Here is a 54,854-nt window from a genome sequence, read left to right as displayed (position 1 = left end):
CAAATTTGTTTCCGCCGCGCGGATCGCGTAGGCCCACCCAACACGGCCACGTTCGGCAGCACTTAGAAAGAGGTCGTCCGGCACTCTCTTGGGGATCCTGTTTACGCCCACGGCGCCCAGTTCGCGACCCAAGCGAGCTTCCATAGATCCCTCCGCAGCAAAGTGATCGGGAGAGCCAGCGGTAAGTCACCGTCGTGCAGCGACTCGCCCTCTTCGACCTGGCACACACACCAGGTCTGCTCTCGTGAGTTACTCAAGAGCGTCGGCCCGTTCGGCCAGCTCAAGGAGTTCTCGCGGGGCGTTCGGACCTGCGATGAGGACCAGCTCACGGATGGTTGCGCGAGCAGCCTGGTGAGTCTGGATGATCTCCGGTGCTACGGCTTCGGCGCGCAGCAGGCAGTCGAGGGCTTCTCCCCCATGGCGCCTCTGCGCGTGTGCTCGCCCCAGGTCCATCAGCAACCTTCCTTGACGCTCCGGGGACAGGTCTTCGGCGTCGATGGTGAGGCCGATATCCAGGGCCTCTCCTGCGTCTCCGAGGTCGACGGCGGTGCTTACCGCCTGGATCTCCACGTTGACCGGGCCGAACTCCAGGTTGAAGTCGTTCCGGTTCTCACCCAGCCGAGCGGCGATCCCTCGTGCCTTGTCGATCTCTTCCTTGGCCTCGGATCTCGCGCTGGAACGTGCGTGTACCAGCGCCAGAGCCAGATGGAGCGAACCCAGGACGGACAAGGCCTGCGGCGAGTCGCTGCCCTGCTCTTCCAAGGCGTGAATGGCTGTTCGCGCGGCGTGTTCCGCCTGTCCGAGGCTGCGGAGCCGCACGAACGCCTGGACCATTCGGAAGACGCTGGCGCAGACGTGCAGCGGGTCACCCGATCGCTCTGCAGCGAAGACTGCACGATCAGCAGCGACCCATGCGGCGTCGGCTTCCCCTTGCCGGACGAAGGCCGCAGACAGTGCCTGGTAGGCCCGGGAGAGCAGCAGGTACAGCTCGATCTGGTGCTGTTCGGGTGCAGTGCGGGCGGCCTGTTCGAGGTCGGGGAGCAGCTCCACGGCGAGGACGCTGACCTGCGCCAGTCGCCCCGCATGGGTCAACTCCCAGAGGTCTTCGACGTCACTGCGCAGTGCGTCGACAGGCCTGCCCTCGCTTTCTGCCGGGCCGGACAACAGCGTGCGGAGGGCAGGGTGGCCGGAGATCAGGCGTCGTGTCTCGTCCAGGTCATTGGACAGCGAGAGCGGGGCGGGAGCCGCTGATGTTCCGCCGGTGTCTGACGGGGCGCCTGGACGTAGCTGCTGAACCGACACGCCCAGCTCGTCCGCGAGTTGCTGGAGGACGTCAACTCGTCGCACTGGTTGAACGCCTCGCTCGACTTGCGACATCCAGCTGCTCGTCTTTCCGAGCGCAGCTGCGAGTTCAGTCTGTGTGCGACCTCGCTCCTTGCGGAACTTCTGGACGCGTTGTCCGAAAGCCCGGTCGTTGGGATCGACGTCCCGTCCCGTTGGTTTCATCACCCCTCCGACCCGGGGCGCTTGCTGAGACCTCCCAGCTCGTTGAGGAACGTCACCTCGGTGCTGGTCAGGAACTGCTCGCGGGCGGCGAGGAAGTGCTTGGTGTGGGGCTGGTCCTCGTGGGCCTGGAAGGCCTCACGGTCGGCGTAGAGCTCGTAGAAGACCCGCACTAGCGGCTCGTCTACCGGCTCATGCACGGCGTAGACGAGCGTGCCTGGCTCCGTGCGGATGCCGGCGGCGGTCTGTGCCACCAGGTCGTCGAACTGCCGGGCAGCTGCAGCGTCTCGCAGGGTGAATCGCACTGTCAGTGCATATCCGCTGGGCACGGGCTGCCTTCCTCTCTCCGTCGCTGTGTCACGGACACATTCTCACACTAGGTCACAAGGTGCTAGGTAGCACTGAAACTGTTGACTAGCACTCAGAGTGCTACTACCTTCGGAGTGCGCCCGGACGTCGCTCTCCTGCGGGAGGCGCCAAGGAAGCGCTCGTTTCTTGAGAACTGGAGATGCGGACCGCTGGGTGACGACCCCCGCGAAGCCCCTAAATCGCTGAAGCCCCTGACGGCGGCTGAAAGCGCAGGGGCGGGGAGGTAACCGGCGCGCGGGCCCTTGCGGGGCTCGTTGGGACGCATCCGAAGGGCAGGCCGGAGCCAGATAATCCCGGCCACCGTGAACGGCGGTACGCGGCGGGGAAGTGAGGGCGACTCTGCTTCGTGCCAACGGAGCGGCAGCAAGCCAGGCACTGGTCTGGTTCGGCTGCCGCGTGGGCCGAGCGATCACCCGCCCCCGCACTTTGCACCATGCGGCGGTCGCGCGACGACAGCCCCCAGCCGGTAAGCGGAGTTATCGCACGATCCGGCAGGTGAGCCAGTGATCGCGGGCACGCCACCTCCCGGACGAAAGGTGGTCAGGCGCGGCGGAAGAGGCCACGCCAACGCAGCAGTTCCTGCGCTGCCTGTCGCCACCACCCGCATGTTCGCGGGCGGCGACGGCAGGGGGCCAGCAGGACCAGCCTCAAACGGTGACGGCCCCGGGATTGCGCCCCGGGGCCGTTGCCGGTCGCTCTACCCACTCCACCAGAGCAGTCAAGAAGGAGTACGACCTTGACCTCCATGATGGCATCTCGGCCGTCGTCCGGCGTCAGCGACCTCGAGATCCTCGAGGGCCTGCGCCGCGTCGTCGACGCCCAGATCGGCCCCCGCCGCGAGGGTGCGATCTACACCAACCAGGACGGGGCCTTTCAGGTCCTGGCCGTGGTCCGCGACCCGCAGCGGGCGCGCGAGCTACTCAACCGCCGTTGCGCCCAGTGGGCTCTGATCGTGAAGGACCTGCTCCAGCCGGGAGCCTTCCCCTTCGCGATCGGCTCGGTGTGGACCACGTCGGACCGCCTGGTCCTCGAGACCGGCGACGCGCCGTCGAACGCGACGGATGGTGGGACGCGGTGAGCGCGCCGACGACCTTCGGTACCGGCGTGATGTCCGCGGAGCGGCCGGTGCTGCCGGCCTCCGTCCCGGGCCTGTACCTGTGCCACCGCGACCGGGGCTTCATCGCCCACGTCACCGCCTCCGAGTACACCCTCAGCACTGTCCGCCGTCTGACCGCGTCGGTGCTGATCTCGTACGGGGCCGACCGCGAGGCTGCCGCCACCGCGCAGCTGGTGCTCTCCGAGTTGGTCGGTAACGCGGTGCGGGCCTGCGGCCCGGCGGTGCCGCTGGTGATCGAGGTGTACCGCACCGCGTTCGGTATCGCGGTGAACGTGCACGACCCGGCGCCGGAGTTGCTGCCGCACCGCAGCCGGACGCCGATGGACAGTGACCAGGCGACCTCCGGTCGGGGCCTGGCCCTGCTGGACCTGCTTGCTCCCGGTTGGACGATCGAGCACTCGCTGATCGGCAAGCAGGTCCGCTGCCACCTCGCTGAGTAGCGCGCACACCGCCGCGGGCGGGCGCGGAGCAGGTCTTCCGCAGCCAGCGGCCGCGATCACTCCGGCCCGTCCCGGCTTGGCACTCCCCGACTTCCCTGACGCACGCACGACCACGACGGAGGAATCCCATGGACTGGCGACACCTCGCCGCGTGCAAGGAAGAGGACCCCGAGCTCTTCTTCCCGATCGGCAATACCGGCCCGGCTCTGCTGCAGATCGAGGAAGCCAAATCGGTCTGTAACCGCCGCTGCCCGGTCATCGAGCAGTGCCTGCAGTGGGCTCTGGAGTCCGGCCAGGACTCCGGCGTCTGGGGCGGCCTGTCCGAGGACGAACGCCGCGCGATGAAGCGCCGCGCGGCCCGCCGCCGGGTCGAGGCGAGGAAGGCCGGGAGGCGATGACGGACGCCGATCAGCAGCGGATGGAGAAGAAGCTCCGGCAGGTCAACCAGCGGCCGGAGCAGAGTCTTCCGATCAAGACCGGTGACCGTGGCTGAGGATCTGTACGGCCGGTACATGGCGGCAGCCCGGGCGTACCGCGAGCACGAGCAGCAGTGCACCAGTTGCTCCTCGGCTGCGCGGTGCGGGGCTGGGCAGCGCCTGTACGACTTGTTCAGCCAACTTCAGGACGCTTACCTCGCCAGGCAGCGGCGAGGCTGACCCGCGGTGCGGGAGGGGGATCCAACTTCCTTCCCATGCCCGGCTGTTCGACCAGGCCGGCCGCCCGCCGTACGGGCGGCCGGCCTTTCGCGCACTTCCAGCCCGGGAAAGTCTCGGGTTCGCTTCCCCCGCCAGGAGAGCCCATGCACACCCAACTCGACACTGCCACGAACCGGCTGCCGGACTCGCTGTGCACGCACACGCCGGCATGTCCGCCCGCCGAAGGCTCGGATAGGGAGGCCGCGCACGTCGTGGTCGCCCACCCGGAGCAGGGCTGGAGCCTGCTGTGCAACGGCGTCCTGCTCTTCGAGGACACCGGCGAGCTGCTCCCCGACGGCCGGGTCATCCCCCCGCACCGGACCCTCGCGGTCGTGGCCTGACGGCTGCCTGATCCGCCCGCACCGGTCGCCGACTCTCCGGCGGCTGGGTCGGGCGGTGACTGGGAGCCGGGCAGTCCGGACCCGCCGGCCCCGGCCGGTGTACGCGAGTGAGGAGAGCACGTGACCCAGCTCCAGACGCAGGCCGTACAGCCCAAGGTCACCTACACCAAGGGCGACTTCGTCCTGTTCCGCGACGTCGAACGGTTCTGGCTCGGGCTGCCCGGCCACACCTTCGTCGGCCGGGTGGAGCGGTCCTGGCGGCACGCCTACACCGGCAAGGTCCTCTACGACCTGACCGAGCTGAGCGGCAACCGAGCCCGCGCCGGGATCGACCCCGACTACATGCGGCTGCTCCCGGCGACGGACGCGATGCATGACATCGACACCGCGCCGCTCAGCGAGCCGGACACCGGGGCGATGACCCCGGCCGCCGTCGCCTGGCTGCGCCAGCACGTCGGGCAGGACAGCAGCGCGCTGCCCGCCCGTCCCTGACCACCTGCCTCGCGCAGACGGCCCTCCGAGTCCTCGGCATTAGCGCTGCCGGGGCCTCGGAGGGCCTGGTCACGACCCTACCGACCGACGCCGACCCGCGGTGACCTCTTGCACGAGGCGCCGGAAAGAGAGGACACCCCCGTGGCCAACGCCACCACCCGGCGCAGGCGTAAGCCCGCCCCGGCCGCGAAGCCCCGAGGCGCCGGGCGCGCCAAGGCGCTGGCGGCTCCGGCCGCCATCCCCGCAGTGGCCGCCGCCCCCGAAGAGACCGTGCCGCTGGTGTTCGAGGAAGCCGACCCGGTCCTGGCCGACGCTGCCGACCGCGCCGCCGACCTCCGGGGCCTGGCCGCCGACGACGCCGCGCGCATCCTCGCCGACGGCCAGGCCCGCGCCGCCGAACTCCTGGACGGCGCCCGCTCGGAGGCGGCCTCGATCACCGAGGCGGCCACCGCCGAGCAGGCCCGCGTCCTCGCCGACGCGGTGGCCGACGCCGATCGGGTTCGCACGGAGGCCGCGACCACTGCGGCCGCCGATGCCGACCAGGTCCTGGCCGATGCCGGCGCGAAGGCCAAGCAGCTGCTCGCCGACGTCCGCGCGGAGGCCGGCCGTGTCACGGCGACGGCGGCCGGCGAGGCCGACCAGGTCCTCGCCGACGCCCGCCGTCAGGCGGAGGAAGTCACCGCAACGGCGGCCGCGCAGGCCGGCGAGGTACAGGCGCGGGCCGCGCAGGTCCTCGCCGACGCGGAGACGAAGCGCACCGAGCTGCTCGCGGCGGCGGAGCGCACCGCGGCGGAGACCCGCACCCGCGCCGCCACCGACGCCGAACAGCTTCTGGAGCGGGCGCGGGGCGAGGCCGACCGGATGCGCGAGAGCGCGGACGACCAGGCCGCGCAGGTGCGGGCCGGGGCGGAGAAGATGGCCGCCGGCCTTCGCGCCGACGCCGACCGCGCTCTGGCCGATGCCCGCACTTCCGCTGAGGAGCTGCGGGCCGCCACCGACAAGGACGTCGCCCGACTGCGGGAGCAGGCGGAGAAGGACGCGACGTCGGCCCGGGAGGCGGCGGCGAAGGCCACGGCCGACCAGGCCGCCGCCGCGCAGGCCCTGGCTGAAGCCGAACGGGTCCTGGAGGCCGCGACGGAGCGCACCGTGCAGCGGGCCCGCCGCCGGGAGATTCGGACCGAGTCCCGCGCCAAGCGGCGCAAGGCACGGGCCGATGCCCGGCCCGCTGACGGTGTCCCGCCGCTGTCCGGGCAGGAGCTGGTCCTGGTCGTCGGGATCGTCCTGGCGGCCGCGACCGTCTCCACCCTCGGTCTGCTCTCCTCCTACACCGCGCTGGAGACCAAGGCCACGGCGTGGGGCTGGGACTGGCCGTGGCTGCTGCCGGTCGGCATCGACGTCGCCATCCCGGCTTTCACCGGCGCCAACCTGGTCCTGATCCGCATGGGCATGGAGCTGCGCTGGATCCGCTGGGTGCCCCGGGCGCTGACGGCGGTGACCGTCTACCTGAACTGGAACGCCTCGGACTCCGCGGCGGGCCGTCTCGGGCACGCCGCCCTCACGCTGCTGTGGGTGATCTTCTCGGAGATCGCCTCCCACGTGTACGCCACGCGGATCGGCGCGGTCACCGGCAAGAAGCGGATGGAGACGGTGCGGCGCTCGCGCTGGATCCTCGCTCCGATCCCCACCGCTCGGCTTCGCCGCCGGATGATCCTGTGGGAGATCACCTCCTATGAGGAGGCGCTCACCCGGCTCCAGGAGCAGACGTACCTGCGGGCGCGGCTGCGCGAGAAGTACGGCTGGCTGGCGTGGCGGTGGAAGGCCCCGCTCGAGATGCGGATGGCGCTCAAGCTCAACACCGCGCCTGCCGCGCTCGCCGACATGCTCACCCCCGAGGACGCTCACACCATCGAGCGCGCCGAGGAGAGCGGCGACGCTCACGACGCTCACCCGGAACCGAGCGCGCTCACCTCCGGGAACGGTGACGGTGAGCGTCAGCGTCCGGCGCTCACCACGGACGCTCGCCACGGTGAGCGCGACGCGGAGGCCGAGGACGCTCACCGAGCGGACAGCCCCCGTACGCGCAGCGAGCGGGACGCGCTCACCGAGCGCCGCCACGACCGCATCCGTCTCCTCTACGCCGAGCTCGGGCGCCGCCCGCAGTGGACGGAGATCCGCGACGCGCTCACCAAGGCGGGCCTGTCCGACGAGCCTGTCTCCCGCCCGACCGCCCAGCGCCTGCGCGAGCAGGTCGAGGAGAGCGCCCAGGGCGCCCTCCTGAGCGCGAAGGCGAGCGTCCCGGCGAGCGCCTGAGCGCCCAGCATCCGGCACGGCACCTGCCGCTCATGGTCGCCACCGGCCCGAGTCCACGCTCCCGAGCGTGAGCGCGGACCGGTGACGGCCACGGCCGACAGGCCAGTTCACCGCACCCGCGCCTCGAGCGCGCAGGCGGCGGGCCAGGCCCGCACCGAGCACCACCCGGCCCCGCGCAGCAGCCTCGGCGACCACGGACTCTCCCCTCCCTCAACCCCGAGACATGGAGGTCTTTTCACATGGCACCCACGACGTCTGGGAGCTTCACCCGCACGACGGCTCCGCCGGCGCCCGCGCTGGCACTCCCGGCGGTGATCCCGCCGGCCCTGGAGATCTGGGCGCCCGACCCCCCGACCTGGGGGCAGCGACTGATCCCCAGGGGAATCCGGTCCGCGATGACTGACCTGGGGCTCTGGCAGGAGCCGCGCCCTTTGAAGCCGTCGTACCACCTCATCCAGGTCATCGAGGTCCTGACCCGCTACGGCTGGTGTCAGAGCTTCGATTTCTCCCCCACCGGACGCATGTGCATCAGGGGTGCCCAGACCTTTCTGGAATCCACCGGGCACGTGACCGCGATCGACCGTGGAAAGGCCGTGCATTACCTCCAGGACCAGCTGGCCCACCAGGGCGTGAACATGCGGTTCTGGGAATGGAACGACCTTCCCTGCAACACCTTCCGGGGTGTGGAGGCCACGATTTCGGCGGCCTCCGACATGGCACGAAAGAACGGAGACTGAAATGACACCGGAAGAAGAGAAGATTTTCGAAGGTATTCGGGCCGGAATGGCGACAGGAATGAACTTTGGAAACAGCGAACTGGACGCTTCTCCGTACGCCGACGACGGTCCCTACGGAACTCCCGTCGCAAAATACAAGAAGGCCGGTCTGACTCGCCGTGGAAAGGTCGCCATCGCGGCGGCCGGGGTGGCGCTCGTCGGCGGCGGAACCATCTGGTTCCAGGTCCATTCGGCGGCCGTCGCAAAGGATGAGAAGGAGGCCGCCGCCCTCCAGCTCCAGATGAAGAAGCTGGAGCTGGAGGAGATGAAGGTCCGGAACGACAAGGCGGCCACCGACGCGAAGGCCGCGGCCGCCTCCGCCGACAAGATCCAGGCGGCCGTCGATAAGTGCGTGAAGGACTCCTCCGGCCTGCTCGGCAAGGGGTACGGATCGCCGTCCAGGGGTGACGTCGTGGCGGACTGCAAGCAGCAGTATGAGGCCCCCGACGGGTCCGACATGGCGGCCGCCGGCAACGCCCAGGACGCCGGTAGCGGCGGGGTCAACTCCCCCGCCGTGCTGGGTCTCGTCGCCGGCGGCGGCCTGGCCGTCGCGGTGTTCGCACGCAAGGGCAAGAAGACCGACACATAGTCACGCACGGTGATCAATTACTCCCTCCCTCCTGGCGGAGAGCTCCGCAATCGGACCCCATGGTCCGGCTGATCGGCCGCTCTCTGCTGGGAGGTAAGGAGTAAGGAACCATCGGAGACCACGGAGAGTGAGGAAACGATGGCGACCGATACGGCGCCTCCGACCCCCGGGGGACCCCCCGACCCGCCCACTTCGCCGGCCGCCAGCACCACGTCGGCACCGACCGCAGACACCGGCATCATGGCTGCCCTGATGGCCGCGGTGGAACCGGCCCGACCGGTCACCGCGACCAGTGCCGGCGCCAGGCCGGCCGATGACGATCCGGCCGCGAAGGCAGACGACGACGGAGTGGTGGACCGCTCCTCCCCGGGCGTCACCAGCGAGTCGTTCAAGGCCCCGGAGGACCTGGCCGGTGCCGGATCCGACGCGGCCGGCGCCCGGCACAAGGAGGGCGTGATCAAAACGCTGATCCGGGCCGGTGCGACCCGCTGGGCGAAGGGCGGCGGGACGGCGAACAAACGGCTGGACCTGGAAAAGGTCAGGGCTGGCGCGCATCAGGTGAAAGAGGCCCGAACCACCACGGTCATGAGGTCGTCTGGGCTTCCCACCCGAAATGGCTCCGGAGGGACCAGCGGAGGGGGCCGGAATTCCACCGGAAATAGCGGAGGAAATCCAGGACGGAATTCCACCGGTAACGGCTCCACGGGAGGCGGACGGGGTGGAAACGGCGGCGCCTCTGGAAGCGGCGGTCGCGGCCCGTCCGGCTCGAACGGGAGTGGCGGATCAGGTGGCGGGCGTGGCTCGTCCGGCTCGAATGGGAGCAATGGGTCCGGCGCGGGGGGCGGCACCAGCGGAAACGGTGGTGGAGGCTCGTCGAAGAACACCGGATCCAAAGGGTCGGCCGATTCCGGGGGCAAGGGGAAGAGCGGTGCCTCCGGGAACGCGGGAGCTGACGGAAAGGCGGGCAAGGACGGAAAGTCCGGCGCCTCCGGAAGCAGCGGTGGGGCGGCGTCGGGCGGCTCCTCCGGGCGCAGCGGCGGATCCGGCTCGGGCGGCGGCGCCGGCAGGAACGGCAAGGACGGCGCCGCCAGCCACAGCTCGAACGGGATCGACAACCGGAGTCCGCTCCAGCGGTCGAGGGAGACCGGCCACAGCGACGGCTCCGCAGTCCGGAACGTGGTCGACCACGTGAAGGCGTACGCGATGGGCGCGAGGGACGGATACCAGGACAAGAAGGAGGAGAACGGTAAGGAGCACGCGCGGCTGGACAAGGCACACGCCCAGTACAAGGCGCGGCAGCAGACCCCGAAGAAGGACGACCCGCAGCAGCAGGAGGGGACGACGGTCACCGGGCCCAGCGGCCAGAGGCTCGTCATCGCCCCGCCGGACGAAGGAGACGACGGAGTGAGCACCGACGTGAAGCCCCTCCTGGTCAAGGAGATCGACACGAACACACTGACCCTGGGCACGGAGGGCGCCCGCGGGTCGATCAGCCGGAAGGAACTGCGCAACTTCAAGCAGTACGAACGCAAGCTCGAGGCCAAGGAGATCCACCTGATCAAGGTGGCCGAGGCGTGCAAGTCGCTCCAGGCCGCCGCGGAGGACGAGGCGAAGGACTGCCAGGAGCTGGCCGACCAGGCGAAGGCCGTCGAAGGCGGGGAGAAGCTGGCGGCGAAGCTGACGAAGCTGGCCGACCACGCGAAGGCACAGGCGACGGAGGCCGCCGAACTCCACAAGCGCGCGAAGCGGGCGGCGGAGATGTGCAAGGTCGTCCTGACCAACATCGGGACCCGGTACGCGCCGCTGTACAAGGCCGTGGTGGACAGCGACGAGACGAAGCCGGCCGAACTCCGCTTCTACAACGACAAGGGCTCCTACGCGCCCGCCGCGTAGGACCAGACGGGAGACCCGATCATGGCGGAGCTGACGTACAAGGTCCTCGTCCGAAAGACCGAGGCCAAGGAGAAAGCCCTGGCCCGCAACGCGGAGGGCGTCAAGAAGGCCGCGGACAACATCAAGGAGCTGGCCGACGACACCGCCTCCGACGCGGACGCGCTGGGAGCCAAGAGCGTGGACCGCGACTCCCTGGCGGAGTGCCAGGAGCTGGCGAAGGTCATCCGCGGGGTGTCGGAGGGCGCAATCACCTACGCGGCGAAGACGGCCGACACCGCGAAGGCCGCCAAGGCAGCCGGCGACCAGGCCCGCACCACCCACGCCGGCTTCCAGGAAGCCTTCGACCGCTCCGACGTCGACGGCCTGGAGAAGGTGTCGCGCGACTGGTTCGAGCAGGAATAGCACCACCGCTACCGGCGCGGCCGGCCCCAGGGATCGCACCCTGCGGGCCGGCCGCGCCTGTTGCTGATCACCCAGGATCCAGACAGGAGTTGTCCCCGATGTCCACCATCACCAAGACCGTGCCGAACGCGGAGCCGGCCGAGCGGGCCGCCGCGGCGCTCCAGATCGTCCTGCCCGTCGGGGTGGGCATCTTGGCCCCCTACCTGGACCCGAACGCGGCGGCCTACGTCGAGGCCGGCTTCCTGGCCGGTGCGACGTTCGCCGGCGCCAATTACATGAACCGGCTGGGCCGCTGGGCGAACCAGCTCCCCGGGATCGACATCGCGCGGGCGCACCGCGACACCATGGGGATCTCAACGATCACCACCGGTATGGGCCTGGCAGTGGGCCGACTGGGCGGAGCCGACACGTCCGAGGCGCTGATGGCAGGCTTCCTCGAGCCGACCACCGTTCCCGGGGTCCTGTCGCTGGGCTGGTGGGCCGCGGTCGTCTTCACCGGCTGGCGCCTGCGCCGCGTCTTCGGCCGGCAGAAGATCGAGGTGGAGCAGGCGCCGACGCAGACCGGCCCGGCCAATGTCGACGCCCCTGCTCCGGTGTCCCTGGCCGACAAAATGATCGCGGCCTGGGGCCGCGTGATCAGCGACCCCAAGACGGGACGCCACCGCAACCAGGTCCTCTCTGACGTCGTGATCTACGCGGACCGCTGGGAGGGACGGATCACCGCGGCCCTGGGCGACTCCGTGAACGTGTCGAAGGAGGCCGTCTCCAGCCTCTTCCGCCGCCCGGTCGAGGACATCGACATGAAGTACGGCGCGCACTCCGGGGAGGCTTTCATCACCGTCTGGTACACCCAGCGCGCGGAGCTGGACCCCTCCACCCTCCAGGGCGCCTGGAAGCGAGTGAGGGCGCGGGTCCTGCCGAAGACCCACCTGGAAGAGGTCGGCAAGGACGAGAACACCGGCGGCCAGGTGGCGCGCGTCGTGGCCGACGACGACCTGGACGCGCTCCCCCGCGTCGTCAACCTCGGGGAGCTGGCCGGCGCGCTCCGCCGCTCCATCGACCTCGTCTCCTACGAGCCGGGACGGCGCGACCCCAGGCGCGCGATCATCCGCATCATGGACCACAACCCGCTGGAGGCCGGCCACGAATTCCAGGGCCTGGACTCCCTCGTGGCCACCCCGGGCGGCTGGGTCAACATCGGGAAGATCGTCTCCGGCTTCCCCGCGAAGATCCAGCTGTTCGACCCGAAGCTGGGCGCCCTCCACGTCGTGATCGCCGGCACCACCGGCTCCGGCAAGGGCGGCACAGGCCAGATGATCAGCCTGGCGTACCACGCCAACAAGATGGCCCAGATCTACGGCGACCCCAAGGGCGCCAGCAACCCCGCGATTCCGAAGATGGCCGCCTACAGCGGCCTGACACAGTACGGCGCCCTGGGCGCCATGCGGCTGTCCTGGTGGGTCCTCCAGCACCGGATCGAAGAGGCCGCCCGCCTGGAACTGAAGAACTTCGAGCCGTCCCCGATGCGGCCGTACTGCGCCACGATCCTGGACGAGGCCGCCCAGATGCTGGCCCCTGGCGCACAGAACCGCAAGGAGGCAGTGAAGATCGTCAAGGACGGCGCCTCCCTGACCCGCTCCATGGGCATGCCCTGGGTCCTGATCAACCAGACCGTGAACCTGGACCAGCTGGGCGGAGAGCAGGCGATCCGCGCCAACCTCCTGGCCGGCGGCACCTGGATCATCCTGCGCACCGACAGCGACCAGGTGAACCTGGGCGACCTTCCCCCCGGCTTCGAGGGCATCGACCCCTCCCTGATCCCGCCGGTATGGGTGGAGGAGGACGACGCGCTGGTGTACGACCCGACCATGGAGGAGTCGGACCCGCGCCGCACCTTCGGCCTGGGCTACGTCGCGGCACCCGGCGGGCGCGCCGGCATGATGCGGATCGACACCCTGGAGGACGCCACCCCGCACATCCGGCCGGAGAACATCATGGCCCCGGTCGACGTCCCCTGGTGGGGCGACCAGGCGTACATGGAGGAGCTGGCCCAGACCCCCATCCCCGGCTTCGAGGAGAAGGACGACGAGGGCGCAACCGGCGAGGCGGGGACCTCGTTCGCCGGCGTCGACCTCCCGAAGCCCAAGGAGCTGACGTCGGAGGAGAAGGTCCTGGCCGCCCTCCGTGACGAGTCCGACCCCATGTACGTGGACATGGTCGACGAGGGCGACGAGATCGACCCCGACGACATCGACTACGTGGAACGGGGCCAGCTGCAGGCCGCCTGCGGGGTCGCGGAGTCGACCTTCGCGAACGTGCTGAACAAGCTGGAGAAGGCCGGAAAGATCCACCGGATCAAGGAAGGGAAAGTCTCGAAGGTGGCCCTGGGCGGCCGACCGGAGAAGACCACCAGCGAGGCCGCCTGACCGAACGGCGCGCTCCCCACCGGGGGCGCGCCGTTCCGGTTCCTACGCCCCCCACTCCCAGCTCCGGCGGCCACCACCGCGCAGACCACGGCCGGCACACGCGCCGCACCGCAGCGACCGTCACCGCACAGCACCACGCGCCCCTCCGGATAGCCCCTCGCCGGTGGGGCGCCGTCATCCCTGCCACCGACCCGCTGGAAGAACAGCTCGCCGCCCTCCTGTGGGCCCTCGCGAGCATCTTCGCCCTGCGTGGCCTGAGTCTGCGCCCGGTCATCAACAACCCAGCCCCCGCTGCGCCGCAGGTCAACGTCTACCCCGCGTTCCACTTCCCGCTGCAGCCCACGCACGACCACGACGACCTGGACGACGAACCCGACAACGTTCATCCGCTCCAGCGCAGACCCGCCCGCCACCCCTGTCCAGCACCACCACCGAGCATCGAAGGGAATCTGATGAAGCCTCAGTCGGAGAAGACCGTGTTCTGGGTCGGCACCTTCCACGGGAGCCACGACGGCCTCCCCGCCAAGGTCACCGCGACCCACGACGACACCCGCCTCGAGCCGTACGTATGGACGTGCACGTGCGGCGCGTCCCGCTCTTTCCCGACCGTGCACGGCGTATTCGACACCGCCTGGCGGCACACCCACCCCTCCCGCTTCGACCGGCTTCGGTCGTGGGCCACCCGCCGCTTCCGCACCGCCCGCTGACCTGACGCTCTGCCTGGTCTCGCCCCGCCCCGCACCCCGGGGCCGGGCGAGGACCGGACAGACGCCTGGCCGAACGCACCACCCGCTGCGCTGCAAGCGCCGGTACTACTTCTGCCTCCCGCTGCGCACCCAGGGCTGCTGCGACCTCTGCGACAAGGGCTACGAGCCCAGCCCCGACACCTGCATGCCGTCCACGGCCTCGGCCGGTCACCGGCTGGCCGCCTGATCAGCGACCCTCCCGAAGGAGAAGCCACCGCATGGCACTGAGCCTGTTCATCCGCCGCCCTGCCGTACAGGATCAGGCGACCTGGACGCCGCCGGGCACGATCGTCGTCCAGCGCTACCGCAACATCGTCGGACCGGCCGAAGGCGCGGTCGTCCTTGTCTACACCGCCGACAGCGACCGCCGCAGCGCGTACTTCGCCGCCGCCTGCCTCGGCTGCACTTACCGCGCCGCCAGCACCGACCGCCTGTCCCGGCTGACGGAGAAGGTCGCCGCCAACCTCGCCAACGCCCACGCGGCCGACTGCCGCGCGATGAACTGCGGCATCCCGGCCGCACCCGACGACACCGAAGCCGCGCAGATGGTGGGCTCCCGGCTGTGGGGCCTGCGCCCGCACCGCACCACCAGCCCTCACTACGTCCACCTCACCGACTTCCACGTGGACCGCGTCGACCTCCAGCGCGACGACGACTTCATCAATCAGACGATGGTCCAGCTCACCCAGAGCGAGCCGCACTTCCTCACGTCCCAGCCCAACTCCAGCGGCACCGGCACCCAGTTCCTGGTCCAGCCGCACCCGCCCCGGAACTGACGCGGTGCGCGCCCGAACCGCCCTGCTGCTCGCGGCTGCCGTATCGCTCACGGCCACGACGGCCGCCGTCGCACTCAAGGCCGGCGCCTGGGAGCTGACCGCATCCCGGCACGCCATCCGGCTCTCCCCCAAACCCCGTCCGGGCTGCCCGGACTGCAAGGGCGAAGGCGGCTGGTGGTCCGAGGGCCTCTACCCGGGCGGCGAGATGTGCTGGTGCTGGGACCGCCCCGTGCGGACCCTCCGACTCCTGCCTGTCCGTGACCCCTGGCCGGACGAACCGCCTTTCTGATCTCCGATGCGCCAAAGCCACCCCGGGCGGCCCACACGGGCCGCCCCTTCACGTTCCGCAAGGAGAACCCCGCTCATGACGACCGTCACGGTCCCCGCCTCCACCGTCGACAAGAACCTGGACACCGCCTGCGCATCCGTCGTCAACGAGATCGGACGCACGGACAGCAAGTCGTCCTGGCTGCTCGCCTTCAACGGCGCCGTCCTCGCCGGCCTCGCGTCCATCGCCGACAAGAACCTGCCGACCGCGACGAAGGTCTTCGGCGCACTCGCCGTCCTCGCCCTGGGCGCGGCCGCCGTGCTGCTGCTCTTGGTCGTCAGGCCCCGCCTGCGCGGCGACGACAAGGCGTCCTTCCCGTACTGGGCACGCCTGGACGAAGACGAGATCCGCGCCTGCATGGACGGCGACACCCGAGCCGCCCGCATCAGGGTCCTGTCCACCCTCGCCGTACGGAAGTTCACCCACCTGCGGCGCGCGGTCGACTTGTCGCTCGGCGCCCTGGTGCTGCTCGCCCTGGCCGCCGGACTCGCGCTGTGACGGCGGCCGTGACCCGCACGCGCCTGGAGCGCGTCCGAGCCTCGCTCGGCATCGCCTCCCTGGCCCTCCAGCAGGTTCAGGACGACCTGAACGCCGACGACGTCGACGCCCGCGAGCTCGCAGCGATCCTGCGCGAGTTCCGGGAGGACATCGACGCCCCCGGCGGTCTCCTCCCGATGCTCGCGCAGGTGGTCAGCACCGCAGCGCGGCGGGCGGAGCAGATCGAGCCGGACCGCGATGGCGACGCCTCCTGCTACCTGCACGAGGCCGCCGCCCTGATCACCGACAACGCCGGGCAGCGCCTGAACTGGTCTGCCCGCTCCCTCGACCCGCAAGGAGACGTCGAATGACCTCGGTGCTGTACCCGGAGCTGCCCGACAACGCGCTGATCGTGCTGATCGGCGCCGCCGGCGCGGGCAAGTCCACGCTCGCCCGCACCTGGCCGGCCTCCCAGGTCCTCTCGCTCGACGCTCTGCGCGGCGTGGTCAGTGACTGCCCCGGCCAACAAGACGCCACGGCTGATGCCGCCGACGTCCTCAAGCTGATCCTGGAGCGCCGGATGGCCCGGGGACTCAACACGGTGATCGACGCAACCAATTGCGAGCAGCACACTAGGGCGGAACTGGTGATGGCTGCCAAGCGGAACGGCATGCCGACCGTCGCTATCATCGTCGCCACACCGCTGGCCGTGTGCCTGGAACGGCAGGGCCCGCGCCCGGACAACCGGCGCGTGCCCGAGGACGTCGTCCGCGCCCAGCACCAGGCGATGCTGCACTCGCACCAACGGCTGGCCGCCGAAGGCTTCAACACCATTGTCTTCGCCGACAACCTCCACCGGCTGGAGCCGTTCCTGAAGCGGCTCTCGCAGGCCCGCGAGGCCGACCTCGGGCGCGACGGCGGCGAGGGCCTGGGCAGCCTGCTCCTGGTCAGCCGCTTCTTCGGGCCGGAGATCCTGCCGCTGTGGCAGTGGCGGCGCGGCTCGGACCTGGTGACCGGCCGGGACCGCGTCGCGGAGATCCGCCTCGGTGAGCAGCACCTCACCCTCGCGTTCCGCGACGACGTCGACGGCGAGGGCGACTTCGGCTTCGACGTCCTGCTGCCCTGCCCCTTCGACCCTGAGTGCACCGGGCAGGCGTGGGCGCCCGTCTACTCGATTACCGACCTGCACAGGGCGCTGACTGGCGCCATGGACAGCGACCTGGACATCGTCTGCACCGTCCACGGCGGCTTCGACGACGTCGACCAGGAAGCCGACGACCACGACCTGGACGACGACCCCGAGGGCCGCGCGGACCTGGAGGCACAGTTCGCGGACGCGGTCGCATGAGCCGTGCCGCCGACGGCTCCCACCCGCACCCGATCACCCCGGCCGAACTCCCGTCCGTGGATGAGTGGTGGCACGGCTGCCCGGAGTGCCACCTGCCGATCCAGGGCGGCGCCGCGGGCCTCGCCGCGCACCGCCGCACCGTCCACACCCACGCCGGTGATCCCCGGCGGCCCATCACGATCCGGTTCGACTACTGACCTGGAGGCCCCGTGACCACCCAGACTAAGGCCGACACCTTCGCCGCGCTCCGCGACTGCTTCGCCGCCGACCTCGCCGCTCTGATCGGCGAGCAGCCGCCGCGCCCGGCCAAGCCGATTGCGTTTGCGTTCATCGAGCTGGTCGAAGAAGTCCGCGACGTCCTCGGCGCGTCCAGCCTCGGTAACTGGCAGGACGCCAGCGAGGACCTCGACTCCGCCGTCACCTACCTCACCGACGTGCTGACCAGCTCGCCCGCAGATCAGCCCTCGCTTCTGGTCCGGGCGCGCACCCACCTGCGCGACGCCATCGCGACGGCCGGCTGAACCGCGAGTTGAGCGCACTCTGTGCCGCTCCGGCCCCGCACCTCGAGCGCCGCGCCCGACCGGAAGGCCGGCGCGGCGCTTCCCATCCCGCCTTTCATCAGCACACCCAACAGGAGTCGACCCGATGAAGCGCCTCTTCTTCCGTCGCTGCGCCCACGCCCCTGGCGCCCTCACCCTCGAGGACCAGGCCGTCGTCGACCAGTTCCGCGCGATGCTCGCCGCCGTGCGTAACCCGGAGCCCTGGACGCCCGGCGACGCCCAGGACATCGCTGTGCAGATCGGGCCGTTCGTGGAACGCGCGCACACCCGGCCCGGCGACGACCACGGCCCCGACATGATTGCCGTAGCCCTGGTCCACCCCGACACCCCGCACGCTGCGGCCTACCTCCACGGCCGCCAGCTCGGCTACACCGACCGAGGCTGGCTGCGCTGCGAGACGACCGCGATCCTCGGCGTCTGGCAGCACGGCTACGCGATGCTCACCCACGCCGCCGCGGGTCTGCCCCTGCCCGACGACGTTGGCATGGCCCCCGCCCACTACGGCGTTCACGTCGAAGCCCGCCGCAGCGACAACACCGGCTACACGCTGCTCCGCCTCGGCCCCTACGCCCAGACCTGGCTCGCCTCCCGCGACGCCGACCATCTCAACACCGTGTTGGAGGGCCGGGCAGCCACCGTCATCCCCGGCTTCACCGTCACCGCGAAGGGAGCCGTGTTCGACGTCAGCGACCACGAGACCTACGCCGACCCGCACGATGCTGACATCGCCGCGCTCCTAGCCGACGCCATCGCGGGAGTGCGCGCGTGACCAACCGACCGTCGGCGTCGGCGCTCCGGACGGCGACGGGGCCCACCCGGCGCGTTCATCTTGCTCGGACACCCCACCTAGGAGGGAAGGGATAGGAGGTAGCTGCCCGCACCTGGAATGTGGCCACGCCGACGAACCGGCAGCGGTGCACGGAGCTGCATCGCGTACGACGCGATCATCGGCAACGCAGACGCCAGCTAGGTAGCTGCCTGTCCATACCCGGGCGTCACTGGCGGACGCCTCCCGCGCTGATCGTGAAGCCCGAAAGGCTGCCGGGTTCGAGTCGATGCCCGTTTGCTCTGGCTGCAGACGCCTCCCTGGACAGCCTTCACCGCGACCATGCAGCCAATGCCCTTGCCCGCCTCAGTGACGCAGCGCCTCCTCCATAGAGACAGGACACTCTGTTTTGGGCTGCCGACCCCGAGAAATGGGGCCTGTGGGCTCGACTCCCCAATTGGGGAGTCGGCGGCACCGCTGCCAGCGGCACGTCGATTGTCGCTTCTGCGCTGGCTGATAGCGCGGTAGCCGGTGTGCTAGGGGCCTCGCTAGTCGGCTGGCTAGGCGGGTCGTCGACTCTCGTGTCTATGGCGGTGCGGCTTGGTCTGGCACTCGACAGGGCCGAACAGACGAAGGAGGGCCAGCGGGTTGTGGTGTGCCTGTGTGTCGTCCCGGGTGTCCGCGCCGTTCTCCTTATCTTCGATCATCACATGATGTCCGTAAATTGACGGGATGTGATGTTTGTGCCTCTACGTACCGTGAGGCTCGGCGTCGTCGACCTCAGCCGCGTCAAAGCCGCACTGCGTAGACGGCTGCAGCTGATGAGCGAGGGCGTCCACGACCGCAAGGTCATCGTCATCATCAACGGCAAGGGAGGGGTCGGTAAGAGCAGCCTGTCCGCAGCCATCGCCGCCGCCCTCGCCAAGACCGGGCTGCAGGTCCTGCTCATCGAGATCGACGAACAGGGCAACCACTGCGAGGACCTCGGCACCACCGGCACCGAACTCGCAGACGACGGCCAGGCCCAGGCCGCCGCCATCCTCGAGGGCAAGCCCCTCACCCCGACCGGCGAGGCGCGGCCCAACCTGTACGTGGTTCCCGGCGGAAGCGCACTGCAGGATGTGATCGAGGAGCTGTATTGCCAGCGGCGCGTCGCCGCGACCAGTGACGACCCAGAGGATCAGCTCGCCTGGATGGGTATGTACGCGTCGGCCATCGACGCCGTCCGCCACCTCTACGACGTCATCGTCCTCGATGTCGCCCCCGGGTCCGAACCCCTGCAACTACAGGCGCTCGTCGCCGGCGACATGGCCTTGGTCCCCACCCGGTCCGACCCCTCGTCTCGAAAGGGGCTAAGGACCGTGGCTCGCCGGTTCGCCGTCGCCATGCGTCTTAACCCGCAGCTACGGCTGCTGGGCGTGGTGCTGTTCGCGACGGCGTCGGCGGCCACCAGAGTCCAGCAGAAGATCAGGGATCAGCTCGCCCACGATCTCAACGGTGCGGCCGGGGTCATGGAGCAGACCATCCGCCATGTCGAAGCGGCTGCCGTCGCCTGCCGTACCCACGGGCGGGTGCCGCAGGAGCTCGCCGCGAGTCCCGACCTGGACCCCGCGCTCAGACGCTCGATGAAGGCGCTGGCCGGCGACTACCGGTCGCTGGCTCTGGAGGTCCTGCAGGCGAAGGCGGAACTCGACCAGGCTGACGCGAACCGAAAGGCACGGCGATGACCAAGGACACCACCACGACCGGCGAGACCAAGGTAGGCACGGCGAACGCACCGGCGCTGCGGGGCGGACTGCCCGAGGACGCAGCTCTGGACGCGTTCGCCATCGACAGCAAGACGGCATTGGCCGCGTTCGCGCCCACCGCCCGCTCGCCGCTCTCCGCCTCCGAGGAGACCAGGCCTCTCGATACCGGGGGAGAGGGGGCGCCCGCTGCGCCGACGGCAGCGGAACCCGTGCGGCCGTCCGCCGTTCCGCACATGGCGAGCCCCGTCGACGCCGTGCCCGCTTCGGACGCCGTTCCAGCCGGCCGGATCGAGATCGGGCCCACGCCCGCCAGGGAAGGTAACCTCCCCACCCAATGCACGATCATGGTGCAGCCGCAGGTACGGGAGCGCTTCGGCCGGTACCAAATGGCTCAGAAGGTTGAGACCGGGGTGGAACCCACCAACGCTGTGGTCGTCAAAAGAGCCTTCCTTCACGCCCACCGAAACAACCTGTGGCCGCAGCTGCGTGAAGCCGTACGGCACCGCCAGCAGCCGGTCAGCGAAGAGGACCACGATCCCGACGGCCTGTTCGGTGAGGTGCCGGCCCGTCGCGTCGACCGTGGGGGAGTCAAGCACGGCGTGCAGCAGAGCTTCCGCCCGTCGCAGCAGGAACTCGCCGTGTACGACGCCTACGCCACCGCGTACGCCTTCGATAACCGCTCGGACTTCCTCGACGCCGTACTCGACGCATTCCTTCCGCCCCTGCCCGGGCGGCGAACCTCCCGCTAGGCAGAGACGCAAGGATGGGCGGGGCCGCTTGTCGGCCCCGCCCATCCTTGCGTCTTCAGCAGCTACTCGGGGCGGCGCACCGCAACCGTCCTGCCGATCTTGTTGAGGCTGCTCTCGATCTCGGCCAGCAGCGCGGCGGCGGCTGCCGGCTCCGCCTCGAGGGCGCGCCGCACGGCCGGCTTACTGATGCCGCGCTCCGCCTCGCGCAGCAGCGCGAGCGTCTCGTTTAGCCGCTCCAAGTCGACCGACTTTACGGCGGAACCCTTGGAATCACTGGCCTGTGCGCCGGACTCCCCAATTGGGGAGTCCGGGTTGCCGCCGATCGTCGTGATGTTGTGCACGGGCCCCTCGGTGCCGTTCACGACCGCTGGGTCGGACTGTGCGCCGCCGGTGTCCCCGGCCGGCTCGTTGTCCGTGGCCGGTTCAGGCGCGGGCGGTGGGGGAGCCAGGATGCCCCGCACCATCTGGCCGATCTCAACCGGGCTTGAGTCAGGGGTCAGGGGAGGAAGGCGGCGGGCGACGTCTTCGAGCAGGCTCGCTGTCACGCGCTTCCCCGTACGGGCCACCGCGTCGTAGACGGCGACGGCCGCTGTGTTGCCGGCGGCGTTCTTGATGTCCACCAGCTTCCGCACCTGGGACTCGCGCGGGTGCCAGCCCATCTGTGACAGCGCCTCGCCGATGCGCCATTCGTCCATCAGGCGGTAGGTCTGGGATTCGGAAATCTCCCAGTGCACCCAGACGAAGTCGGCGAAGTTCGGGTGACCGGAGTTGCGGTGAAGGTTGCCGGTCGCCATCGTTTCGAGGCTCTTGCCCGCGATCCAGAAGGCTTTGTGGAGATTGTCCATGCCTGCCTTGCAGGCCTCGAACGTCTTCTCCTCTTCCGGGGTGAGCTCGCCCTCAGCGGCGGGCGGGCGGGGGGCGGGGATGGACTCGAGGGTTGTGCCGACCGGGGCCTTCACCACGACGGTGGCCTCTTGAAGCACTGTGGGCAGTCCGTTGCCCAGCAGGCCCTTCGGCCGGGTTGCGTCGGTCGGGTCGTCGTCGAACGCGCCCATCTCAGGCATTCCTCCTGCAGTACGAGTCGATCTCCACGTTGAGCTCGTCCATCTCCTTAGCCAGCGGCTTGATGGACTCCGGCACTACGTCAGCCCTTGCTGCGCGGCCGGCCGCCACGTCGTAGCTCTTCGCGCTTGTGGGCAGCAGGGCCGCGTACTCGCCGAAGGTCAGGCCCTTCTTACGGGCGTTGACGGCCGGCATCTCGCGGTAGCCGACCACCGTCGACAGCATCGGGGTGCTCGCCCCGAGTACTTCGATCACGTCGCGGCGGACCTCTTCATGGAGCTGGGTGGCGCTCGGATTGGACCCGTACAGGCAGGCCCCGGCGACCTGGAGGTGCGGGTTGATCTGGCTACGCACGAGTTTGTAGTTGCGGGCGATGCGCCGCATGCCGCCGATGGAGGAGTCGTCGGAGCGGGTGGGTACGAACAGCCATCGGGCCGCGGTCAGCGCCAGCTGCTCGAGGGGGTCCTGTTCCGGTGCGCTGTCGATGACGATGCGGTCGTACCACCGGGCGATGGGGGCGATCGCCCGGTGGAGGGAGGCGACGACGTGGATGCCTTCGATGGGCATGCGTGCGGTCAGCAGGGTCAGGAGTTCACCGACGGCCGGCCCGCCCGGCACGACGTCGAGGTTGGGGCGTACTTCCCGGACCGGCAGCAGGGCGGTGCGGTCGTGGATCGCCCGGTAGAGGCCTTCGCCCTTGAGTACCGAGGGTCCGTCGGGGCGCAGTCCGCGGTCGTACCGCTCGATGCCCAGGTCGTCGTCGTCCTGGCTGGTGACACAGATAAGGAGGGTGCGCTGGCCTTGCGCCGCATGCCAGGCGGCCTTGTGGGCGGCGATTGTGCTCTTTCCGACGCCACCTTTCCCCGTGCCGATCATGACGGCGTTCTCGTGTGGCTCGACGGCATCCACGGCATCGCTCAGCACGAAGAAGCCTCCTTGGTACGTACTTGTGCGCACCCGGGTGAGGCGCGGCACACGGCATCCTGGCACACCTCGCCCCTTGGAATCTCTGGGCCATCGGCTCGACTCCCCAATTGGGGAGTCCACTCGAGCAGAGGCGGAGCCAACGCCGAGCCCGCATGCCGTGGTTGATCCGGTACAACCGGAGCAAGATCAATTAAGTGAACTGGGCCACACCGAGCCGACACGAACGGGGCAGATGATCACTATTCGTTGACGATCGGACGCTCTGCCTCGCCGAACTGCTGCTTCGCGATGCCGCACGTGAGAGTGTGATGCCCGTTCAGAAGTGAGGCTCTGGAGGAGGGCAGGAGCACGTGGCCGCGCCACCGCAGCTGACTCGGATGCACCGCGTTCTCATCGGCGTGGTCGTGACCGGCGCCTTGATCATCGCTGGCATCGGCTTTGCCGGCTCCTACGCGGCCGTCCGGGCTCTGGCCATCAAGAAGGGCTTCGGGAACTTCTCCTACGTGTTCCCGGTCGGCATCGACGCGGGCATCTGTGTCTTGCTGGCCCTAGATCTGCTCCTGACCTGGATACGCATCCCCTTCCCGCTGCTACGTCAGACCGCCTGGCTGCTGACCGCGGCGACCATCGCCTTCAACGGTGCGGCCGCATGGCCGGACCCACTGGGCGTCGGCATGCACGCGGTGATCCCAATCCTGTTCGTGGTCGCGGTCGAGGCGGCCCGGCACGCGATCGGCCGGATCGCCGACATCACAGCCGACAAGCACATGGAAGGCGTCCGCCTCACCCGCTGGCTGCTCTCACCGGTGCCGACCTTCCTCCTCTGGCGCCGCATGAAGCTGTGGGAGCTGCGCTCCTACGACCAGGTGATCAAGCTGGAGCAGGAACGCCTCGTCTACCAAGCGAGTCTGCGCTCCCGCTACGGCCGGGCATGGCGCCGGAAGGCTCCAGTGGAGTCGCTCATGCCGCTGCGGCTGGCTCGCTACGGTGTTCCCCTCGCTGAGACTGCGCCCGCGGGGCTGGCCGCCGCGGGCATCGATGAGCCGCCGATCGCGTTCACCAGCTCACGGGCCCCGGTCCTCGTGTCCGCGCCGACCGCTGCGCTGGAGGTCGGTGCTCGCGATGGGGCAGCAGACGTGCACCCCGTCGGGTCGGCAACTGAGACGGCCGCGGCCGGGCCCGAGGCTGAAGAGCCGAACCCGCCAGTGCAGGCAGCGGCGATACAGAAGGAGACCGAGGCGCTCGGCGAGGCCTACCGGGCGTGGCTGTCCAACTTCCAGGCCGAACCGACCGCCGCCCAGTTCGCGCTCTGGATTCACGACAACCTGGGCATCGGCACCGGCGTCGGCGAGCCGCTGTCGGATGAACAGGTGCAGCCCCTGCTCGAGGTCCTGAAGGAACGCTACGGCGCTGAGATGCCCCCGGATGACGCCGAGACCGCTGCGGATGGCCCGCAGGAGCAGGGCGGTGATGAGTTTTCGTGGGAGGACTACTTCCACAGTGCGTGGGTCGCGTACACGCAGGAACGCGGCGGTCAGCCCAGCGGGGCTGCGCTCGCCGCGTACGTGTACGAGCGGGACGGAATCACCAACGCGGCCGGTGGACCCATCACCGCCGAGGACCTGGAGGCATTCGTTGCCCGCTTCCAGGAGCGCACGTTCGGAAGTGTTCCGATGAACGAGGAAGCCGACGGCGCCAAGACCGGTCCCGTTGACCAGGGTGCGGCGCGGGCGGCATCTTCGTACGCCGATCGGTCGTCCGTGATGCCGGCGCGTGTTGAGCAGTCGGCTATGACGCCCACCGCATCGGCAGCCGAGGCACCCCAACCTCTTGACCTGCCACAGCAGCAGACCGTGCGCAATCTCGCCCCCAGCCCGTCAGCAAGTTCATCGGCGGGCAATGAGGCCACCGCCCGGATGCCGGAACAAGCGGCCCGGGAGCAGGATCTGGATCCGATCCAGCAGCAGATCGCTCAGGTGGCCGGATGGTTGGCCGAGGCTGAGGAGGCCGGTAAGAAGCTGTCCGGGTCCGAGGTAGGCCGGCGGCTGGGCGTGGCCGAGCGGACGGGCCGACGACGGCTGGCGGAGGCGGAGAAGTATCTGTCGGAGCAGCGACGCCAGCAGGCCCGGGCACACCTGCGGTCGGTCACTGACCGATGACTGACCCCGGGCCGTGGCCGATGGCGCCGCAGTGATCGCAGCGGCCACGTCTCGGTCCCATGGCCGAACGGCGGCCGGTGGCCGACTCGGGCTGTGACCGGCCACCGGCCACTCGATCGGCCACGTGGCCGACCAGGCCCGATGCCGTGGCCGACGGGCTGTGACCGGTGGCCGATCCTGGCTTCATCGGTCACCGGCCAGTGGCCGGGCATCCCGAAAACGGCCACCCGTTCCGGCGCCGCGATGACCGGGTACAGGGAGAGGCCGCCCCGCGGGCGGCTGGTGGGGGCAAGGGGTTGGGTATCCCGCAGACCGGGGTATGCGGTGGTGCTCCGAGCGGGATACCCGCAGCTTGAGGGCAACAGCTGGCGACCTCATCCACGACAGGCGTGGCCCGATCAGGAACTGCGACGTTCGAGGCAGGGTGGCATCCGGCGGATGGCCGGTCGGGGCGGCGTGGCCGGTGTGGCCAAGTCCAGCGGCCACAGCCGACGAACACGGCCACGGCGCCGGGGCAAGTGGCCGGTGCCGTGGCCGGTTGAGTTCACCGGCTGCGCCGCTCCTTGGCTCGTCGCTGCGAGGGGCGGGTCAGATCCTGGCGCGGAGTTGGTCGAGGACGGCGAGGGTCTCGTCGTCGAGTTCGAGTTCGTTGTTCTCGGTGAACTCCTCCAGCCATGTGGCGGCGCGCTCCAGTGCCTCGTAGTCGCCGATCGCCGCGTAGGCCTGGAAGAGGATGCGGTGTAGGGATTCGACGGCGGGGGCAACCTCCAGGCCCTTGGTGGCCGCCCAGAGAGCGCTGCGCGGGTCGTGGGCGGCCAGACGGCGCTCGGCCAGGATCTCCGCTGCGTCCACGATCTCCATGGTCATCACCAGGGCAAGATGCTCGGCCCACTTGTAGCGGCGCCGGTCAGTGGAGGAGAACGGTCGGCCGCGTACGAGCTCCAGGGCGCGCCGCAGCGCCAAGTCCGCGTGCGCGGTGTTCGGGTCCTTCCCGGCCTGGGTGAGGCGTTGGAAGTTGTGCCAGTCGCAGCCGACCGAGGAGGCGATGCTGTAGCGGCTGTTCGCGGTCTTCAGCAGCGGGATGTACGGCTGGCCGTCGGTGTCTCGGCCGAGCCAGGTCCGCGTCCTGCTGACGACGGCGTTGCGGTACTTGAGGCTGACCTCGTCGCGGTCGGGCCACAGGGCCTCGTCGAGGGCGCGGTGGTCCAGGGCTGCGGCGTGGTGGCCAGGGTGGAGGATGAGCCAGGCGGCGAGTTCGATGTAGGTGCGCTGGCGCTTCTTCTCGGTGAGGGTTCCGCGGGCGCCGACGACGTCGACCGGTCCCAGCACGCGTACCACCGGGTTCGACGTTTCCGCTTCTCCCGTCTCCGTCTCCGTCTCAGTCTTCGGTGAGGCGGTGGCGGACGCGGTCTCGGGCGCGGGTGCGGGGAGGACGTCGGCGGGCAGACGGATACTCACCGTCCTGGTCGGCGCCTGCTGTGCGGGAACCGGACTTGGGGGAGCCGATGGAGCCCGGCCGGGCTTGTCCAGGGCGACGCCCAGGCTTTCGCTGGGTGCGGCGTGCTGAGGCGGGGTGGGAAGGGGGACGGCCGGGCTGTCGTCGTGGCTGCCCTCGTCGGCCTGCTGATCCGCACTGTCGTCGTCGTTGTCGTCGTCTTCGTCATCGAGGGCGGCGAACTGGGCGAGCAGATTCGGCACCCGCTCCGGACCGGATACGGCCGTTGCGTGGCTATCCGAGGCCGCAGCCACAGGGGAATCACCGTCGTCGGTGCCCGCGTCGGTCTCGAAGCCGGGCCTGTGCGCGGCGGGGAGGTGCGGCTCGGGAGCGGGGCTGTCCTCGGCGCGGCTGATGGCGAGGGTCTCCAGCGCGTATGTGTAGTGCTCGTCGGACAGGGCCTGCAATGTGCAGTCGATGTCCACGCCGTCGAGCGGCAGCCGGACGGCGCTGGCCTCGTCGGCGTGCAGCCTCCAGGAACTGTTCACGGGGGTGCCGGGCGGGAGGGAGCCGGTGGTGAGGACGGCGGTGGCAGTGCGCGGCGCGTCGGCGATGACCTGGAGCAGGTCCTCGAGCCCGTCTGCATCACCGGTCTCGGGCATGCGGGCGATGACCAGAGCGGATGTCCAGGCTGCTGCGGTGTCGACGCCTGTGCGGGCATGGCGCACTGTGGCGGTGCCGAGGAGGGCCAGGGCGTGCTGCTGTTCGCCGTGGTGGGTGCGAAGCGCGGCCGCCGCATCGGACAGGTGGGCGTGCTCGGTGACCCGTTCGCCGAGTTCCTCGGCGAGGCCTGGCGCGACGGTGTCTCCGGCCAGGGTCAGGTCGAGGTGATGGGCGAATTCGCTGGTGGCGAGCTCCAGTGCGAGCGTGCGTAGTACCGCGGTGGCGGCCGGTCCGGTCAGGTGCAGGTGGCCGACATGCTCGAGGTCGATGAGGACCAGGCGGCCGTCGTTGTCCCAGCCGAGGCTGACCAGGGCCGGGTAGGGCTCGTCGATGTCTCCGGTCTCGTCGGCCGGGAGGAGTTCGCCGGTGTTGGTGGGGCAGGACCAGCGGGCGAGCTGGTCCGGGGCGGCGGTGAACGGCGGTACAGGGGCAGCTGGCTCGGCCAGGTGCAGCACGATGTCGCGGTCGCCGAGGACGATGACCTCGATGTCGGGCAGCTCGCGGCCGGCGTCGGCGAGATGTACAGCCATGGTGCGCAGGACTGGCTCGAGTACCGCGGTGTCGATGACGGCCTCGGTGACGCGCAGGGCGTGCTCGGTGCGGGCTGCGTCGCCCTGGGGGAGGGCGATGTGGTGGCCGCGGCGCCGTTGGCGTAGCTGGGTGATACGGCGGTAGGCGAGGACGGACAGGAACCCGGTCGCCAGGACACCGGTGGCCAGCAGCCCGAACACCCCCGCCTGCTGCCCACGCTCTGTGCCGGCTGCCGGCGACGGAGACGATGCGGCCGCGGTGGGCACGTCGTGTGTACGGAGGGTGCTGCCCGTCGGGCCCGCGGGGGAGTGCGGCGCAGCGGACTGTCCATCTGGCGTACGGGAGGCGGAGGCAGATGGAGAGGGTGCTGTGGTGGTGCTCGGCGTCGCGGTCTGCGGGGTGGCAGAGGCGGCCGCGGAGGGGCTGGTGGTCTGCTTCTCCTGCGGTGTCGGAGCACCCTTGTCGTGGGTGGGCGACCCGTTGCTGCCGTGGTCGTTCTCGTGATGGGTGGGCTGATCCTGCGGTCGGCCGTGGGTGGCACCCTGCTCTCGGCCGGTGCTGTCGGTGGGCAGGGTGAGGTGCTGTCCCGGATAGATCAGGTCCGGGTTGGTGAAGTGGTGGCCGTACGGCTGCTGTTCTCCCTTGTTCGCTTCGAACAGCTGGGTCCACTTGGCGGCGTCGCCGAGCTGGTCCTGGGCGATCCGGGTCAGGTTGTCGTCGGGCTTGACGGTGTACTCCCGCCGGGCTAGCGTGCTGGCGCCCTTCGACGGCTGGGCAGGCTCGTCGGCGGTGAGTTGGGTGTGCACACCGTCCGGCTCGGTCGCGTGCTCGGCCGCTGCGGGGGAGGAGGCGGGGACGAGGACGGTGGTGCCTGGGGGAAGGATCTTTTCCGTGGGCAGCTGCGGGTTGAGGTGCTGCAGGTCGGGATAGAGCAGTCCGTCGCCGAGGTACTGCTCGGCCAGGTCCCACCAGGTGGTGCCGTCCTTCCCCACGGTGTGTTCGGTGAGCGCCGTTGCCCGGTCGTCGCGTAGGCTGGGAGCGGCTGCCCGGCCCGTCGGCGAGGCGGCGGCCGTGGAGGAGGCGGAAGCCGCTTGCCTGTCGTCGTCGCCGGCAGGGGTGGCTGTCGTGTGGGGGGCGTGGGGGGCGGTCGCGGCGACGGCGGGGGTGGCGGCGCTGGCCGCGGCGGCGGGGGAGGCGAGCAGGATGCTGCCGAGGAGGAAGCCGGCCAGGCGCTGTCCGGTGGCCATGCCGGGCAGCCGCGGCGTGGTCCGGCGGGCCACCACCGCGCCGATCTCGAGGAGGACGGGGATGACCAGCCACAGCCAGGTGATCCAGGCCGCGACGGTGAGCAGGGTCATCAAGCCGCTGCCGTCGTCCGGGCGCATCAGCGCCTCGTGTACGGCGTTCCAGGAGGGCAGTGCGCTGGGCAGGGTGCCGACTGTCAGCAGCAGCCAGGGCACGCCGACGAGGAGGAGGGCGAGGACAGTAAGCGCCCACACGCCCCGCGCCACGGCGAGCGGCCACGTCAGCGTACGGCGCGGGCGGTTTTGGGTGTGGGGCATGGAAGTTCAGCCTCCGGCCTGGTGAAGCAGGGTAGCGGTGCCGTGTCCGGTCACGGGGATGTGCGCGAATCCGATGAGGGATGCGAAGTAGGGGCGGTAGGTGTCGTGGACGGTGACGCTCAGCGTCTGGCCGTCGGCGGCGACGCTGACGTCGCCGTCGACACCATGGGCGGTGAGGTAGGAGCGGGCGGCCGCCTGGGCGGCGTCGGGGTCGACCACGATGGCCTCGCCGGTGATGGCCTCGCCCGGATTGATCTGCTGGGCTCCGGCCCGGGCCGCTTCCTGGGCGAGGTAGTCGGCGCGGGAGTCGGCGTCCAGGGCGGCTCCGCCATCGATGACGAGACCGATGACGAGGAAGGCGATGATGACGATCCCGGCGTAGAACAGCTCCAACTGGCCCCGGTCCCGCTCGGTCCGGAGCGCGACAGCGCGCCGCCAGCGGGCGATCACGAGTTCCCCCGGGTGGCCCAGGTGTCCACTGCGGATGTCATCGACCCCGTCAATGTCTTGGAGCCGCCCAGGCCTGGGACCGCCAGTTCGGACAGCGGCGCCGTGCAGGACACGGTCGCGGTCACGGTCGCGGCCTGGCCGACAGGGGCAGACAGGCCGCGGGTGTCCAGGACGACGCTGATGCTGGCGCAGTGCAGCCCGGAGCGCGCCAGACTCGCCTCCGCGGCCTGGCGGGCGGCGGACTCGCCGCTGGCCGGGTCGGCGGAGATGGAGGCGGTGCGGGCGGCGTCCCGGGCGGCAGCGTCCGCCGCGCTCTGTGCGTTGACGATGCGGCCGCATGCGATGAGCAGACCGAGCAGGACCAGCACCACGGGGACAAAGATCGCCGTGGTCAGGGACGCCCCGCCCCGGTCTCCCCACTCCGGCTGGGGCCGCGAGGTGCTGTGGCGGCTCATTGGCGGAATTTCTCCTTCGGAGCCTGGACGCGCTGGTCGATGTGCCCGTCCCAGCCGGGCACCAGATTGATGACGCTGCCCTGGACCTCGACGCTGACCTGGTTGCCGTTGTCCTCGACCTGGACCGAGGCGCCGGACAGGGACCCGCCCATGCGGGCGAGGAAGTCACGGGCTGCCGTCTGTCCCGCGCCGGGGGCCGCGTTGTAGGCGCGCTGGGCATCCAGGGCCTGCTGTGCGGCGTGGTGGGCGACGGACCGTCCGTGGAAGTAGAGGCCGCCCTGGATCAGTGCGAACAGCATGAGGAAGGCCAGCGGCACCACCATCGACAGCTCCAGCGCCATCGCTCCGCGATCCTGCCGCAGCCGGGCCCGTATCCGGGCCCGTCGGCCAGGCTGTGGTGTCAGAGTGACGGGGGGCAGGTTCATCAGAATCCGGCGATCTGGGCGACCTTCTCCCCGATCTTGGTGTTCGCCGCGGCGTAGACCACCATGATCAGAGTGCCGGTCAGCGCCAGCCCGACGGCCCACTCGAACGCGGTGAACCCGGCGTCCGATCTCGCCTCGATGCGGACGCGGGCGAAGTGCCGCCGGATCGGGCCCAGAAGCTGAGCGATGCGCTTACGAGTGCGGTGCACAGAAATCTTTCCTCTCGAGTTGAACGTCGGCCCACAGACGGACAGGCGGGACCGATCAGAACGTCATGATCCGGACAACGGCGGGAGCCAGCAGAAACGTGGCCATCAAGAACACGATGGCCAGCGACGGCAAGCTCATCTTCTCGGTGGCCTCATTCGCCTGTCCCTTGCGGTCAGCCAGCAGCGCGCGCCGTACGGCGACGGCCTGGGCCTCCAACTGGTTGAACACAGCGGCCTGTTCCTCACCGGCCAAGGCCAGCGCGGCCGCGGGGCGGGACAGTTCGGGCACACCGATCTCCTCACCGAGCGCGCGCAAGGCACTCCACACACTGACGCCAGCCAGCTGGGCATGTTCCACGGTGTCCCTGATCCGCGCCTCCACCACGCCCTCGCCGGGGGCGACCGCTCGCATCAGCGCGTCGGTGGCGCCAGCATCCGAGTTGCGGGCCAGCGCGATCCGCTCCAGCAGGGAGGCCGCGTAGTACTGGTAGGTGCGGCGCGCCTTCTTCGCCTTGTCCCGTACGTCGTCCAGGCACTTGAAGACCATGAAGGCTGCGAACGCGCACCCGGCCAGCAGGGACACCAGCAGCGGCCAGCTCACCCCCATTATCGAGGCGATGAACAAGAACCACTGCGGCAGGAGCACCCCCACCAGGGCGTACAGGGCGCACCGCCCCAGCAGTGAGGCCGGTGACAGCTCCAGCAGCGCCAGGTCGCGGGCGGGCAGCCGCGAGACGAAGGTGTCGGTCTCCATCAACCGGGTGCCGAGCCGGTCCGCCCAGACGGCAGTCCCCCGCCCCTCAGGTACGGCAGCGCGCGCCGGAGCGTAGGCGTCGGGCTGATGGGTGCGACGCAGCGCCTCGGCCAGCGCAGTGCGCTGCGGCATCAGCGCGCGCACCGCCAGAACGAGGCACACCGCGACGATCGCGCCGATCACCATGCCGGGTACAGAGATCACGAGGCCGCTCCCCTCGCGGTCTGCTCGGCTGCGCGTTCACGCGCGGTGGGCAGGGTCCGCGGCTCCGGCTCCAGGCGGGCCATGCGGCGCAGCCACAGCAACGAGGCGACGAACAGCGTGCCCAGGACGATCAGGCCCACCTGTCCCAGCGGGGTGGCGAACGGTGCCGAGTACGAGGGGCTGGCCAGGATCACCGTCACCACGGCCAGCGCGAACAGCGACACCCGGCGCGCCTCGGAGCGGGCCTTGCGCCGCTCCGCCTCGATGTCGTGCAGATCGGAGGCCTGCCGGCTGACCAGAGCGGCCTGCGCGGACAACGCCGCGGCCAGTCCCGGGCCTCGACTCGCGGTGTGGTCACGGAACAGGCGGACGATGTCGTCCCCGATCCGGCTGCCGAGATCGTCACCGAGCATCAGGTACGCCCACCGCGCCGGCATCCCCGAGGACAGCCGCGACGCCAGCATCCCGGTCTCATACCTCAGCGGGGCTGGCACCGTGTCCAGCGTCTTGAGGATCTCCTCCAAAGGCTTGCCGCCGGCGCGGACGCTGGCCAGCTGGTGCAGCCACTCCGCGATCGCCTCCAGCCGGGCGACCTCGGCCTGCTCCGAGCCGCCCGGATACAGGACGAACGGCAGCCCGGCCAGGGCCAGCGCGGCGAGCATGCCGTGCACCGGCCAGCCGGTCAGCGCCCACACCAGCACCCCGAGCACCGCGGACCCGGCCAGCACGAACCGGTAGTTGGAACGCCAGCCCTCCGGGAGTTCGGCCACCGCCCGCCGGGCCCGGGCTCGCACCCGGGTCAGCGGGTTCGACGCGGAGGCGGCTGGCTGCCAGCCGCGCAGCACGGCCACCACCGCGACCAGGCACAGCGCGACCAGCGCGCCGCACAGCGCGCCGAGCCCCGACAGATACGACGAGTCCATCAGGCTGCCGCCCCCTTGCGGCCCACCAGCTGAAGCGGCGGCCAGTCTCCCCGGCCCTTGAACTGGGCCAGCCAGCGCCGGTCGAAGCCGTGCCGCTCCAGATGCCGCATGCGCCGCTCGCTCACCGGTGTGCCCGTCGGCACCGCACGCTCCTCCAGCACCAGGCCGTCCGGGTCCTCGTACGGGCCGAAGATCTTCGACAGGGCGACACCGCCGCCGTCTCCGCGGCCTGCGGTCTCCCATACGTGCGTCACATGCCGGTGCACCCGGCCGCCAATGTGTGTCTCGTCGATCTTGTCGACGTACACGATCAGGTCGACCGCCGCGGCGATCAGCCGGGTGGCCGCGTCCCCGGACAGGCCCGCGCGGGCCAGCGGCACGATCAGGCGCTCAATGACGGTCTCGGGGACCTTGGAGTGGACGGTGCACATGCCGCCGACGCCCGCGCCGACCATCGCCTCGAGCATTGCCACGGCCTCGTCGCCGCGGACCTCGCCCACCATCACCCGTGTCGCCTTGTACCGCAGCGAGATCCGCACCAGGTCGCTGAGCGTGATCTCACCGATTGCCCGGCCGGAGGCATCCCGCTCGCCGTTGCCCTCACGGGCCTGGAAGGCCAGCACATGCGCCGGTGTCTCCGGGCCGTCCAGATTCAGCTCCCGGTCGCTCTCAAGGGTCGCCACCCGCTCATGGGCGGGAATCTCCCGCCCGAGCGCGCGCATCAACGTGGTCTTGCCGGTCGCCATGTTGCCGGCGATCAGGATCGAAAGACCCGCCTTCACCGCGCATGACAGGAAGGAGGCCAGCACCGAGTCGACCATGCCCCGCTGATGCAGCTCCGCGAGTGTGGCCCGTTCCAGGGTGTGGCGGCGGATGGCGATCGTCACCCGCTGGGTGAGCACGGTTGCCGCCACACGCGAGCCGTCCGGCAGCTCGAAGTCGACCGCACCGGTGGTGTACGACAGCAGCCGCTCACCGTGGCCAGAGGAAGATGCCATCTGGTTGACCCACTCAATGGCCTGCCGCCTGCTGGAGAACGGCGAGCGCACCCACTCCTGCGGCCGGCCGTGGGAGTCGATGCACATCCACTCCCCGTCGATCAGCACGTCCTCGACCTCGGGCCGGTCCAGGACCTGCTGCATCTCGCCGGCCAGGTGGATCAGGTTGAACACCTCGGTGCGCACCCGGTCCAACTCCGCATCGGACAGCGGAGGATGCGACAACACCCACCGGGTGGCCCACTCGGCGACCCGGTTGCGCACGCAACTGCGCGTCACCTCGGCCAGATGCCGCTCCTCCAGCTCCTGGCCGCCGCGCCGACGTTCCTTTTTGACGGCGTCGACGTCGTCGGCGACGAGCTGCCGCAGCTTGATGATCTCCTCCCACGGCACCGCGACCGCCCCGGGCAGCTCGGCAACCCCAGCAGTGCTCGCCGGACCCGCCGGACCTGCCGGATCCACCGCGGCCGCTGGTGAGCGGACCGCGGGCGGAACCGGTCCGGCACTCGCGGCAGCGTTCGCAGCAGGTGGTGGTACGGCGGGCGGCTGGGCGCTGCGGTTGGCTGCGTGCTGGGCCAGCAGACCGCCCAGCATCGTGCCGTTCACCCGGCCGTTTCCTTTCGCGTCAGCCACGGGGGACCCCCTGCTGGATCTGCTGCATGATCCGTGCGACCGCCGGGGAGGCGGCGTGGACACGCATCTGCCGGTGCAGCTGGCGCCGGTCCGCGTGCTGACGCAGCGGTCCCATCACGTCCCGGGCGGCACGCATCAGCCGCGATCTGGACACCCCGCGCGGCATCCGGCCCCCGCGCTGCAGGTACGCGGCGGCGGCCTCGTCCCACGGCAACTGGCCCAGCACCGGAACCTCCAGCCCGCGCGACACCTCCGCAGCGTTGTACTCGTCGCCCAACAGCAGCAGCCCCAGCGCCCGTGACCCCGACGCGTGGGTCTCCAGCTCGGTCTGCAGCGCCCTCACCATCGGGTAGGCCAGGTTCTGTGCTTCCTCGGTGGTGCGGACCACCAGCAGAACCACGTCGGCCTGGTGCAGCACGGCGGCGGGCGTCAGCACCGGATGCAGGCGACCGCCTTCGAGGACCATCCGGCCCCCGTCCACGATCACGTCCCACCTCAGCTGCTGATCGGTCAGTTGCAGCACGTTCACCAGCGTCGGCCACACCGTTGTCAGCGACGCGGCCTGCCGCGGATCGGTCAGCCCCGGCAGCGCCACACGGAACTCGCTGTCGTCCATCGGCCACAGGTGATGCGACACCTGCGGGGTGAGGTCCTGATCAGGGCTGGTGCGCTGCAGGTCGGCCTGCGGCAGTTTGTGCAGCCCGATGTGCCCCGTCAACGGCTCCTGGCCCCGTCTGATGTCCTTCAAAAGCCGGTGCCTCAGACTCCCGCCGGCCATGTCCAGCTCGGCTAGGAGCACCGGCCGGGTGCTCTGCAACGCCATCGCGCACGCCGACGTGGTGACGCCGTCCGACTTGGCGGACACCAACGCGATCACCGCCATGGTCAGTTCCCCCCGCGCGGCTCACGGACCAGCGCCACCTGGTTGGCGGCCGCGAGCGTCGCCAGCCGCGCGCCGTCCGCCGGGTCGACAGCGACGTTGACGACCATCGCGCCCGACGCGTCCGGGGTGGACAGCGACTTCACCGTCACCTCGATGACGTCGCTGTTCGAGGTCTGGCTGCTCTTCGACGAGGATGTGCTGCTGCCGGCACCCTGTGCGGGCAGCAGGACCGCGGCGGCCTTGTCTCCGGGCTGCAGCTCGCCGCGGGGCGCGAAACCGCGCTTGACCTCGATGCCGACGATCTCCTTGGTGTCGCCCAGGCCCCCGCCGGCCGTCAGCTGCGAGCGTGTGAGCAGACCGCCGCGGCGCAGGTCCACGGCTGCGATCTGCCCCACCACGGAGTTGCGTTCGGAGGCCGGTACGGGGGACAGGCCGGGGTCTTCGGCGAAGGAGACGGTGACCAGGTCCTGATCGGTGATCTTCTGCCCCGCCTGGACGTCGCGGGCGATCCCCAGCACGCTGACACGGTCACCGGCCCGTGCCACCAGCACGGCCCCGGCCAGGGACCCGAGGAGGGCAGCGAGCACGAGCACCGCGGCCAGCGACCACTTGCGCTTGGAACGGGCCTTGGTACCGGTACTCGGGGCCAGCTCAGGCTGCCGGGGCGAAGCCACATTCGGCGCGAACGATGTCGTGTCCATAATCCAGTGTCCTGTGGTTCCTTGCGGGGGTGGGCAGAGACGGGCTAGGAGTTGACGGCCTGGGACTGGACGATGGTCAGCTGGACACCGGACTGGCGGACTGCGGTGAGCGTCCCCGTCTCCCCGCCGCCGTTCACCTGCCAGTTGACGGTCCACGTCGAAGTGGCCGTGACCCGATACTTGCCGCCCTGCTGCTGGTCCGAGGGCTGGGTGTAGACGTGACCGCAGTCCGGCGAGGCCTTCAGCCCGAACGACTTCTGGTACACCGTTCCAGGGCTGGTGCACGTGACCGAGGTGCCGTCACCCATGTCCCACACGACCTTCGACACCTTCGCCGTCGCGGTCACCGTGACCCCGCCGGCCGAGGCGCTCGCACTGTTCGGCCCCCACGTGGTCTGCGACGTGTCGGCCGCCATCCACACGGGCATCCCCACCAGGCCCTTGCCGCCAGGCTTCGGGTTGATGTCGATACGCGGGCCGAGCAGCGTCATCTTGTCCAGGGCCTCCTGCGCTAGCTGAGCAGGGTCGACCTTGGCCGGAGGGGTAGCGGACCAGAACGTCTGCGGGGGAGCCATCATTCCCACGATGCCGGCGGCGACATCCGCCACAGGGCAGATCCGGGTGTAGACGGCGCCGTCACCGGGGCTGTGCCCCTCCCACAGAGAGCTTCCGGCAGGCGGCTGCGGGTCATCCTTCATCACGACGCACGGTCCCGGCACAGAAGGCCCGTTGCTGCTCTTCCGCGGGGACGACGGCTTGTTGTCGCTCGAACCAGGGGATCCACCGACACCGACCCCTACACAGACCTTTACGGACAAGCAGGGGCCGACGGTAGTGGACGGCTTCGGATCGGGCCCGGCCGCGACAGCGCTCGTAGCGGTGCCCATGCCCAGGACAAGCAGGGCGCTGGCTACCGCAGCACCACGTGTCAGCATGCTCGGTTTTCCGGCTTGTCCTCCAGCATGACCCACTGCTTCCCCCACTTCTCCGCAGTCACGATGCTCACGTACTTGGTGCGCCGGGTCTTGGGCAGGGCTACTTCACTCTTCGTTTTGGCGTCCAGAACTTTCCACGACGAGACGTCGACGCAGTCTGTGATCTGTGCCGATGGGACCTTCTTCTGCAGATCCAGGCTGGTGACCTTGGGATCGATGCGTGGCTTGCCCTCGATGACCTGTCCTGCTGTCCTCATGTTGAGCAGGTCACTCTGGACCAATCCCAGCGCGCTGCCTTGGGCGTACTTCTTGAGATCGGTCCCGTCCAGGCTCGCCTTCGAGTAGGCCTTGACCTCTTCGTCCCAGTAGTGCTTGTAAGCGGTGATGACGTCCTGCTTGGCCGCTGCGTCCGGGTCCGCAGACGCGGAAGCCGTGCTCGCTGCGGAACTGGATGCCGTTGCGGAAGGAGAGGCCTTCCCCGCATGGTTGTTGTCGGACGACCCGCACGCGGTCAACGCCAGCGCCGCCCCCAACGAAAGCGTCAAGCTGATAAGTCGACTTCGCCGATTTCGGGTGCGAAGTCCACCGGATTTCGGTCGTGCTTTGCGCGCCAAGGCGTCTCCCCGTTCGTCGTCGTCGGTGTGGCGGCGGCCTGCGGTTCGGTGCGGTGAGTGATCACGCGGTGACCAGTTCGCCGGGTGCCGTGCACATGCACACGTTAAGCACTTTTTCCGCATCGGCCCACCCTGATATCCCAGTTCACGGGATCGTGACGTCGTAAATCCCGCATCACGGGATACAACTCACGCTATTGAGGCGGACGCTCCCGCTCCGCGGTCAGTTCCCCACGTTGCCCGTGTAGGTGACACGGAGCCCGTCGCTGTTGCCGATCTCGATGGTGACCGGTCCGGGAACGACTTTGGCCGGCAAGGTGAAGTGGGCGGTGACGGTCGCCGTGCGCTGCGGCGCGATGAACGCGCCGGACAGCCCGGTGTACTCCTTGACCGTGTCGGCCTCGGTGAGGCTCTTGCCGTAGTACACATGGACGCTCGCTTCCAGCGGGGTCTGGGAGAGCGGGCTGACTTCTTCCTCCGGGTTGAAGAAGGTCAAGTCCACCTCACAGGCGCGCTGTCCGGAGGCGTCGGTGCCGGTCACCTTCACGGCGGAGACGCGCAGGTAGGTGGTCTCGTTGCCGGCGTGCCAGTCGCCGAAGGCGAGCATCTTCTTGTCCGCGCTGACCGGGTGGATAGCGGAGGCGACCGGCGGGGCCGCAGTGGCGCCGGGGATGGTGTCTTCGAGGTAGCGGGTGCTTTGGCCGTTGGTGTAGGTGAGGGTGAGCGGCTGGCCCTTGGCGGCCTCGGGGACGGCGAAGCCGAGGCGGGCGGTGTAGGTGCCGCCGGGCGGGACGCGGATCGGGTCAGGGCTGTTGGTGAGGGTGTCGAGCGGCAGACCGTCGATGCCGGTGTCGGTGTAGGTAGCTGCGCTGCGCCCGTCGGGGCCGTAGCGGGCCGCCTGGATCAGGTCAGTGGGTACCTGTTGGATCTGGTCGGTGGTGTTGGTGAAGGTGAACGCGGTCGCGAGCGCGATCCAGCCGCTGGGCAGGCCCTTCGCCTTCGTGGTGGCCCGGACGGTCTTCAACGGGCTGGTGGCGACGGCCCACGTCTCGTTGTCGGTGTGCGGGAGCTTTTCGCCAAGCCGGATCATCCCCGTCGGCAGCGCGTCTGCCTGCGCATGATGTGCGCTGGCACTGGGCCGGGCGGTACGGGACGGCTGGCCTGAGCCCACGGTGCCCCCGGAGTGACCGCAGCCGGTGAGCAGGGCGGTGGCCGCGAGGACGGCTGCGGCAGCGGCGTGCTGGCGAAGAAGCATGGTCAACTCCCGTACGTTGTCATGTGGTCGCGCTCATGCTGACAGTGACCGGGGACAGGACCGGCGGGATCCGGAAAGACGAGGAGGTCCTCGAGCCGGCCGCGACCGCCGGTCTGGGCGTGCCAGCCTTCCAGGACGTGCTGGAGGACGAGACGGGCGAGGTGCCGGTACTCCTCGGGGCACTGTTCTCGAGCGCTGAGCCAGCCCAGGTGGCGGGTGTGCGCTTGCAGGGCGATGAGTTCGGTGACGAGCGGGGAGTCCAACTGGGGAAGGCCGTCGACTACCGCCGAGCACGCGTGCGGTGTCGCATAGGGCCTTTCCAGTGTGCGCGTGGCGGCGGCCTGACGGCGTCGTCGGAGCTTGCCGAGCAGCATCGAGAAACCTTTCGCCGTAGGGGCGGGCACGAACGGAGCAGAGGAGACGGAGGCGCTCACGCGGACACCGCCGGGGCCGGAAGGAGGACAGTCGTCGGGGTGTCCGGGCCGAGAAGAGGGGTGACGATGTCGGCGAACGGGCCGTGGCGGGTGAGGAGTTCCAGGCTGGTGACGCCCGCCCGCAGCTGGGCGGCGGCGCGCTGAAGACGGGGATCGGCGGCGGCGAGCGCACGCAGGTCCAGGGCGCGGGTGGCCAGGGTGTGTGTCGGGGCGCCGGTGAGGACAAGCAGGAGCCGGGGGAAGGCGCGGTAGCGCTCACGCCAGGCCTCCTGCACCAGCCCGCCGGCTGTGCTGTGCCGGGCGCCGGGGGCGGGCTGGGGGATGTAGGTGGCGTAGCGGGCGTAGGCGTGGAGCTTGGCAGCTAGGCGGGCCACGGGCATGGTGGCGCGGTCGACCTCGAGGAAGAAGTCGAGCAGCATCCGCTCGCCGCCTCGGGTGGTGTGGGTGTAGTGGAGGACGGCGTCGGGGGTGAGCCAGGCCTCGTCGCCGGAGCGGGTGTTGCCGTCGCGGACGCGGTGGGCGACCTCCATGTCCCAGGACAGGGGACCGCATCCGTCGCCGAGCCGGCGGGCGTGTGCGACGAAGGCCAGCGCGGTGTCGTTGATGGCGAGGGTGTGCTCCTGCACGGCGCTCGCGGCGGCCTGGCTGGTCATCTGGTAGGGGCGTGCGGGAAGTTCGCGGCCGGCTTCGACGGTGGCGGCGCCGAGCGGGGTGATGTACCACAGCAGCTCGCCGGCGCGGCTGTGGCGGCGGCAGGTGGCGTCTGCAAGATCGTGGACCTGGAGCTGTAGCAGTTGCTTGCGTACGTAACGGCTGGTCGTAGCGGTGGGGCGCAGCAGCCGGGTGAGCTGCTCGGCGGTCAGCAGCCGGTGCTGGTAGAGGACGGGCAGCAGCTCCTGGGCGAGGCGGGACAGAGCGCGCGGCCGGGTCAGGGCGGGTGCGGACATGCGGTTCAGCCTTTCTGCGTCGGGTGTGTGGGGCGAGGAAGGCGGTGGACGACGTCGCCGGAGCCCGCGGGGCGCGGCGTGCCGCCGGAGGGGCGGCGGGTGAGGTGGGCGAGGATCGCGTCGTCCAGACGGTCGAGACCGGCGAGGATGTCGCCGACCGGGCGTCGCTGGACGTTGGCGTCGATCGCCTTGTCGAGCGCCTCGAGGCCGTCGGGGTTGTAGTAGTCGGCGAAGACGTCGTCGACCGCGACGCCTTCGACCCGGAACGGGGCGGTGCGCTTGCCGTGCAGCTGGACGGACTGGATGTAGCAGTAGCGGTCGATCTGCTGGATGGTCGCCGGGTCGATGCCGGGCATGCGCTTGGCGACGAAGGCGGCCTCGTCCGCGTCAGCGCCGGTCGCCGACAGCCAGCTCTGGTTCTGCATCAGGGCCTGACGGGTGGTGTCCGACAGCCGCATGACCATCTGCGTCATCCCCACGAACCTCAGCTCGTACTTCCGCAGCTGCTCGAGGATCTTGGCGATGTAGCCGTGTGAGGCGCCGTCTACGCTGGTCAGCTCGTCCACCCAGGACCACATGGTGTGCAACTGGTCGGCGGGCAGTGAGGCGCGGGCCATGCCCTCGCGGAACAGGTCGAACAGCAGCAGCGCGCAGATCAGCTCGTCGCTTTCGCCGGTCCCGGACGGGCACAGGCCGACCACTGCGGAGGTGGCCATCGCCCGGCGCAGGTCGTAGCCGGAGCGGGGCGAGCCGAGGAACGCCCGCAGCGAGCGGGAGCTGCTGAAGCGGTAGAGCACGTTGGTGACGGTGTTCATCGCGTTCGGCTCGACGTTGGCGAACGACCGCGTCCAGTAGCGGCCGGTGGCCTGAGGCAGGTGGGCGAGCACGGCCTTGCGCCAGTCCTCGTCCTCGAGCAGGGTGCTGATCTGGAACACGGTCGGCTGCAACTCGGGGTGGCCATCCTGGATCAGCAGGTGGGACAGCTCAGCCAGGGTGCGCACCGCGTTCGACAGGATCGTGCGTGCCCGTGTGGCACGCTCTCCCCAGCTGTGTGCCGAGGAGATCGCCCCGACCACGGCGCCGACGATCTCCTGGACCTCGTCCAGGCGCCGGCCCTCCATGGACAGTGGGTTCCAGCACGACATCAGATCCTCATCCCGTGCCCGGGACAGGTCGACCTCCCAGATCCGGTCGGCGAGTACGGGATGCGCCAGATATGGCTTGATCCTCAGCCAGGCCGTCCGGTGCGGGTCGAACAGCAGTGCGCCGTCCTCGGCATAGGCCCGGGCAGCGAACTGCACCAGCGCCAGCTCGGTCTTGCCGAACCCGGACTTGCCCAGGGACGACCCGAACAGCACGTCCTTCGCGTACGCGCCCCCCAGCCGGCGTCGGCCGTCCGCTCCGGTCACGTAGCCGAGCGGCAGGACGTCCTTCTGCCCCGTCCAGGTGGGCAGGCCGGCCGGGGCAGGTGAGACCACACCGCCGGTGCGTGTGATGTTCTGCGCGGTGCAGTGCCTGCTGGGCGGCTTCAGCAGCGCGGCCACTTCCTGCCAGGTCACCCACTGCCTGCGCCGGGCTGGGGCGAAGTCCCCGCGCGCAAAGCGCCGGTCGAAGGCGCGGCGGCGCCACCACACATCCGAGTACGGCCGCCACCCGCCCAGGCGCGGGCCCACCGGAACGAGGGCGTTCTGCCCACGCAACGCCTGCAAGGCAGCCATCACCTGATGCAGCCGTGCCCGCGCCCGTGCCGGATGCCGCGCCGTACACCGCACCAGCACCTGCAAAGCGAACACCTGCGCGCCGGGAGCGAACTTGCCGATCCCGTCCGAGAGGTCACTCTGCCGCGGCAGCCGCGCCCCCGCGCCCCCGCTTGTCCGCTTGCCGCTCGGACCATTGAGCACATCCCACACCTGGGAGAGCACACTGCCGCCGCTCCCACCGACCGTCAGCTCTTCCCCGAACGCCGTCGGCCCCCGGCGCGACGCCCGAGCCAGCAGACGCCGGCGCCGCCGCGCCACCGCCGGCCCCGGCACGGGCAACAGGTCGACAATGAGTTCCGCCTCTTCCCCGTCCTCGGTGCGCACCTCGGCGAACGCCGCCGCCACCTGCTCCAGCGGATCCGGATCCAGCACCGGCTTGCCCAAGGGCCAGTGATCCGCCCGCGCCAGCACCAGCTCCGCCCGCGCCACATACAGGCCTCGCGAGACACCAGGCACCGGGGTGGCCTCGGGGACGGCCGCCTGGCCCTGCTTGGACAGAACGACCGCGCTCACCAGCCACCCGCCTGCGGAGACACGCCCTCGAACCGCACCTGCGTCGAGGCACTCCGGGCGGCGTCGACGGGGCGCACCTCCACCTGCCGGTAGCCCGGCATCCGCAGCACGCTCGCCGCCCGCTCCGGGCCCTCCCACCCGTAGTGCAACTGGCTCTCCGGCCCGGCCCAGACACGGATCCGCACCGCGCCCGCCCGCTTCGGTACACCCCCAGCGGCCGCTCGCGCCCCGTCGAGCCGTGCCGCAGCCTGCCCGATGTCCCCCATCTGCGGATCGAACGTCACCGCCGGAACCAGCTCGAACCGGGCCCGGCGCTCCAGCTCCCGCACGGCTCGGCGCCGCCACCAGGCCGCCGACGCAGCCCAGATGATCAGCACCGCCCCGGCTGCCCCGGCCAGCCAGCCGACGTGTTCCACAACGGCGCCGAGCACGAGCACAAAACCGTGCACCACCCCCGGCGCCTGCGGCACCACATCACCCACCACGAGCCTCTCCCTCCTCGGGAAGGCGGCCTTGTGCCGCCCTCACCCACAGAAGGGGAGGTGCCGCTGGGCAGATGTGACAGCCAAGCCGGGAAATTTCCGAGACCCGGTCCGCCAGCACCGCCCGTCATGCAGCGAGTTCGCCCTGGGCGGTGCGAAGACCACCGACACTGACTCTCATCCGCGCAGAGAAGGCCGGCGAGCGATCCGGGCTGGCTAGGTGGGCGACCAGAGTTGCACGGCATCTGTGCACGACAAAGGGGCTGCCCCGCTGGGGCAGCCCCTTGCATGTTCGTTTCAGACAGTCCCGGTGACCAGCCCGGCGACGAGCGCGGTGAAGGCATGTGTGTCTACGAGCAGATGCGGGCCCGCATGCACCTTGGAGTCCCGCACAGCCATCCGACCCTGCGGTGCGTGCGCGACTTCGACGCAGGCACCTTGCTCGGAGCTGTACGAGCTCTTCCACCAGGCCAAGGTGTCGGCGCCGAGCGCAGTCTGGGCGGGATGGTTCATGATCATTTCTCCTCTGCGGCTAGAGATCTCACGAGCGCCGCGGACTCCTCGGGGTCGAGCGCACCCGCCCGGAGGCGGTCGAAGGTGTCGGCAAGGACGCGGACTTGTTTGTCCTTCTCCAGGAAGGCGTTCCCGCCGGGCGAATCGACGTAGCCGATCCGCGGGTCGGCGGGGCCGAATTCCAGCAAGCTGAACGAACCACGCAGGCCAGGGTGCACGTCCTTGGGGCGGTAGACCTGAAGTGTGACGTTCGTGCGTGCGGTCCACTCGGCGAGGGCGTCGAGCTGGGCCCGCATGACGTCGGCGCCGCCCAGCGGCCGATGCAACACCGACTCGTCGATCACGGCCCAGAGTTCGAGGGGGTCCTTCTCCTGCGTGAGGCGGGTTTGGCGCTGCATGCGTGCCTTGACGAGCCGGTCAACCTCGTCGGTGGAGAGGCGAGGCAGTGACGAGACGACCGCTCGCGCGTAGTCCGCAGTCTGCAGAAGGCCGGGCACGAAACCGAGTTCCCAGCATTGCAGGGCGCGGGCGTCGTACTCCAGCCCGACGTAAACCCCCAGACCGCTCGGCAAGACCTCTTCGTACTCGGCCTGTTCCCACCAGCCGACTTCGGCGGCCGTCTTGTGCAGGGTAAGGATCGCGGTCCGTTCGTCTTCGTCGGTGACGCGGTACAGATCGAGAAGGCTGCGCATCTCCATTTGCTTGGCCAGGCCCTGGCCCCGCTCCAGACGAGAGATCTTCGAAGTGGAGCATTCCAGGTGGTTGGCTGCCGCGAGCTGGTCGAGGCCTGCGCGCTCGCGCAGTCGTCGCAGCTCGCTGCCCAGGCGCCGCCGTCGCACGGTGGGCCCGTTCGGATCGCTCACCCCTCGCCCTCCCCGCCTGCGCTGTCGTAGTGGGTTTGCCCGGTGCAAGTGTGCCTCATCGCGTGTACGGCCGTCAGTCACGCCCCATCACCCTTCTCGGAGGTCCCACGTCAGGGGACGATTTCTCAGCTGGGCTTGCCTCATGGGATTGCATGGAGGATTCTAATTGGGCTTGCACTACGCGATGTAACGCTGCGATGTCACAGGGTTGATCGAATGGGGGCGGAGCTTTGTCCACGAACCGGCCTGCGGCCGCCGACCTGCACACGTGCGCTTTCGCCCCGTTGTCGATGGCAGCAGCCATGACCGGACAGCCCACATCTGGACTTCAGACCGATGCTCCCGCCGTCGTTTGGGGAGACCTGCCCGTACCGCCTCTAGGTGATACGGCCAGCGACAGCGCGAGCGTCGTGCTCTACACGTGTGCGTTCGACTCACAGATAGCGAACCGTGCGCTGGCGGTCCTCCACGACTTCGCCGCCCGGCGGGGCTGGAATGTCGTGCACGACCTGTACGACCTGGCCGCGCTCGACACCCCTCGTCAGCGCCGGACCGGTTGGCGCACCGTCGAACATGAGTTGACCAGCGGCGCCGCGACGGGAGTCGTCGCCCCCGCCGAGCAGGAGATCGCTTGGTATCCGGGGGACCGCATCGCCTTACGTGTCTGGCTGCTGGGTATCCCGGCGTTCGCTGTGTACCCGCAGGCCGGATCCTGCCTGCGCACGCCCGACGTGGCAGGTGCCGTCGCGCTGCCTTCCGGTGCCGGCGCGCCTGTCGATCGCCAGCTGTCCCGCTCGTATCGACTCAACCTGGCCGGCCTGCGCCAGGTGAGGACGGACGCCATCACCCGTCTCACGGTTCTGGGCTGGCCCGGGAACATCATGGCGGCGGTCCGCGTCCTCGCGATTCTCACGGCCAATGCCGTCGTCCATGCCAATACCGACAGCGGGACCGATGCGCGGATGACCGTGGTCCTGGCGGTGACGGAGGACGACGAACTGCGCATCGACGTTCAGGATCCGTCTCCTGAGTTCCGCGACAGTGCGGCGGCGCTCAACGGTGAGAAGGGGCGCGGCCTGCGGGAGGCGCGCCTGCTCGGGGCGGAGGTGACCTGGAGCCTGGCCGAGGACGGGCGCACCAAGACGGTCCGAGCCCGCATGGTGCCGGGGGAGGTGCCCGCATGACCAACCTTCTCGGCCCCGTCGGCGTTGCTCTCGTGTACTCCGTGCGCCCTGTGCACCGCCCGGTCCTCATGGCGCGGCTACAGGACGAGGAGAGCCGGCGCTTCGCCGAGTTGTGCAGGAGGGCCTCATGAGGCTTCAGCCCGTTCCGGCCGACGAACTCGACGAGTCGTGGCTGAGGTGGAGGCCTGTGGAGCCCCGGTTCCGTCCGACCCCTGGTGGCAGGCTGACCGCCTTACGACGCAGCGTCTTCGAGAATGCCCTCGCCGCCATCAAACCCGGCCGTCCCATCAAGGTGACCACCTACGTCTTCGCGGACCTGGGAGTGGACACCGACGGCACGCATGCCCTCCTGGCGGAGCATGCGCGCGAGCGTGGGTGGAGCGTCGATCGAGAGCGCTTCACCGACGAACCGACGGGTGGCTCAGCCTCCACCCGTCCTCAGTTCAACCTTGCGGTCCGCCGTGCCGGGTCGGGCTTCGTCGACGGCGTCCTCGCGCTGGGACGCGATTCCATGCCCAGCACTGACGAGGCCTACGAGGCGTACCTGCATTGGCTGCACCGCCACTACGCCTTCATCGCTTTCCTCCAGCCGACCACAGGGAGAACTCAGTGGCGCCAGAACGCCGGCAACGTCACCAGCGACCACGGAGGGCGCCGCTCATGACCTCACCGAAGCCGCCGCTGCGGACCCGGATCACCGAAGCGGTCATCACGATCGCGCTGGTCAGCCTCGTGGTCCTCGCCTTCGGTATCGCGCTCGTCCACACGCTTCAGAGCCACTGAGGCGAGGAGCAGGCAGTGCACGCCGTGGCCTTCCGCCGTTGCCGATGCCGAACCGGTGCTCACGCACCGGGAGGCCCGTCTCTGACGCTCGCTCACCAGTCCCCCCAGAGGAGGTCGTGCCATGCGCACAGCGCACGCCGACGACCTGGATTCGTCCCTCATGCACCCGCAGACCCCTCGGGCTGCTTCAAGCGCGCGCACGGCGAAAGGGCGCTCGGTGAGTGACACCATGCTCAGGAACCGTCATCGTCGTGCAGTTCGGGTGCTGGAGGCGGACGACGGCACGCCGGTGGTCACCGACGTGCTGCCGCGTGAGCCCGGCTCCGTGCCGAAGGCCCGCCAGCTCGTGAGGGAGGCCCTGGTGGCCTGGGAGCTGACGCATCTCACGGACGCGGCCGAGCTGATCATCTCCGAACTGAGCGCCAACGCCGTTCAGCACACTCGGTACCCGGTGTTCCGGGTCAAGGTGCAGCGCTGCCACGACGGCCGCGTACGACTGGCCGTGATCGACAAGAGCACGGCCGAACCGGTGCTGCGCCCCATGGACGACGAGGCTGAAGAAGGCCGGGGTCTGGCCCTGGTTGCCGCAGTCGCCCACGAGTGGGGGATTGACCCTCTGGGGTGGGGCAAACGCGTCTGGGCCGACCTGGAGGTGCCGGAGCCTTCTGAGCAGCACCATCGGCAGTGGCAGCCGGATGAGGTGCGTATGTGGCACACCCACCGTGCCCAGGCTCTCTATCTCCTGGTCCTGCTGGCCGTGATGGGTGCCCTCGTGATCCTCATCATGCACGGCCACCAGACGGAAGGGGGCATCCGGTGAGCACCCATACGGTGATGGCCGCGCCGTCCCTCCCGAGGCCGCGCTCTGCACCTGCTCAGGAGCTGACGGCCGCCGCCGTGGGGCCGGTGCCCTACAACTGGCTGGAGCCCACCGGGCGCCGGGACCAAGTCCTGACGGCATGGGGCCGCCGGCAGTTGGCCGAAGTCCCCGTGGGCCTGTCCTTCGACACCATTCTCGTGCCTGGTGCCCTGGCCCGGGACGTCCTCGACCGTGTGCGTGCGGCGGGAATCCACCCCGGCCCAGTCATCCTCGGACCGTCCGGCGCCGAGGTCATCATCCGCCTGGACTCCGCACCCGGCTGGTGTGCGCCAAACTCCCTGCTCCTCCGGCGCGGCGCCCTGCTTCTCCTGCCGCCTCCAACCGTCCATGTACCGAAGATGATGGCCGCCCGCAGCTGGCTCATACCGCCTGCCCAACGCGAGGCGAGCGTCCCGCCGGGGGACGGATTGCCCTCCGGTGATGACCTTCTGCGGCCGTACCTCGCGGCAGTCCAGGCCGCTGCGGCCGCTGTCCGTCTCGCGGATCCAGGGAGCCCCAGTGCTGATCGAATGGACCGTTGACGAGTGCTGGCGCTGCGATACCCCAGGCGTGCCCGTGACATGGGTGGGCCCGGTCCAGTGGGACGGAGAGCACGGCCCGTTCCGCTTGTGCGAGCCATGCCTGACCGCGATAGAGCGCAAGGCCCAGGCCCATTTCGCGCGCCGTACGTTCCAACGCTCGGGCCCCCTGGTCACCTTGCGCCATCACGAACCGCCTACTGACCCCGTCATCTTGATGAGGAGCCCGATGGAATCGCCTTCGCCTTCGCGTGCTCAGTACGTGTCGATCGTTCTCACCGGCCTCGGAATCCTGGCGCACGCCGACGGCCGGACCGGCCGGGAGGCCTGGCGGATCATGCGCCGTCGGCACCCGCGCCTCACCTGGGCCGTCACCACCGCCTACGCGCTGGTGGTCGGCCTCGCCGTCACGGTAGTGGCCCGCCTGGTGACCTGACGTGCCCGAGACATCCGCCCGGCGTGAGCAGACCAGGAGCCATGGCTGGCTGGGCGTGTTGATGAGCGGCAGCCACCGGGACTCTCTTCCCCCGTTCGTGCCTGGGCGAGGCTGCGCCGGAGGAGTCGGCAGCGGCCCTCCGTACGAACTGACTCATCCCGTTCCCCGGGCTCACCGGATGTCCACAGGGGACGGCCATGAACACCGCTTCCGGGCCGCTCGCCGATGACGGGCCGGGCATCGGGAAGCGGGCAGGACCCCGGCGCCGACGCGCCAGAAGGCCGACGCCGGGTGCAGGACCCGGAAGACGAAGTGTCCTCCGGGCGGACCCAACTATCAGCGAAGTGAGGATGCCCATGTCCAAGGCACAGGAAGCAGCACAGTCGACGGCGGTCGTCGCCGACGGCACCGACGTCGAAGAGCTGGTGGATACCTCGGCCGTTGTGCGGTCCGAGGACGTCGAGCAGGACGAGTGCTACACCTTCTGATCCGGGCTCGAAGGGCGTCCGGCCACCGTGGTGGCCGGACGCCCGCTCATCTGCGCGTCCCCCATCCTGGAGATCACGTGATCCACGTCTTCACCGGGCCTACGCTGAGCCCGGACGAACCAGCCCTGAAGGCCCCGGACTTACGGCTACGGCCGCCGATCCGGCACGGAGACCTATTCGATCCACAGATCACGGTCGGCGACACCGTCGTCATCATCGACGGCGTCTACCACCATTCGCCGGCCGTCCGGCACAAGGAGATCATCTGGACACTCGGCCGGGGCATCCGCGTCATCGGCGCGGCGAGCATCGGCGCTCTACGGGCAGCCGAACTGTCCGATTGCGGCATGATCGGCATCGGTTCGGTCTGGCACGACTACAACACCGGCCTGCTCGACGGCGACGACGAGGTGGCCGTCGCGCAGTTGGCGGGCGGTGACCCGCGGGCCTGCACGTGGCCGTTGGTCAGGGTGCGCCAGGTCCTCAGCCACGCCCTCCGCAAGAACGTCGTCGACGCCGCCCAAGCCGACCGGCTGCTCGGCACGCTCGCCGACGTGTACTACGCGCACCGATCGCTGGATGCGGTCATGCGGGTCAGCCGGCGAGAGAACCTGCCCGAATTCGCCGACTGGCTGACGCACGAGCTGGCCACCGACGAGCACTTCGGCGACGTGAAGCGGCAGGACGCCCTGGACGCCCTCGACCTGGCGCGCGAGATGGCCAAGACCCCGGCCGAACCGGTGGAGGGCCTGACGTGGACGACGCGATGCTTTCGGCAGTGGGCCAACGCCTTCGCCGCGCTCGACACAGAGCACGGCCGGCTCCGCACTCTGGAGCGGGTGACCTTCCAGCAGATCTTCGACCCCCGGTTCAAGCAGGTGTGGTGGGAGTACCTCATCAGCCTCGGCACAAGCGACCTGCCCTGGACCGTCGCCTGCGCAGTGATCAACCCCCGCGTGGACCTGTCCGACGAACAGACCGCAGCCCGGTTGCTGATCCGAGAGACGCCAACCGACCGCACCGACGTCGCTCGGTACTCGGCCGTCAACGACCAGGCCCGCGAGGCGAACCGCGGCTTCTTCCCAGAGGCCATCAAGGAGAGCGTGGTGCGCGACATGCTGGCCGCAGTGTGGGGAACGGGCCCGGACGGACTGGAAGAGGAGGCGTGGGTGCGCGGCCTGCACGGCGTCCGCGAAGCCGTCGACGCAGCGCGGCCGTTCGTGCTCGGCTTCCTCAAGGATCAGGAGGCGGCCCGCCGATGACCTCGATCACCCTGACTGGCACCGTCCGCACCCGCACCTCCGAGGAGACCTGGGAGGCGTTGAAGCCACACATCGCACGGCTCGGCATCAGCCGCGTTGCCCGGCTCACCGGCCTCGACTACCTCGGCATCCCAGTGTGGACGGCCGTACGGCCCAACGCTCACACCCTGGTCACCTCTCAGGGCAAGGGAGCCACCGACACCCTTGCCAAGATCTCCGCAGTCCTGGAGTCCGCCGAACTCTTCCACGCAGAGCAGCCGTTGAAGGCGGACATCCGCGCGACGCACCGCGACCTGGACCTGCCGTACCCGATGCACGCACTGCCTGTGAAGATCGACCATCCGGCGCTGGCTGATGTCGCGCTGGACTGGGTCACCGGCCACAGCCTGCTCTCCGCAGAGCCGGTGCTCGTCCCGGCCGACGTCGTACGGCGCAAGACCCACCCCAGCGCGGCGGAACCGGAAGTCTTCCACGTCACCAGCAACGGTCTGGCCTGCGGTAACACGCTGCCCGAAGCCACCTTGCACGCACTGCTGGAGACGATCGAACGCGACGTACTGCACCACGACTACGTCAGCGGCAGCCAGCTGCGCACGCTGGTCGACCCGGTCACCGTGACCGACCCGTACTGCCGCAGCCTGGTCGACCGGTTCACGAGCGCCGGCATGTGGCTCGAGATCGCCTTCGTGGACAACAGGTACGGCGTGCCGGTGTGCGCCGCCTACATCTGGTCCGAGGACTACCCGATCACCTTCGCCGGATCCGGCTGCCACTTCGACCCGCAGATCGCACTGTCCCGCGCGCTCACCGAGGCCGCGCAGTCCCGGCTGACGTGCATCGCCGGTACCCGGGACGATCTCGACGTCCACGAGAACGCCTTCGCCGCCGACCCCGAACGGCCCGCACCGGCGGACATCCCGGTCGGCGACTGGAGCAGCCTGACGCACCAGTTCCAGCCGGAAGACGATGACCTCGGACAGCACCTCCAGGCCATCACAGCCCGAGTCGCCTCCACCACCGGGTACGAGCCGATCGCCTTCCCCCTGCACGACTCGCCGGCGTACGCGGCCGTCAAGGTCGTCAGCCCCGGCCTGGAGATGCGCATCATCCGGTCCATCCCCCGCGCGGGGAGCCGCCGTGGATAGCCCCCACTTCACCGAACGGGAACAGCGGCTCGCCGCCGTGTACGACAAACTGCACGAGGCCCGTGGAACCGCCACCATCGTCAGCGACCTGTACGCACAGGCCATGGGCGATACCTACCCGTACGAGGTCGAGGCGGCCGGCGCAGTCGACTGGCCTCTCCTCGGCACGATGGTGGGAACGCTGCGTCTGGCGCCCGGGCATCAGCTTGTGGATCTCGGCTGCGGCACCGGCGGTGTCGGCCTGTGGCTGGCCCGCGCGCTCGCCGTGCACCTGACCGGCGTCGACATCTCCGCCACGGCCGTGCGTCGGGCCACCGGCCGCGTGCCCGAGTTCCTCCCGGCCGGACGCGCCAGGTTCCTGGTGGGCTCGCTACGTGCGACCGGGCTGCCCGACCGCCACGCCCACGGCCTGGTGTGCGTGGACGCACTGGGCTTCGAACCCGACCGGACGGCTGTCCTGAAGGAGATCCACCGCGTCCTGCGGCCCGGCGGCCGCGCCGTCGTCACCTCCGCCCGCCGGCGCACGAACCCGGTCCTGCCGCCGTGGCCCGAGCAAGCGGTAGCCGCCGGTCTGGCCTGCGAAGGGGAGCAGGAACGCCTCCACGAGCCGCAGCTGTGGCAGCGCCTCTACCGGCTCTGGATCGAGCACGAGACCGACCTGCGCAAGCAGCTCGGTGACGAGCAGGCCGAGAGCATGCTCTTGGAGGCGCGGACACGTGGCTTGATGCTCGATGACCGCTGTGCGCTCGCCGTTACATTGAGGCGCCCCAAGGAGTGAACATCCCCGTGACCAGGGCGCGCTGCCCCCGATACGGGCTGATCTGCAAGGAGATTCACCGCATGTCCCGTGTCGCTGTCTACGGAGCCGGCTCCTGGGGGACCGCGTTCTCCCTCGTCCTCGCCGACGCCGACTGCGAGGTCACGCTGTGGGGCCGCCGCCCGGCCCTGGTCGAGGCGATCAACGAGACCCGCAGCAATCCTGACTACCTGCCGGACGTGACGCTGCCAGCGAACGTGAAGGCCACGTCCGACCCGGCCGAAGCTGCGCGCGGCGCCGACATCGCCGTTCTTGCGGTCTCCGCCCAGAGCGCCCGCCCGCTCCTGGACGCTTGGCAGGCGCTCTGGGAGCCGCGCACGGTGTTCGTGTCGCTGATGAAGGGCATCGAGCTGGGCACCGGCAAGACGATGAGCGAGGTCATCGCCGAGACGACGAGCGCGAGGCCAGAGCGGATCGCCGTGGTGTCCGGACCGAACCTGGCCGGAGAGATCGTCGCCCGGAAACCGGCCGCGAGTGTCGCCGCCTGCACCGACGAGGACACGGCCGCGCTCGTCCAGGCCGCCTGCCGCACGCCGTACTTCCGGCCGTACACGAACACCGACGTGATCGGCTGCGAACTCGGCGGCGCCATCAAGAACGTCATCGCCCTGGCCGTCGGCCTCACCGACGGCATGGGACTCGGCGACAACGCCAAAGCAGGGCTGATGACTCGCGGACTCGCCGAGGCGACCCGGCTCGGCGCCGCGATGGGTGCTGACCCGCTTACCCTCGCCGGCCTTGCCGGGATGGGAGATCTGATCGCCACCTGCTCGTCGACACTGTCGAGGAACCACACCTTCGGCGCCCACCTCGGCCGTGGCCTGAGCGTCCAAGAGGCCAAAACGCAGACCAGGCAGACCGCCGAAGGAGTCGCCTCCTGCAAGGCGATCTACGACCTCGGGCGACGCCACCACATCGAGATGCCGATCACCGAAACCGTCGTCGACATCATCCACAACGGCCAAAGCCCGCAGAGCGCAGTCCGCACCCTTATGTCTCGCGCGGTCAAGCCAGAGGCCCGCACAGCTAGTCGCTGAGGGCAACAACGCAGAGTGACCATGGCCGACAGTCAGAGGCAAGGTCGTGCGGACCGGGCAGCGCGTACTCCGGGTCCCGAAGGGCCTCGATTGACCGGTCCGTCGTGCATGCCCAACGGCCACGGCCCACGCCTTCATCCGCTGCCTTACCACCCACGATCTTGGTCACCAGTCCTCGGCCACGCATCCGTGACCGGTGACCAAGTCGTGGCCAGTCGCCCGCTGGCGCCGGTGGCCGCTGTTCGGGCTGATGAGTGTCAAGTCATCGGAATGGCAGCGCGGTACGGATACCCAACCCCTTGCCCCGCCTGGATACCCACTCCGCAAGCTGTGGATACCCGCAGGTCATGGCATGGGTATCCGTGTGGTGCGCAGTATGAAATCGCGTCGGCGTTGCCCGGGAAGGGACGGCTGCCAATCGGGGCGGCCATGGGGCGGTGACCGCTTCCAGTCGTGGCGGCCACCGGCCATGGCCGGACAAGCGCCGGCCGTGACCGGCCACAGCCGTGTGCGGCCGCCGGTGGCCGGATGGCCGGGACCGAGGGCCGGTCATGCGTAGCGGCCACTGGCCGTCGCCGTGGCCGATCGGCCAACTGACCAAAGACGCGCGTGTGCGTGGCCGGTGCGTGACGCGTCGGCCAGCGCCCGTCGACGCCTCGGCGACATCACGAAAAGTCACTGTCTGCAACAGTGCTGCGGAGTCGGTGAGCACGGCCAGGGCTCTTGGATCCTGTCGGTGAGGATGCCCCGCCTGCCGGCGGCAGACCGATGACAGACCGGCCGGACGATGACACGTGAAGTCGGAACCTGCCGTTACAGGACGCGCCTGACGTCCCAGTCGTATCGGGTCCAGTAGCCCGTTGAGACGACGGTGGTCTCTACATTTTTGCCCGGGCGGGGTGCGTTGACCATCTGGCCGCCTCCTAGGTAGAGGCCGACGTGTCCCCAGTTGCCGTCGTTGTTGAAGACGATCAGGTCGCCGGGCTGCATCTGGTCGCGGGAGACGCTGGTTCCGACGGTGCGCATCTCCTGGGAGGTGCGGGGCAGGGTGATGTGGGCGCCTTGGTAGAAGGCGTAGACCATCAGGCCGGAGCAGTCGAAGCCGCCGCCTGTGGGGCCGTTGATGTCGCCGCCGCCCCACACGTATGGGATGCCCTGTTCCTTGAGCGCGGCCGCGATGACGGCACCGGCGTTCCCGCTGACGTCGGTGGTGCCGGTGGTGACGTTGGGGGCGAGCGTGTCGTACTGGTGGATGTAGCCGATGACCTTGTCCGCGTACTGGCCGGAGTGGTTGTAGCGCAGGATCGCCTGGCGTAGTTGGGCGTCGTTGCTCAGGTCGCTGGGGCCGGTGCCGCACAGGTACACGGCGGTGGTCAGGGCGGCGTCGAAGGCGTTGTTGGGGTTCTTGATGCCGTCGTTGTTGCCGTCTTGGCCGATGCTTTCCCAGGTGGAGGGCAGGAACTGCATGGGGCCGACCGCGCGGTCGTATTGGGTGTCGCCGTCGTAGCGGCCGTGGTCGGTGTCGCGGACGGGGGTGGTGTTGCCGCCGGTGCCGCTGCCGTCGAGCCGGGGCCCGATGATGGGCGGTGTGATGTCGCCGCCTGCGGCGATCGTGTGGCCGGCGGCGTGGGTGGATTCGACCTCGCCGATTCCGGCGACCACCGACCAGCGCATCCCTGTGCACTTCGGGCGCAGTGTGGTGACCTGCTGGGCGGCGCGGCCGTAGGCGGCGAGCATGACCGCGTCCACCCCGTCCACCTTGGCGGGCATCCCTTGGCCGGTCAGAGCCGTACCGTCGCCACCTTCGTCCTGGTGTTCGGCGGCTCCGCCGGCCACGGCGGCGACGAACAGGATGCAGATGCCCAGGACGACGGCGAGGGGCGCGAGCACTGTGCCGGAGGCGAGCAGGGTCTTCTTTGTCGTGGAGGTCACGGGCGGCGACCGCCTCGACGGCGGGGCGCGGGACGCGGACCAGGCACCGCGGGCGGGGTGGCTGCGCGGTTGCGGATGCGGTGCAGCCGCATCTGCAGCGCCGCCTGGGCCGGGCTGGCGGCCGGCTGCGGTACGCGTGGCGGAACCGGACGGCGCCGGGCCGGGGCAGGC

Annotated in this window: 58 protein-coding genes; 34 read left to right on the top strand and 24 right to left on the bottom strand. The window is 69.9% G+C overall.

What is annotated here, in order from left to right; translation table 11 throughout:
* Window positions 1–249 precede the first annotated feature (249 nt).
* Window positions 250–1,506 (bottom strand): helix-turn-helix domain-containing protein, encoded by a 1,257-nt coding sequence (locus M878_RS95845; protein ID WP_078630711.1) that lies wholly within the window; start codon window positions 1,504–1,506, stop codon window positions 250–252.
* Window positions 1,506–1,832 (bottom strand): putative quinol monooxygenase, encoded by a 327-nt coding sequence (locus M878_RS91715; protein WP_031227511.1) that lies wholly within the window; start codon window positions 1,830–1,832, stop codon window positions 1,506–1,508. The genes M878_RS95845 and M878_RS91715 overlap by 1 nt, the downstream gene beginning before the upstream one ends.
* Window positions 1,833–2,617: 785 nt before the next feature.
* Here M878_RS91715 and M878_RS91710 point away from each other — a divergent pair.
* From M878_RS91710 to M878_RS91615, 22 genes are all read left to right on the top strand, one after another.
* Window positions 2,618–2,950 (top strand): hypothetical protein, encoded by a 333-nt coding sequence (locus M878_RS91710; RefSeq protein WP_023554072.1) that lies wholly within the window; start codon window positions 2,618–2,620, stop codon window positions 2,948–2,950.
* Window positions 2,947–3,429: an ATP-binding protein gene (locus tag M878_RS91705; protein WP_023554071.1), complete on the top strand. Its 483-nt coding sequence runs from the start codon at window positions 2,947–2,949 to the stop codon at window positions 3,427–3,429. Before M878_RS91710 ends, M878_RS91705 begins: the two co-directional genes overlap by 4 nt.
* Before the next feature lie 128 nt (window positions 3,430–3,557).
* Window positions 3,558–3,827 (top strand): WhiB family transcriptional regulator, encoded by a 270-nt coding sequence (locus M878_RS50705; RefSeq protein ID WP_031227506.1) that lies wholly within the window; start codon window positions 3,558–3,560, stop codon window positions 3,825–3,827.
* A gap of 446 nt (window positions 3,828–4,273) precedes the next feature.
* Window positions 4,274–4,465, top strand: coding sequence for a DUF5999 family protein (locus M878_RS91700; RefSeq protein WP_280923703.1), 192 nt, complete (start codon window positions 4,274–4,276; stop codon window positions 4,463–4,465).
* Window positions 4,466–4,585: 120 nt separating this feature from the next.
* Entirely contained in the window at window positions 4,586–4,957 is a 372-nt protein-coding gene (locus tag M878_RS91695; RefSeq protein WP_023554067.1) for a hypothetical protein, read from the top strand.
* Between the two features lie 141 nt (window positions 4,958–5,098).
* The gene (locus tag M878_RS91690; RefSeq protein WP_023554066.1) at window positions 5,099–7,267 is read left to right on the top strand and encodes a DUF2637 domain-containing protein; all 2,169 of its coding nucleotides are present in this window, start codon (window positions 5,099–5,101) and stop codon (window positions 7,265–7,267) included.
* Window positions 7,268–7,506: 239 nt separating this feature from the next.
* Window positions 7,507–8,004 carry a DUF6197 family protein gene (locus M878_RS50700; protein WP_031227504.1) on the top strand — a complete coding sequence of 166 codons (498 nt, stop codon included), beginning with the start codon at window positions 7,507–7,509 and terminating at the stop codon, window positions 8,002–8,004.
* 58 nt (window positions 8,005–8,062) lie between these two features.
* A complete protein-coding gene (locus M878_RS91685) occupies window positions 8,063–8,632 on the top strand; it encodes a hypothetical protein (protein ID WP_023554063.1) in 570 nt (189 codons plus the stop codon).
* A gap of 1,176 nt (window positions 8,633–9,808) precedes the next feature.
* Window positions 9,809–10,525, top strand: a complete 717-nt coding sequence (locus M878_RS91675) for a hypothetical protein (RefSeq protein WP_023554062.1) — start codon at window positions 9,809–9,811, stop codon at window positions 10,523–10,525.
* A gap of 21 nt (window positions 10,526–10,546) precedes the next feature.
* A complete protein-coding gene (locus tag M878_RS91670) occupies window positions 10,547–10,927 on the top strand; it encodes a hypothetical protein (protein ID WP_023554061.1) in 381 nt (126 codons plus the stop codon).
* Window positions 10,928–11,025: 98 nt separating this feature from the next.
* Complete coding sequence (locus tag M878_RS91665) at window positions 11,026–13,353, top strand: hypothetical protein (RefSeq protein WP_023554060.1); 2,328 nt, start codon at window positions 11,026–11,028, stop codon at window positions 13,351–13,353.
* A 452-nt stretch (window positions 13,354–13,805) separates the two neighbouring features.
* Window positions 13,806–14,060 (top strand): hypothetical protein, encoded by a 255-nt coding sequence (locus M878_RS91660; protein ID WP_023554059.1) that lies wholly within the window; start codon window positions 13,806–13,808, stop codon window positions 14,058–14,060.
* Window positions 14,061–14,317: 257 nt separating this feature from the next.
* Window positions 14,318–14,875 (top strand): hypothetical protein, encoded by a 558-nt coding sequence (locus M878_RS50695; RefSeq protein WP_023554058.1) that lies wholly within the window; start codon window positions 14,318–14,320, stop codon window positions 14,873–14,875.
* A 4-nt stretch (window positions 14,876–14,879) separates the two neighbouring features.
* A complete protein-coding gene (locus M878_RS91655) occupies window positions 14,880–15,164 on the top strand; it encodes a hypothetical protein (RefSeq protein WP_023554057.1) in 285 nt (94 codons plus the stop codon).
* Between the two features lie 75 nt (window positions 15,165–15,239).
* Window positions 15,240–15,701 carry a Pycsar system effector family protein gene (locus M878_RS91650; RefSeq protein WP_023554056.1) on the top strand — a complete coding sequence of 154 codons (462 nt, stop codon included), beginning with the start codon at window positions 15,240–15,242 and terminating at the stop codon, window positions 15,699–15,701.
* Between the two features lie 8 nt (window positions 15,702–15,709).
* Window positions 15,710–16,051, top strand: a complete 342-nt coding sequence (locus M878_RS91645; protein WP_031227497.1) for a hypothetical protein — start codon at window positions 15,710–15,712, stop codon at window positions 16,049–16,051.
* Entirely contained in the window at window positions 16,048–17,028 is a 981-nt protein-coding gene (locus tag M878_RS91640; RefSeq protein ID WP_023554054.1) for an ATP-binding protein, read from the top strand. The genes M878_RS91645 and M878_RS91640 overlap by 4 nt, the downstream gene beginning before the upstream one ends.
* Window positions 17,025–17,225 carry a hypothetical protein gene (locus M878_RS91635; protein ID WP_023554053.1) on the top strand — a complete coding sequence of 67 codons (201 nt, stop codon included), beginning with the start codon at window positions 17,025–17,027 and terminating at the stop codon, window positions 17,223–17,225. The genes M878_RS91640 and M878_RS91635 overlap by 4 nt, the downstream gene beginning before the upstream one ends.
* 12 nt (window positions 17,226–17,237) lie before the next feature.
* Window positions 17,238–17,549 (top strand): hypothetical protein, encoded by a 312-nt coding sequence (locus tag M878_RS91630; RefSeq protein ID WP_023554052.1) that lies wholly within the window; start codon window positions 17,238–17,240, stop codon window positions 17,547–17,549.
* A gap of 124 nt (window positions 17,550–17,673) precedes the next feature.
* Window positions 17,674–18,357, top strand: coding sequence for a hypothetical protein (locus tag M878_RS91625; protein WP_023554051.1), 684 nt, complete (start codon window positions 17,674–17,676; stop codon window positions 18,355–18,357).
* Between the two features lie 740 nt (window positions 18,358–19,097).
* Window positions 19,098–20,081: a ParA family protein gene (locus M878_RS91620; protein WP_158692950.1), complete on the top strand. Its 984-nt coding sequence runs from the start codon at window positions 19,098–19,100 to the stop codon at window positions 20,079–20,081.
* A complete protein-coding gene (locus tag M878_RS91615) occupies window positions 20,078–20,851 on the top strand; it encodes a hypothetical protein (RefSeq protein WP_023554049.1) in 774 nt (257 codons plus the stop codon). The genes M878_RS91620 and M878_RS91615 overlap by 4 nt, the downstream gene beginning before the upstream one ends.
* A gap of 62 nt (window positions 20,852–20,913) precedes the next feature.
* On the opposite strand, the gene M878_RS91610 is transcribed toward M878_RS91615, so the two are convergent.
* Both M878_RS91610 and M878_RS50690 read right to left on the bottom strand, forming a co-directional pair.
* The gene (locus M878_RS91610; protein ID WP_023554048.1) at window positions 20,914–21,906 is read right to left on the bottom strand and encodes a hypothetical protein; all 993 of its coding nucleotides are present in this window, start codon (window positions 21,904–21,906) and stop codon (window positions 20,914–20,916) included.
* 1 nt (window position 21,907) lies between these two features.
* The gene (locus M878_RS50690; protein ID WP_023554047.1) at window positions 21,908–22,837 is read right to left on the bottom strand and encodes a ParA family protein; all 930 of its coding nucleotides are present in this window, start codon (window positions 22,835–22,837) and stop codon (window positions 21,908–21,910) included.
* 380 nt (window positions 22,838–23,217) lie between these two features.
* On the opposite strand from M878_RS50690, the gene M878_RS000000102120 reads away from it, so the two are divergent.
* Entirely contained in the window at window positions 23,218–24,999 is a 1,782-nt protein-coding gene (locus M878_RS000000102120) for a DUF2637 domain-containing protein (RefSeq protein WP_023554045.1), read from the top strand.
* A gap of 588 nt (window positions 25,000–25,587) precedes the next feature.
* Here M878_RS000000102120 and M878_RS91600 read toward each other — a convergent pair.
* The 19 genes from M878_RS91600 to M878_RS91530 form a co-directional block, all read right to left on the bottom strand.
* A complete protein-coding gene (locus M878_RS91600; protein WP_023554044.1) occupies window positions 25,588–29,250 on the bottom strand; it encodes a LysM peptidoglycan-binding domain-containing protein in 3,663 nt (1,220 codons plus the stop codon).
* 6 nt (window positions 29,251–29,256) lie between these two features.
* Window positions 29,257–29,700, bottom strand: a complete 444-nt coding sequence (locus M878_RS91595; RefSeq protein WP_023554043.1) for a pilus assembly protein TadG-related protein — start codon at window positions 29,698–29,700, stop codon at window positions 29,257–29,259.
* Entirely contained in the window at window positions 29,697–30,155 is a 459-nt protein-coding gene (locus M878_RS91590; protein ID WP_023554042.1) for a TadE/TadG family type IV pilus assembly protein, read from the bottom strand. The genes M878_RS91595 and M878_RS91590 overlap by 4 nt, the downstream gene beginning before the upstream one ends.
* Window positions 30,152–30,496: a TadE family protein gene (locus M878_RS50685; RefSeq protein ID WP_023554041.1), complete on the bottom strand. Its 345-nt coding sequence runs from the start codon at window positions 30,494–30,496 to the stop codon at window positions 30,152–30,154. Before M878_RS50685 ends, M878_RS91590 begins: the two co-directional genes overlap by 4 nt.
* Before the next feature lie 83 nt (window positions 30,497–30,579).
* Window positions 30,580–30,789 (bottom strand): hypothetical protein, encoded by a 210-nt coding sequence (locus M878_RS91585; RefSeq protein WP_023554040.1) that lies wholly within the window; start codon window positions 30,787–30,789, stop codon window positions 30,580–30,582.
* A 55-nt stretch (window positions 30,790–30,844) separates the two neighbouring features.
* On the bottom strand, window positions 30,845–31,747 hold the full coding sequence (locus M878_RS91580; RefSeq protein WP_023554039.1) for a hypothetical protein: 903 nt from the start codon (window positions 31,745–31,747) through the stop codon (window positions 30,845–30,847).
* Window positions 31,744–32,670 carry a type II secretion system F family protein gene (locus tag M878_RS91575; protein ID WP_023554038.1) on the bottom strand — a complete coding sequence of 309 codons (927 nt, stop codon included), beginning with the start codon at window positions 32,668–32,670 and terminating at the stop codon, window positions 31,744–31,746. Before M878_RS91575 ends, M878_RS91580 begins: the two co-directional genes overlap by 4 nt.
* The gene (locus M878_RS91570; protein WP_158692949.1) at window positions 32,670–34,301 is read right to left on the bottom strand and encodes a TadA family conjugal transfer-associated ATPase; all 1,632 of its coding nucleotides are present in this window, start codon (window positions 34,299–34,301) and stop codon (window positions 32,670–32,672) included. The genes M878_RS91575 and M878_RS91570 overlap by 1 nt, the downstream gene beginning before the upstream one ends.
* Window positions 34,294–35,184 (bottom strand): P-loop NTPase family protein, encoded by an 891-nt coding sequence (locus M878_RS91565; protein WP_023554036.1) that lies wholly within the window; start codon window positions 35,182–35,184, stop codon window positions 34,294–34,296. Before M878_RS91565 ends, M878_RS91570 begins: the two co-directional genes overlap by 8 nt.
* A gap of 2 nt (window positions 35,185–35,186) precedes the next feature.
* Window positions 35,187–35,885: an SAF domain-containing protein gene (locus tag M878_RS91560; protein WP_023554035.1), complete on the bottom strand. Its 699-nt coding sequence runs from the start codon at window positions 35,883–35,885 to the stop codon at window positions 35,187–35,189.
* Window positions 35,886–35,929: 44 nt separating this feature from the next.
* Window positions 35,930–36,583, bottom strand: coding sequence for a hypothetical protein (locus M878_RS91555; protein ID WP_023554034.1), 654 nt, complete (start codon window positions 36,581–36,583; stop codon window positions 35,930–35,932).
* Window positions 36,584–36,813: 230 nt separating this feature from the next.
* Window positions 36,814–37,365 carry a hypothetical protein gene (locus M878_RS50675; protein ID WP_158692948.1) on the bottom strand — a complete coding sequence of 184 codons (552 nt, stop codon included), beginning with the start codon at window positions 37,363–37,365 and terminating at the stop codon, window positions 36,814–36,816.
* A 292-nt stretch (window positions 37,366–37,657) separates the two neighbouring features.
* Window positions 37,658–38,689, bottom strand: a complete 1,032-nt coding sequence (locus M878_RS91550; protein WP_023554032.1) for a hypothetical protein — start codon at window positions 38,687–38,689, stop codon at window positions 37,658–37,660.
* 2 nt (window positions 38,690–38,691) lie between these two features.
* Window positions 38,692–39,123, bottom strand: a complete 432-nt coding sequence (locus M878_RS50670) for a hypothetical protein (RefSeq protein WP_158692947.1) — start codon at window positions 39,121–39,123, stop codon at window positions 38,692–38,694.
* Window positions 39,120–40,070, bottom strand: a complete 951-nt coding sequence (locus M878_RS91545; protein WP_023554030.1) for a replication-relaxation family protein — start codon at window positions 40,068–40,070, stop codon at window positions 39,120–39,122. Before M878_RS91545 ends, M878_RS50670 begins: the two co-directional genes overlap by 4 nt.
* A 5-nt stretch (window positions 40,071–40,075) precedes the next feature.
* Window positions 40,076–42,343 (bottom strand): type IV secretory system conjugative DNA transfer family protein, encoded by a 2,268-nt coding sequence (locus M878_RS91540; protein ID WP_023554029.1) that lies wholly within the window; start codon window positions 42,341–42,343, stop codon window positions 40,076–40,078.
* Window positions 42,340–42,828 (bottom strand): hypothetical protein, encoded by a 489-nt coding sequence (locus tag M878_RS50665; protein ID WP_023554028.1) that lies wholly within the window; start codon window positions 42,826–42,828, stop codon window positions 42,340–42,342. The genes M878_RS91540 and M878_RS50665 overlap by 4 nt, the downstream gene beginning before the upstream one ends.
* Window positions 42,829–43,122: 294 nt before the next feature.
* Complete coding sequence (locus tag M878_RS91535; RefSeq protein WP_031227475.1) at window positions 43,123–43,338, bottom strand: DUF397 domain-containing protein; 216 nt, start codon at window positions 43,336–43,338, stop codon at window positions 43,123–43,125.
* Between the two features lie 2 nt (window positions 43,339–43,340).
* A complete protein-coding gene (locus M878_RS91530; protein WP_023554026.1) occupies window positions 43,341–44,201 on the bottom strand; it encodes a helix-turn-helix domain-containing protein in 861 nt (286 codons plus the stop codon).
* Window positions 44,202–44,503: 302 nt separating this feature from the next.
* On the opposite strand from M878_RS91530, the gene M878_RS91525 reads away from it, so the two are divergent.
* The 11 genes from M878_RS91525 (at window position 44,504) to M878_RS91490 (ending at window position 52,751) form a co-directional block, all read left to right on the top strand.
* The gene (locus M878_RS91525; protein WP_158692946.1) at window positions 44,504–45,385 is read left to right on the top strand and encodes an ATP-binding protein; all 882 of its coding nucleotides are present in this window, start codon (window positions 44,504–44,506) and stop codon (window positions 45,383–45,385) included.
* A 127-nt stretch (window positions 45,386–45,512) separates the two neighbouring features.
* Window positions 45,513–46,049, top strand: a complete 537-nt coding sequence (locus M878_RS91520) for a recombinase family protein (RefSeq protein ID WP_158692945.1) — start codon at window positions 45,513–45,515, stop codon at window positions 46,047–46,049.
* Window positions 46,046–46,168, top strand: a complete 123-nt coding sequence (locus tag M878_RS000000101280) for a hypothetical protein (protein WP_023554022.1) — start codon at window positions 46,046–46,048, stop codon at window positions 46,166–46,168. Before M878_RS91520 ends, M878_RS000000101280 begins: the two co-directional genes overlap by 4 nt.
* 121 nt (window positions 46,169–46,289) lie before the next feature.
* Window positions 46,290–46,988 (top strand): ATP-binding protein, encoded by a 699-nt coding sequence (locus tag M878_RS91515; protein ID WP_245238462.1) that lies wholly within the window; start codon window positions 46,290–46,292, stop codon window positions 46,986–46,988.
* Entirely contained in the window at window positions 46,985–47,569 is a 585-nt protein-coding gene (locus tag M878_RS91510) for a hypothetical protein (protein ID WP_023554020.1), read from the top strand. The genes M878_RS91515 and M878_RS91510 overlap by 4 nt, the downstream gene beginning before the upstream one ends.
* 259 nt (window positions 47,570–47,828) lie before the next feature.
* Window positions 47,829–48,002, top strand: a complete 174-nt coding sequence (locus M878_RS98145; RefSeq protein WP_023554019.1) for a hypothetical protein — start codon at window positions 47,829–47,831, stop codon at window positions 48,000–48,002.
* A 356-nt stretch (window positions 48,003–48,358) separates the two neighbouring features.
* Complete coding sequence (locus M878_RS000000101275; protein ID WP_023554018.1) at window positions 48,359–48,490, top strand: hypothetical protein; 132 nt, start codon at window positions 48,359–48,361, stop codon at window positions 48,488–48,490.
* A gap of 77 nt (window positions 48,491–48,567) precedes the next feature.
* On the top strand, window positions 48,568–49,752 hold the full coding sequence (locus M878_RS91505; RefSeq protein ID WP_023554017.1) for a TfuA-like protein: 1,185 nt from the start codon (window positions 48,568–48,570) through the stop codon (window positions 49,750–49,752).
* Complete coding sequence (locus M878_RS91500) at window positions 49,749–50,897, top strand: YcaO-like family protein (RefSeq protein WP_023554016.1); 1,149 nt, start codon at window positions 49,749–49,751, stop codon at window positions 50,895–50,897. Before M878_RS91505 ends, M878_RS91500 begins: the two co-directional genes overlap by 4 nt.
* Window positions 50,890–51,675 (top strand): class I SAM-dependent methyltransferase, encoded by a 786-nt coding sequence (locus tag M878_RS91495; RefSeq protein WP_023554015.1) that lies wholly within the window; start codon window positions 50,890–50,892, stop codon window positions 51,673–51,675. Before M878_RS91500 ends, M878_RS91495 begins: the two co-directional genes overlap by 8 nt.
* A gap of 62 nt (window positions 51,676–51,737) precedes the next feature.
* Window positions 51,738–52,751, top strand: coding sequence for an NAD(P)H-dependent glycerol-3-phosphate dehydrogenase (locus M878_RS91490; RefSeq protein WP_023554014.1), 1,014 nt, complete (start codon window positions 51,738–51,740; stop codon window positions 52,749–52,751).
* A gap of 813 nt (window positions 52,752–53,564) precedes the next feature.
* On the opposite strand, the gene M878_RS91485 is transcribed toward M878_RS91490, so the two are convergent.
* A complete protein-coding gene (locus M878_RS91485; protein ID WP_023554013.1) occupies window positions 53,565–54,683 on the bottom strand; it encodes a C40 family peptidase in 1,119 nt (372 codons plus the stop codon).
* Window positions 54,684–54,854: the final 171 nt, after the last annotated feature.

The organism is Streptomyces roseochromogenus subsp. oscitans DS 12.976, from assembly GCF_000497445.1.
Classification (GTDB): domain Bacteria; phylum Actinomycetota; class Actinomycetes; order Streptomycetales; family Streptomycetaceae; genus Streptomyces; species Streptomyces oscitans.
Note: the sequence above shows the minus strand (reverse complement) of the source record. Positions and strands in the feature narration are given on the sequence as shown.

Coding starts and splice junctions, on each gene's coding strand:
- M878_RS95845 (WP_078630711.1), bottom strand. CDS start 1,506: ATGAAACCAACGGGACGGGACGTCGATCCCAACGACCGGGCTTTCGGA.
- M878_RS91710 (WP_023554072.1), top strand. CDS start 2,618: ATGATGGCATCTCGGCCGTCGTCCGGCGTCAGCGACCTCGAGATCCTC.
- M878_RS50705 (WP_031227506.1), top strand. CDS start 3,558: ATGGACTGGCGACACCTCGCCGCGTGCAAGGAAGAGGACCCCGAGCTC.
- M878_RS50700 (WP_031227504.1), top strand. CDS start 7,507: ATGGCACCCACGACGTCTGGGAGCTTCACCCGCACGACGGCTCCGCCG.
- M878_RS91685 (WP_023554063.1), top strand. CDS start 8,063: ATGAACTTTGGAAACAGCGAACTGGACGCTTCTCCGTACGCCGACGAC.
- M878_RS91670 (WP_023554061.1), top strand. CDS start 10,547: ATGGCGGAGCTGACGTACAAGGTCCTCGTCCGAAAGACCGAGGCCAAG.
- M878_RS91665 (WP_023554060.1), top strand. CDS start 11,026: ATGTCCACCATCACCAAGACCGTGCCGAACGCGGAGCCGGCCGAGCGG.
- M878_RS91660 (WP_023554059.1), top strand. CDS start 13,806: ATGAAGCCTCAGTCGGAGAAGACCGTGTTCTGGGTCGGCACCTTCCAC.
- M878_RS50695 (WP_023554058.1), top strand. CDS start 14,318: ATGGCACTGAGCCTGTTCATCCGCCGCCCTGCCGTACAGGATCAGGCG.
- M878_RS91650 (WP_023554056.1), top strand. CDS start 15,240: ATGACGACCGTCACGGTCCCCGCCTCCACCGTCGACAAGAACCTGGAC.
- M878_RS91640 (WP_023554054.1), top strand. CDS start 16,048: ATGACCTCGGTGCTGTACCCGGAGCTGCCCGACAACGCGCTGATCGTG.
- M878_RS91635 (WP_023554053.1), top strand. CDS start 17,025: ATGAGCCGTGCCGCCGACGGCTCCCACCCGCACCCGATCACCCCGGCC.
- M878_RS91625 (WP_023554051.1), top strand. CDS start 17,674: ATGAAGCGCCTCTTCTTCCGTCGCTGCGCCCACGCCCCTGGCGCCCTC.
- M878_RS91615 (WP_023554049.1), top strand. CDS start 20,078: ATGACCAAGGACACCACCACGACCGGCGAGACCAAGGTAGGCACGGCG.
- M878_RS91610 (WP_023554048.1), bottom strand. CDS start 21,906: ATGGGCGCGTTCGACGACGACCCGACCGACGCAACCCGGCCGAAGGGC.
- M878_RS000000102120 (WP_023554045.1), top strand. CDS start 23,218: ATGCACCGCGTTCTCATCGGCGTGGTCGTGACCGGCGCCTTGATCATC.
- M878_RS91600 (WP_023554044.1), bottom strand. CDS start 29,250: ATGCCCCACACCCAAAACCGCCCGCGCCGTACGCTGACGTGGCCGCTC.
- M878_RS91590 (WP_023554042.1), bottom strand. CDS start 30,155: ATGAGCCGCCACAGCACCTCGCGGCCCCAGCCGGAGTGGGGAGACCGG.
- M878_RS50685 (WP_023554041.1), bottom strand. CDS start 30,496: ATGGCGCTGGAGCTGTCGATGGTGGTGCCGCTGGCCTTCCTCATGCTG.
- M878_RS91575 (WP_023554038.1), bottom strand. CDS start 32,670: ATGGACTCGTCGTATCTGTCGGGGCTCGGCGCGCTGTGCGGCGCGCTG.
- M878_RS91565 (WP_023554036.1), bottom strand. CDS start 35,184: ATGGCGGTGATCGCGTTGGTGTCCGCCAAGTCGGACGGCGTCACCACG.
- M878_RS91560 (WP_023554035.1), bottom strand. CDS start 35,885: ATGGACACGACATCGTTCGCGCCGAATGTGGCTTCGCCCCGGCAGCCT.
- M878_RS91555 (WP_023554034.1), bottom strand. CDS start 36,583: ATGAAGGATGACCCGCAGCCGCCTGCCGGAAGCTCTCTGTGGGAGGGG.
- M878_RS91550 (WP_023554032.1), bottom strand. CDS start 38,689: ATGCTTCTTCGCCAGCACGCCGCTGCCGCAGCCGTCCTCGCGGCCACC.
- M878_RS91545 (WP_023554030.1), bottom strand. CDS start 40,070: ATGTCCGCACCCGCCCTGACCCGGCCGCGCGCTCTGTCCCGCCTCGCC.
- M878_RS91535 (WP_031227475.1), bottom strand. CDS start 43,338: ATGAACCATCCCGCCCAGACTGCGCTCGGCGCCGACACCTTGGCCTGG.
- M878_RS91525 (WP_158692946.1), top strand. CDS start 44,504: ATGACCGGACAGCCCACATCTGGACTTCAGACCGATGCTCCCGCCGTC.
- M878_RS91520 (WP_158692945.1), top strand. CDS start 45,513: ATGAGGCTTCAGCCCGTTCCGGCCGACGAACTCGACGAGTCGTGGCTG.
- M878_RS000000101280 (WP_023554022.1), top strand. CDS start 46,046: ATGACCTCACCGAAGCCGCCGCTGCGGACCCGGATCACCGAAGCGGTC.
- M878_RS91515 (WP_245238462.1), top strand. CDS start 46,290: ATGCGCACAGCGCACGCCGACGACCTGGATTCGTCCCTCATGCACCCG.
- M878_RS000000101275 (WP_023554018.1), top strand. CDS start 48,359: ATGTCCAAGGCACAGGAAGCAGCACAGTCGACGGCGGTCGTCGCCGAC.
- M878_RS91500 (WP_023554016.1), top strand. CDS start 49,749: ATGACCTCGATCACCCTGACTGGCACCGTCCGCACCCGCACCTCCGAG.
- M878_RS91490 (WP_023554014.1), top strand. CDS start 51,738: ATGTCCCGTGTCGCTGTCTACGGAGCCGGCTCCTGGGGGACCGCGTTC.